Annotated in this window: 52 protein-coding genes, 1 pseudogene and 1 other annotated feature (1 of these 54 running past the window's edge); of the genes and pseudogenes, 48 read left to right on the top strand and 5 right to left on the bottom strand. The window is 31.5% G+C overall.

Translation table 11 applies throughout. From position 1 onward, the window contains the following. From glmL to BR69_RS0110885, 12 genes are all read left to right on the top strand, one after another. Positions 1-1,387: the 3' portion of a methylaspartate mutase accessory protein GlmL gene (gene glmL / locus BR69_RS0110940; RefSeq protein WP_027633231.1), read on the top strand. 5 nt of this gene lie to the left of the window's left edge; 1,387 of the gene's 1,392 nt are visible here — the last part of the coding sequence; its start codon lies beyond the left edge, outside the window; it ends in the stop codon at positions 1,385-1,387. 55 nt (positions 1,388-1,442) lie between these two features. Then, positions 1,443-2,909: a methylaspartate mutase subunit E gene (locus BR69_RS0110935; RefSeq protein ID WP_027633230.1), complete on the top strand. Its 1,467-nt coding sequence runs from the start codon at positions 1,443-1,445 to the stop codon at positions 2,907-2,909. 69 nt (positions 2,910-2,978) lie between these two features. After that, positions 2,979-4,223, top strand: a complete 1,245-nt coding sequence (locus BR69_RS0110930) for a methylaspartate ammonia-lyase (RefSeq protein ID WP_027633229.1) — start codon at positions 2,979-2,981, stop codon at positions 4,221-4,223. A 312-nt stretch (positions 4,224-4,535) separates the two neighbouring features. After that, positions 4,536-5,378 (top strand): fumarate hydratase, encoded by an 843-nt coding sequence (locus tag BR69_RS0110925; RefSeq protein ID WP_027633228.1) that lies wholly within the window; start codon positions 4,536-4,538, stop codon positions 5,376-5,378. A gap of 16 nt (positions 5,379-5,394) precedes the next feature. Next, a complete protein-coding gene (locus BR69_RS0110920; protein WP_027633227.1) occupies positions 5,395-5,958 on the top strand; it encodes a Fe-S-containing hydro-lyase in 564 nt (187 codons plus the stop codon). 11 nt (positions 5,959-5,969) lie between these two features. Then, positions 5,970-6,233, top strand: coding sequence for a citrate lyase acyl carrier protein (citD, locus tag BR69_RS0110915; protein WP_027633226.1), 264 nt, complete (start codon positions 5,970-5,972; stop codon positions 6,231-6,233). A 24-nt stretch (positions 6,234-6,257) separates the two neighbouring features. After that, complete coding sequence (locus BR69_RS0110910; protein WP_027633225.1) at positions 6,258-7,130, top strand: HpcH/HpaI aldolase/citrate lyase family protein; 873 nt, start codon at positions 6,258-6,260, stop codon at positions 7,128-7,130. A 19-nt stretch (positions 7,131-7,149) separates the two neighbouring features. Beyond that, positions 7,150-8,688 carry a citrate lyase subunit alpha gene (citF, locus tag BR69_RS0110905; RefSeq protein WP_027633224.1) on the top strand — a complete coding sequence of 513 codons (1,539 nt, stop codon included), beginning with the start codon at positions 7,150-7,152 and terminating at the stop codon, positions 8,686-8,688. Between the two features lie 202 nt (positions 8,689-8,890). After that, positions 8,891-9,931, top strand: a complete 1,041-nt coding sequence (gene citC, locus BR69_RS0110900) for a [citrate (pro-3S)-lyase] ligase (protein WP_027633223.1) — start codon at positions 8,891-8,893, stop codon at positions 9,929-9,931. Positions 9,932-9,933: 2 nt separating this feature from the next. Beyond that, a complete protein-coding gene (gene citX / locus BR69_RS0110895) occupies positions 9,934-10,455 on the top strand; it encodes a citrate lyase holo-[acyl-carrier protein] synthase (RefSeq protein WP_027633222.1) in 522 nt (173 codons plus the stop codon). Then, entirely contained in the window at positions 10,442-11,323 is an 882-nt protein-coding gene (gene citG, locus BR69_RS0110890) for a triphosphoribosyl-dephospho-CoA synthase CitG (protein ID WP_034849788.1), read from the top strand. The genes citX and citG overlap by 14 nt, the downstream gene beginning before the upstream one ends. Further along, positions 11,308-12,018, top strand: coding sequence for a tetratricopeptide repeat protein (locus tag BR69_RS0110885; RefSeq protein WP_027633220.1), 711 nt, complete (start codon positions 11,308-11,310; stop codon positions 12,016-12,018). The genes citG and BR69_RS0110885 overlap by 16 nt, the downstream gene beginning before the upstream one ends. Positions 12,019-12,294: 276 nt before the next feature. Here the strand turns inward: BR69_RS0110885 and BR69_RS0110880 are convergent, their stop codons facing one another. Together BR69_RS0110880 and BR69_RS0110875 are read right to left on the bottom strand one after the other, a co-directional pair. Beyond that, on the bottom strand, positions 12,295-12,969 hold the full coding sequence (locus tag BR69_RS0110880) for a uracil-DNA glycosylase (RefSeq protein ID WP_027633219.1): 675 nt from the start codon (positions 12,967-12,969) through the stop codon (positions 12,295-12,297). A 525-nt stretch (positions 12,970-13,494) separates the two neighbouring features. After that, complete coding sequence (locus BR69_RS0110875) at positions 13,495-15,498, bottom strand: sigma 54-interacting transcriptional regulator (RefSeq protein WP_027633218.1); 2,004 nt, start codon at positions 15,496-15,498, stop codon at positions 13,495-13,497. 566 nt (positions 15,499-16,064) lie between these two features. On the opposite strand from BR69_RS0110875, the gene ptsP reads away from it, so the two are divergent. From ptsP to BR69_RS0110850, 5 genes are all read left to right on the top strand, one after another. After that, positions 16,065-17,675, top strand: a complete 1,611-nt coding sequence (ptsP, locus tag BR69_RS0110870) for a phosphoenolpyruvate--protein phosphotransferase (protein ID WP_027633217.1) — start codon at positions 16,065-16,067, stop codon at positions 17,673-17,675. Between the two features lie 86 nt (positions 17,676-17,761). Continuing rightward, positions 17,762-19,066, top strand: coding sequence for a tetratricopeptide repeat protein (locus BR69_RS21205; protein ID WP_027633216.1), 1,305 nt, complete (start codon positions 17,762-17,764; stop codon positions 19,064-19,066). A gap of 27 nt (positions 19,067-19,093) precedes the next feature. Continuing rightward, the gene (iadA, locus tag BR69_RS0110860; protein ID WP_027633215.1) at positions 19,094-20,266 is read left to right on the top strand and encodes a beta-aspartyl-peptidase; all 1,173 of its coding nucleotides are present in this window, start codon (positions 19,094-19,096) and stop codon (positions 20,264-20,266) included. Between the two features lie 88 nt (positions 20,267-20,354). Continuing rightward, positions 20,355-20,660, top strand: coding sequence for a thioredoxin (gene trxA, locus BR69_RS0110855; protein ID WP_207640768.1), 306 nt, complete (start codon positions 20,355-20,357; stop codon positions 20,658-20,660). 399 nt (positions 20,661-21,059) lie between these two features. Then, positions 21,060-21,929 (top strand): NAD(P)/FAD-dependent oxidoreductase, encoded by an 870-nt coding sequence (locus BR69_RS0110850; protein WP_027633213.1) that lies wholly within the window; start codon positions 21,060-21,062, stop codon positions 21,927-21,929. Between the two features lie 20 nt (positions 21,930-21,949). On the opposite strand, the gene BR69_RS0110845 is transcribed toward BR69_RS0110850, so the two are convergent. Beyond that, complete coding sequence (locus BR69_RS0110845) at positions 21,950-22,531, bottom strand: cell wall hydrolase (protein WP_423219678.1); 582 nt, start codon at positions 22,529-22,531, stop codon at positions 21,950-21,952. A gap of 133 nt (positions 22,532-22,664) precedes the next feature. Further along, the gene (locus tag BR69_RS0110840; RefSeq protein WP_027633211.1) at positions 22,665-23,630 is read right to left on the bottom strand and encodes a hypothetical protein; all 966 of its coding nucleotides are present in this window, start codon (positions 23,628-23,630) and stop codon (positions 22,665-22,667) included. Positions 23,631-23,947: 317 nt separating this feature from the next. Here BR69_RS0110840 and cdaA point away from each other — a divergent pair, with 317 nt between their 5' ends. The 19 genes from cdaA to thrS all read left to right on the top strand — a co-directional run bounded on the left by cdaA (position 23,948) and on the right by thrS (position 46,229). Beyond that, a complete protein-coding gene (gene cdaA, locus BR69_RS0110835) occupies positions 23,948-24,802 on the top strand; it encodes a diadenylate cyclase CdaA (RefSeq protein ID WP_027633210.1) in 855 nt (284 codons plus the stop codon). Then, on the top strand, positions 24,769-26,007 hold the full coding sequence (locus BR69_RS0110830) for a CdaR family protein (RefSeq protein ID WP_027633209.1): 1,239 nt from the start codon (positions 24,769-24,771) through the stop codon (positions 26,005-26,007). Before cdaA ends, BR69_RS0110830 begins: the two co-directional genes overlap by 34 nt. Positions 26,008-26,021: 14 nt before the next feature. Beyond that, on the top strand, positions 26,022-27,635 hold the full coding sequence (locus tag BR69_RS0110825; RefSeq protein WP_027633208.1) for an NAD(P)/FAD-dependent oxidoreductase: 1,614 nt from the start codon (positions 26,022-26,024) through the stop codon (positions 27,633-27,635). 128 nt (positions 27,636-27,763) lie between these two features. Continuing rightward, on the top strand, positions 27,764-28,843 hold the full coding sequence (buk, locus tag BR69_RS0110820; RefSeq protein WP_027633207.1) for a butyrate kinase: 1,080 nt from the start codon (positions 27,764-27,766) through the stop codon (positions 28,841-28,843). Between the two features lie 3 nt (positions 28,844-28,846). Continuing rightward, the gene (gene ptb, locus BR69_RS0110815; RefSeq protein WP_027633206.1) at positions 28,847-29,752 is read left to right on the top strand and encodes a phosphate butyryltransferase; all 906 of its coding nucleotides are present in this window, start codon (positions 28,847-28,849) and stop codon (positions 29,750-29,752) included. Positions 29,753-29,776: 24 nt separating this feature from the next. Continuing rightward, the gene (gene buk / locus BR69_RS0110810; RefSeq protein WP_027633205.1) at positions 29,777-30,847 is read left to right on the top strand and encodes a butyrate kinase; all 1,071 of its coding nucleotides are present in this window, start codon (positions 29,777-29,779) and stop codon (positions 30,845-30,847) included. A 279-nt stretch (positions 30,848-31,126) separates the two neighbouring features. Beyond that, complete coding sequence (locus BR69_RS0110805) at positions 31,127-31,792, top strand: nucleotide-binding protein (protein ID WP_027633204.1); 666 nt, start codon at positions 31,127-31,129, stop codon at positions 31,790-31,792. Positions 31,793-31,899: 107 nt separating this feature from the next. Further along, positions 31,900-32,109 (top strand): 4Fe-4S dicluster domain-containing protein, encoded by a 210-nt coding sequence (locus BR69_RS0110800; RefSeq protein WP_027633203.1) that lies wholly within the window; start codon positions 31,900-31,902, stop codon positions 32,107-32,109. 20 nt (positions 32,110-32,129) lie between these two features. Next, a complete protein-coding gene (locus BR69_RS0110795; RefSeq protein WP_027633202.1) occupies positions 32,130-33,200 on the top strand; it encodes a 3-methyl-2-oxobutanoate dehydrogenase subunit VorB in 1,071 nt (356 codons plus the stop codon). Continuing rightward, a complete protein-coding gene (locus BR69_RS0110790) occupies positions 33,200-33,949 on the top strand; it encodes a thiamine pyrophosphate-dependent enzyme (protein ID WP_027633201.1) in 750 nt (249 codons plus the stop codon). Before BR69_RS0110795 ends, BR69_RS0110790 begins: the two co-directional genes overlap by 1 nt. Position 33,950: 1 nt before the next feature. After that, the gene (locus tag BR69_RS0110785) at positions 33,951-34,481 is read left to right on the top strand and encodes a 2-oxoacid:acceptor oxidoreductase family protein (protein ID WP_027633200.1); all 531 of its coding nucleotides are present in this window, start codon (positions 33,951-33,953) and stop codon (positions 34,479-34,481) included. A gap of 336 nt (positions 34,482-34,817) precedes the next feature. Next, the gene (locus BR69_RS0110780) at positions 34,818-35,948 is read left to right on the top strand and encodes a betaine/proline/choline family ABC transporter ATP-binding protein (RefSeq protein ID WP_027633199.1); all 1,131 of its coding nucleotides are present in this window, start codon (positions 34,818-34,820) and stop codon (positions 35,946-35,948) included. Continuing rightward, positions 35,948-37,501, top strand: coding sequence for an ABC transporter permease/substrate-binding protein (locus BR69_RS0110775; RefSeq protein WP_027633198.1), 1,554 nt, complete (start codon positions 35,948-35,950; stop codon positions 37,499-37,501). Before BR69_RS0110780 ends, BR69_RS0110775 begins: the two co-directional genes overlap by 1 nt. 670 nt (positions 37,502-38,171) lie before the next feature. Further along, entirely contained in the window at positions 38,172-39,302 is a 1,131-nt protein-coding gene (locus BR69_RS0110770; protein WP_027633197.1) for a betaine/proline/choline family ABC transporter ATP-binding protein, read from the top strand. Beyond that, on the top strand, positions 39,302-40,855 hold the full coding sequence (locus BR69_RS0110765; RefSeq protein WP_027633196.1) for an ABC transporter permease/substrate-binding protein: 1,554 nt from the start codon (positions 39,302-39,304) through the stop codon (positions 40,853-40,855). Before BR69_RS0110770 ends, BR69_RS0110765 begins: the two co-directional genes overlap by 1 nt. Before the next feature lie 181 nt (positions 40,856-41,036). Beyond that, on the top strand, positions 41,037-42,089 hold the full coding sequence (locus BR69_RS0110760; protein ID WP_034849785.1) for an oxidoreductase: 1,053 nt from the start codon (positions 41,037-41,039) through the stop codon (positions 42,087-42,089). Positions 42,090-42,275: 186 nt separating this feature from the next. Further along, positions 42,276-43,121, top strand: coding sequence for an AIM24 family protein (locus BR69_RS0110755; protein ID WP_027633194.1), 846 nt, complete (start codon positions 42,276-42,278; stop codon positions 43,119-43,121). A 71-nt stretch (positions 43,122-43,192) separates the two neighbouring features. Beyond that, entirely contained in the window at positions 43,193-43,729 is a 537-nt protein-coding gene (locus tag BR69_RS0110750) for a hypothetical protein (protein WP_027633193.1), read from the top strand. 182 nt (positions 43,730-43,911) lie between these two features. After that, positions 43,912-44,129: a binding site (T-box leader), on the top strand. A 162-nt stretch (positions 44,130-44,291) separates the two neighbouring features. Continuing rightward, a complete protein-coding gene (thrS, locus tag BR69_RS0110745) occupies positions 44,292-46,229 on the top strand; it encodes a threonine--tRNA ligase (protein ID WP_027633192.1) in 1,938 nt (645 codons plus the stop codon). A gap of 122 nt (positions 46,230-46,351) precedes the next feature. On the opposite strand, the gene BR69_RS0110740 is transcribed toward thrS, so the two are convergent. Further along, a complete protein-coding gene (locus tag BR69_RS0110740) occupies positions 46,352-47,707 on the bottom strand; it encodes an alanine/glycine:cation symporter family protein (protein WP_027633191.1) in 1,356 nt (451 codons plus the stop codon). Between the two features lie 180 nt (positions 47,708-47,887). Here BR69_RS0110740 and BR69_RS0110735 point away from each other — a divergent pair, with 180 nt between their 5' ends. The 12 genes and pseudogenes from BR69_RS0110735 to BR69_RS21195 all read left to right on the top strand — a co-directional run. After that, entirely contained in the window at positions 47,888-48,508 is a 621-nt protein-coding gene (locus tag BR69_RS0110735) for a YhbD family protein (RefSeq protein WP_027633190.1), read from the top strand. Between the two features lie 9 nt (positions 48,509-48,517). Next, positions 48,518-49,264, top strand: coding sequence for a hypothetical protein (locus BR69_RS0110730; RefSeq protein ID WP_027633189.1), 747 nt, complete (start codon positions 48,518-48,520; stop codon positions 49,262-49,264). Between the two features lie 15 nt (positions 49,265-49,279). Beyond that, positions 49,280-50,071: a hypothetical protein gene (locus tag BR69_RS21200; RefSeq protein ID WP_027633188.1), complete on the top strand. Its 792-nt coding sequence runs from the start codon at positions 49,280-49,282 to the stop codon at positions 50,069-50,071. A gap of 22 nt (positions 50,072-50,093) precedes the next feature. After that, positions 50,094-50,879 carry a Rossmann-fold NAD(P)-binding domain-containing protein gene (locus BR69_RS0110720; protein WP_027633187.1) on the top strand — a complete coding sequence of 262 codons (786 nt, stop codon included), beginning with the start codon at positions 50,094-50,096 and terminating at the stop codon, positions 50,877-50,879. 437 nt (positions 50,880-51,316) lie between these two features. Then, the gene (locus tag BR69_RS0110715) at positions 51,317-51,679 is read left to right on the top strand and encodes a DUF2089 domain-containing protein (RefSeq protein WP_027633186.1); all 363 of its coding nucleotides are present in this window, start codon (positions 51,317-51,319) and stop codon (positions 51,677-51,679) included. A gap of 75 nt (positions 51,680-51,754) precedes the next feature. Beyond that, positions 51,755-52,144, top strand: coding sequence for an SHOCT-like domain-containing protein (locus BR69_RS0110710; protein WP_027633185.1), 390 nt, complete (start codon positions 51,755-51,757; stop codon positions 52,142-52,144). A 12-nt stretch (positions 52,145-52,156) separates the two neighbouring features. Then, a complete protein-coding gene (locus BR69_RS0110705; RefSeq protein ID WP_027633184.1) occupies positions 52,157-52,423 on the top strand; it encodes a hypothetical protein in 267 nt (88 codons plus the stop codon). A gap of 20 nt (positions 52,424-52,443) precedes the next feature. After that, complete coding sequence (locus BR69_RS0110700) at positions 52,444-53,442, top strand: ABC transporter ATP-binding protein (RefSeq protein WP_027633183.1); 999 nt, start codon at positions 52,444-52,446, stop codon at positions 53,440-53,442. A gap of 6 nt (positions 53,443-53,448) precedes the next feature. Beyond that, positions 53,449-54,285, top strand: a complete 837-nt coding sequence (locus BR69_RS0110695; protein ID WP_084315431.1) for an ABC transporter permease — start codon at positions 53,449-53,451, stop codon at positions 54,283-54,285. A gap of 11 nt (positions 54,286-54,296) precedes the next feature. Next, positions 54,297-55,118: an ABC transporter permease gene (locus BR69_RS0110690; protein ID WP_027633181.1), complete on the top strand. Its 822-nt coding sequence runs from the start codon at positions 54,297-54,299 to the stop codon at positions 55,116-55,118. A 361-nt stretch (positions 55,119-55,479) separates the two neighbouring features. Then, positions 55,480-56,829 (top strand): phosphoglucosamine mutase, encoded by a 1,350-nt coding sequence (gene glmM / locus BR69_RS0110685; protein ID WP_027633180.1) that lies wholly within the window; start codon positions 55,480-55,482, stop codon positions 56,827-56,829. 192 nt (positions 56,830-57,021) lie between these two features. Beyond that, positions 57,022-57,671: pseudogene (locus tag BR69_RS21195) on the top strand (hypothetical protein); the annotation flags it as partial.

The following is a 57,671-nucleotide window of genomic DNA, read 5'->3' as shown; positions in this document are numbered from 1 at the left end:
AAATGCTTATTTATTAATAGACTTTGGAAGTACCTATACAAAACTTACAGCTGTGGATATAGATAATGAAGAGATATTAGCAGTAGCTAAGGATATAACTACAATAGAAGAAGATATAATGATTGGATTTAATAAGGCTTATGAAAAGTTAGTAAGTAGGCTTCAAGGTATGGAAGTAAATTTTATTAAAAAACTAGCTTGTTCCTCAGCAGCTGGAGGTCTTAAAATGGTAGCTATTGGGTTAGTACCGGATTTAACAGCAGAGGCGGCTAAAAGAGCAGCCCTGGGAGCAGGAGCAAGAGTTATAAAGACTTATAGTTATGAGTTGACATCCTTTGAAATGAATGAAATTAGAGGTTCTAAGGTTGATATGATACTTTTAGCTGGGGGAACCGATGGAGGGAATAAGGATTGTATAATTCATAATGCAAAGCTTATTGCAGAGTCAAATCTAAATATACCTATTGTAGTAGCAGGTAACAAAGTTGTTAATGATAAAATAAATGAAATATTTAATGAAAATAATGTGAAATTTACTATAACAGAAAATGTTATGCCTAAGCTTAATGTTCTTAATGTAGAACCTGCCAGGGAAGAAATAAGAAAGATATTTATGAATAATATTATAGAGGCTAAAGGGCTTAAAAATGCTGAAAGCTATGTAAACGATATCCTTATGCCAACACCAGCTGCAGTTCTTAAGGCAGCTAAGGTTCTAAGTCAGGGTAGTGATAAAGAAGAGGGCATTGGAGAAATAGTTGTTGTGGATATCGGAGGAGCAACTACAGATATTCATTCTATGGCAGATGGAGAACCAACAAAACCAGGGGTAACCTTTAGGGGACTTGAAGAACCTTTTGCAAAGAGAACAGTAGAAGGAGATCTTGGAATGAGATATTCAGCTCTTTCTCTCTGGGAGGCAGCAGGAACAAGAAAAATTAGAAAACATTTAAAAGATAAGTCCATTAATATTGAAGAAACCTGTAGAAGTAGGAGCCAAAACATAATGATGGTTCCAAGTACAGAAGAAGAGATTGAATTTGATGAGGCCATGGCAAAGGTAGCTACAGATATTGCAATGGAAAGACATGCAGGAGTTGTAGAACCAGTATATTCTCCACTTGGAGTTATATACAGTCAGCATGGAAAAGATTTATTAGAAGTAAACTGGGTAATTGGAACTGGGGGAGTACTTGTTCATAGTGAAGACCCAAAGAGCATATTAGAGTCAGGATGTTTTGATAATGAGAACTTAAATTCATTGAAACCTAAAAATCCAGGTTTTATGCTAGATAAAACTTATATATTATCTGCCATGGGATTATTAAGTGAAGAGTTACCAGATGAGGCAGTTAGAATAATGAAAAAATATTTAGTAGAGTTATAAAGAGTAGTATTTTGTGGGTAAAACTATATAAATTAAGAAGGGTAGGGAAATCAAGGTGGATTTAAAAAATATAAAGTGGACAGAGGAGAAGTTTTTCAAGGAAAGAGAAATTATATTAAATCATTGGCCAACAGGAAAAGGTGTAGATTTACAACAGGCTGTAGATTATTTAAAGAAGGTACCAGACCATAAAAACTTTGCAAAGAAACTTGTAAAGGCTAAGGAAGAAGGGGTGACCTTAGCTCAACCAAGAGCTGGAGTTGCATTAATGAATGAGCATATTCAATTATTACAGCATCTTCAAAATGAGGGCGGTGCAGATCTTTTACCTTCTACCATAGATTCTTATACAAGACAAAATAGATATGATGAATGTGAAAGAGGAATTAAAGAAAGTAGAGCAGCGGGAAGATCATTACTTAATGGATTTCCAGTAGTTAACCATGGGGTAGATGGTTGTAAAAGAGTATTAGAAGCTGTGGATCTTCCATTAGAGGCAAGACACGGTACTCCAGATGCTAGATTATTATCTGAAATAATTCATGCTGGAGGATGGACTTCTAATGAAGGAGGAGGAATATCTTATAATATTCCTTATGCAAAGAGTGTTAGTATAGAAAAAACAATCCTTGATTGGCAGTATTGTGATAGACTAGTTGGTTTTTATGAGGAGCAAGGTGTGTCCATAAATAGAGAACCTTTTGGACCACTTACAGGAACTTTAGTACCACCTAGTACATCAAATTCAGTGGCTATAGTAGAAGCATTACTTGCTGCAGAACAAGGAGTTAAAAATATAACTGTAGGTTATGGTCAATGTGGTAACTTAATACAAGACGTTGCTGCAATAAGAGCCTTAGAGGAACAGACCTATGAATATTTAAAAGCAAATGGATATAATGATGTTTATGTAACCACAGTATTCCACCAATGGATGGGAGGATTCCCAGCAGACGAAGCTAAGGCTTTTGGAGTAATATCAACAGGTGCGGCGGCTGCTGCTCTTGCAGGAGCAACTAAGGTTATAGTTAAAACTCCTCATGAGGCCATAGGGGTTCCAACAAAGGAAGCTAATGCAGAGGGAATTAAAGCAACAAAGATGACATTGAACTTACTTAGAGGTCAAAAAATGCCAATGTCAAAGGAATTAGAGTTAGAGATAGCAGTAATAAAAGCAGAAACTAAGTGTATGATAGATAAGCTATTTGAACTTGGACATGGAGATTTAGCAGTAGGTTCAGTTAGAGGATTTGAAGCAGGAATTATAGACATTCCTTTTGCTCCATCTAAGTTTAACAATGGTAAGATGATGCCTGCTAGAGATAATAATGGAGCAGTTAGATATCTTAAAGCTGGCAATGTACCTCTTACTAAGGAACTTCAAGACTTTAACTTTAAGAAATTAGAAGAAAGAGCTAAGTTTGAGAATAGAGAAGTTGGATTCCAAATGACTGTAGATGATATATTTGCAGTTGGTAAAGGAAAGCTTGTAGGAAGACCAGAAAAGAAAATAGTTTTATAAGAATCAAAAGATTATTAATTATAAGAATTCCAAAAGGGTAAATATTTTAAAAGAAGGAAGGGCAATAATATGAAAATCGTTGATGTTGTATGTTCACCAGGAAGAACAGGATTTTATTTTGATGACCAAAAAGCTATAAAAAATGGAGCAAAGCATGATGGCTTTACCTATGTTGGAGAAGCTGTTACAGATGGATTTAAGTCAGTAAGACAAGCTGGGGAATCCATATCAGTTATGTTAATATTAGAAGATGGACAAGTAGCTCATGGAGATTGTGCTGCAGTTCAATATTCTGGTGCTGGCGGACGTGATCCTCTATTTTTAGCAGAAGACTTTATACCAGTAATAGATAAGGAGATAGCTCCAAAGCTTATAGGAAGAGAGCTAAATTCTTTTAAGGAATTAGCAGAAGAGTTTGATAGAATGTCTATTAATGGTAATAGACTTCATACAGCTATAAGATATGGAATAACTCAAGCTATACTAGATGGAGTAGCTAAGTCCAAAAAGTTAACTATGGCTGAGATTGTTCGTGATGAATATAATACAGGAGTAGATATAAAAAGAATTCCTATATTCACACAATCTGGTGATGACAGATACGATAATTCAGATAAGATGATAATAAAAGGGGCAGACGTAATGCCTCACGCATTAATTAACAATGTGGAAGAAAAACTTGGACATGATGGAGGAAAGCTTCTTTCATATGTAAAATGGTTAAGCGATAGAGTTTTAAAGCTTAGAACTTCTGAAAATTATAATCCAGTATTCCATATAGATGTTTATGGAACTATAGGGGTAGCTTTTGACTATAATACAGAAAAGATAGCGGAGTATTTTGGAAAGCTTGAGGAAGCAGCGAAACCATTTAAGCTAAGAATTGAAGGTCCTGTAGATGTGGATCATAGAGAAAAGCAAGCAGAAGCTCTTAGAGATTTAAGAATAGAATTAGAAAAAAGAAACATAGATGTGGAAATAGTGGCTGATGAATGGTGTAATACCTATGAGGACGTAGTACTATTTGCAGACAATAAGTCTGGTCATATGCTTCAAATAAAGACTCCAGACCTTGGAGGAGTTAATAATATAATAGAGGCTATATTATACTGTAAGAAAAAAGGAATCGGAGCATACTGTGGAGGAACTTGTAACGAAACTAATAGATCCTCAGAAGTATGTACTAATATAGCTATAGCTTGTGGAGCAGATCAATGCTTAGCTAAACCAGGTATGGGTGTTGATGAGGGCTATATGATTGTTAATAATGAGATGAATAGAGTAATAGCTTTAGTTAATAGAAGAAAGAAATAGTAAGATATATTATTTAAGAGGTAGTAACTAAAGCTGCCTCTTTTTTAAAATCCTATAAGAATTAAGTTATGACAATTAAAACCTTGGGGTAGAACTCTTAATATACGTACATAGGGTAATAACTTTTACAAGGTAATGTTATAATATAGATATGTTGTAAGGCATCATTAAAAATTAACTAGTAGTTATGTTGGACTATTTTAGGAAATACTTAGTATAGATATATTTTAAGTGTCTTACCTAAAATGAGTTTAATATATAGCTAATTATTTTATTTAAGTTGTCTAAATTAAAATTTTAGGAGGCTTTTCTATGAAGGAAATTAATGTACTAGATATAATAAAGGCAGTAAAAGATTTATGTATAGATTCTAATTATTTTTTATCAGATGATATAAAAAACAAATTAAAGGACTCAAAGGAAAAAGAGACATTTCCTATAGCTCAAGATATTTTAGATAAAATTCTTATTAATGTGGATATAGCTAAGAATGAAAGAATGCCTATGTGCCAAGATACAGGTATGGCTTGTGTATTTGTAGAGTTAGGCCAAGATGTTCATATTGTGGGAGGCTCTTTAGAAGACGCAATAAATGAAGGGGTAAGGCAAGGATATTCAGAAGGATACTTAAGAAAATCTGTAGTTAAGGATCCTTTAGATAGGGTAAATACAAAAGATAATACTCCAGCAGTAATTACTTATAACATAGTTAAGGGAGATAAACTTAAGATAACAGTTTCTCCAAAAGGATTTGGATCAGAAAACATGAGTGCTTTAAAGATGTTAAAGCCGGCAGATGGAGTTGAAGGAGTTAAGGATTTTGTAATAGAAACAGTAAAGAAAGCAGGCCCTAATCCTTGCCCGCCTATAGTGGTTGGAATTGGTATTGGGGGAACCTTCGATAAGGCAGCAGCTCTTGCGAAAAAGTCATTACTTAGAAATGTGGAAGAAAGAAATCCAAATGAATTTTATAAGAACCTTGAAGAAGAGCTTTTAGAAAAAATAAATGCATTAGGAATAGGACCACAAGGCTTTGGAGGAAGAACAACAGCACTTTCAGTAAATATAGAATACTATCCAACTCATATAGCAGGACTTCCAGTAGCAGTTAATATAAATTGTCATGCTACAAGACACAAAGAGATAGAGTTGTAGGAGGGAGGAAGAAGGTATGGAAAAGAGAATAACAACACCCCTAACAGAGAATAAGGTAAAAGATTTAAAGGCAGGGGATAGTGTTTTAATAAGTGGAATTATATATACAGCAAGAGATGCGGCTCATAAAAGGCTAGTAGAGCTTTTAGATAAGGGAGAGGAATTACCTATAAGTTTAGAAGATTCAATAATATATTATGTAGGACCAACTCCAGCAAAACCAGGTATGGCTTTAGGATCAGCAGGACCTACTACAAGTTATAGAATGGATCCCTACGCACCAAGATTATTAGATAGAGGATTAAAAGGAATGATAGGAAAAGGCCTTAGAGGAGAGGAAGTAATAGAATCCATAAAGAAAAATGGTGCAGTTTATTTTGCAGCTATAGGTGGAGCTGCTGCCTTAATAGGAAAATCTGTAGAAGAAGCAGAGATTGTAGCCTATGAGGATTTAGGAGCTGAGGCTATAAGAAAGCTTACAGTAAAAGATCTTCCAGTGGTAGTGGTTATAGATAGTGAGGGTAATAACCTTTATGAAATAGGACAAAAGCAATACTTAGATGGTCTAAATAATAAATAAGAGGTGTTTTTATGGAGATAATTAAACCAGCAAAGGCTGGAACACTAGAATCCAATGATATACTTATTATGGTATATCCAAATGAAGAGGGAAAAATAGAAATTAATCTTGAAAGCATAGTTAAAAAGCAGTTTGGTGAAGTAATACTTCAGGTTATAGAGGATAAGCTTAAGGAAATGTCAGTAGAGTCAATTACTATAAAGGCACAAGATAAGGGAGCCTTAGATTATACCATATCGGCAAGAGTAGAGACTGCCATAATGAGAGCTGTTTAAAATTAACTATAAGGTGGGATAGGGATGAAAAATCTAAGAAGAACTATGTTGTTTATGCCAGGTAATAACCCAGGAATGCTTCAAAATGCAGTGGTAATGGGATCAGATTCTATAATCTTAGACTTAGAGGATGCTGTTAGTTTAACAGAGAAGGACAGTGCAAGAATTTTAGTTAGAGAAGCAATAAAAAATATAGATTACTCTCAGGTAGAATTAATTGTGAGAATAAATCCTTTAGATACTGAGTTTGGACCAAAGGATTTAGAAGTTATAGGAAGGGTAAAACCAGATACTATACTTATTCCAAAGGCAAATGAAGATTCTATAATAATGGCTGATAACATACTTAGTAAAATTGAAAAAGAAGAAAAGTTTGATAATGGATATATAAAGCTTATAGCATTAATAGAAACTGCTTACGGAGTAGAAAACGTATCTACTATAATAAGGGCTTCAAAAAGAGTAAATGGAGTCCTTCTTGGAGGGGAAGATTTAACCTCAGATCTTGAGATTAAAAGAACTAAGGAAGGGGAGGAACTTTTCTATGCAAGAACTAAAATAGCTACTGCATGTAAAGCTTTAAGAATTAGTTCTATAGATACTCCTTTTACTGATACCAATGACCAAGATGGGCTTTATAAGGATACTAGAAAAGCAAAAAGCTTAGGTATGACAGGAAAATCTTCTATAAACCCAAGACAGATAGATACAATTCATGAGGTTTATTCTCCAACTAAAGAAGAAATAACCCATGCTAAAAGGGTTCTATTTGCTATGGAAGAGGCTAAAAGAGAAGGAAAAGGGGTATTTTCATTAGATGGTAAGATGGTGGATGCTCCAATAATAAATAGAGCTATGAAGACAGTAGATTTAGCTGAAACCCTTGGATTAATTTAGTATAGAAGGTGGGATAGTTATGAGAAATGCAGCGGGAAGAGAGCTTCCATCATATATAGAAGGATATGGACAGGTTACTCCTTTTAAGGGAGAAAGGGAGAACCCTATATTAAAACCGAAAACTAGTGTTAAGGAAAGTGTAGTATTACCAGGGGATAGTAAAGTGTTAAATTCTATAGATGAGGCACTGGATAGGCTTAATCTTAAGGATGGAATAACAATATCCTTTCATCATCATTTAAGAAATGGTGATTATGTGCTTAACATGGTTATGGATAAGATTGCAGAGAGAGGGATAAAGGACATAACAATAGCAGCAAGTTCTATATTCCCAGTTCATAAGCCTTTATTGGGGCATATGGAAAATGGAGTAGTAACAAAGATTATAGCATCTTATATATCAGGACCAGTAGCAGAGGCTATATCTAATGGGAAATTAGAAAATCCAGTGATAATGCAAACTCATGGAGGTCGTGGACGTTCCATCGAAAGTGGAGATGTTAAAATAGATATTGCCTTTGTGGCAGCTCCAACAGCAGATACCTATGGAAATATAAATGGAGTAGAAGGAAATGCAGCTTGTGGAGCATTAGGATATGCAGTGGCAGACTGTCAGTATGGAGATAAGGTGGTTGCCATAACAAATAATCTTGTACCATATCCAGCATGCCCTATTGAAATTAGTCAAATATATGTGGATTATGTGGTTAAGGTAGACTCTATAGGAGATCCAAAGGGAATTGTTTCAGGAACTACCCAAATAACTAAAGATCCTATAGGACTTAAAATAGCAAAAATGGCATCAAAGGTTATGGAAGTATCAGGACTAGTTAAGGAGGGAATGTCTTTCCAAACTGGGGCTGGAGGAATATCCTTAGCTGTTGCTAAAGAACTTGAAAATATAATGAAAAGAGATAACATAAAGGGCAGTTTCGCATCAGGTGGAATTACAGGATATATAGTGGATATGGTTGAACAGGGGTTATTTAAAGGACTTTTAGATGTTCAATGCTTTGATTTAAAAGCAGTACAATCCTATAAAACTAATAAGAACCATCAAGGCATGTCTGCATCTATATATGGTAATCCTCATAATAAAGGTGCAGTAGTTAATAATCTTGATATAGTTATTTTAGGAGCTACAGAGATTGATAGAGATTTTAATGTAAACGTATCGACTGGGTCTGATGGAGTAATTATGGGGGGATCTGGAGGACATAGTGATACTGCAGCTGGAGCAAAGCTTACTGTTATTGTATCTAACCTAATAAAAGCTAGGCTTCCTGTTATAAAGGAAAAGGTAACTACAGCTACAACTCCAGGAGAAAGTATAGATGTGTTAGTTACAGAAAGAGGAATAGCAGTAAATCCAAGAAGACAGGATTTAATAGAAAAACTTAAGGAAGCAAAACTTCCAGTTATGACTATAGATGAACTTAAAGATATAGCTGAAAAGCTTACAGGAAAACCTAAAGAAATAGAAACAGATGAGAAAATAGTAGCTGTGGTAGAATACAGAGATGGAACAGTTATTGATGTTATAAAAAAAGTCAAATAAAGTGGAACTACAATTCTCATAGGGTCATTACCCTATGAGAATTGTAGCTAAGCTATTTCTTAAATTTTACAATATCTTATTTCTAGCTTTACTTATAGATAAGGACATATAATTGTAAATTTAAGAATAAATTTCATCCAAGCTCTTGGTTTTAAGTGTATACTAAAGCCAAGAGTTATTAAAGTTATAAGGAGAAAACTTTATGATTAATATATCAGAAAGAATAAATCTTTTAGATAGGCATCAGGTTGAAAAAGTTAAAGAATTTCTAGGACAATTTAATTTAAGCTATGAAAATGATATAGATTATACTCTAGTGATAAGGGAAGAGGGAGAAATAATAGCTACCTGTTCAAAAGCTAAAAATATATTTAAAGCTTTTGCCATAAATGAAAATCATAGGGGAGAAGGAATCACAGGAACACTAATAACTAATCTTATAGATAGAATGTTTGAGGAAGGAATATATCATAGTTTCATATTTACAAAACCAGAAAATGCCCATATATTTTCTTCCCTTAATTTTAAGTTATTATATGAGACAAAAGAAGCAGTAATTATGGAAAATGGTATACAAGATATAAATTCCTATATAGATAAAATCATTAAAAGATACCATATAGATTTAGACAGTGAGAGGGTAGCATTAGTTATGAATTGTAACCCTTTTACTAATGGACATCTATATCTTATAGAAGAAGCGGCAAAGGAAGGAAAAGAAGTTATTGTTTTTGTTGTGGAAGAAGATAAATCAGACTTCCCTTTTAATAATAGAATAGATCTTGTAAAAAGAGGAACTAGTCATTTAGACAATGTTAAAGTATTACCAGGAGGAGAGTATATAATATCTAGTGCAACTTTTCCAACCTATTTTTTAAAGAAGGAAGACGATAAACTAAATATCTATACAAAAATAGATGGAGGAATTTTTGGTAAGTATTTTTGTAGTAAAATGAATATAAAATCACGATATTTAGGGGAAGAGCCTTATTGTAATGTTACAAGGATGTATAATGAGACTTTAAAAGAGGAATTGAAAAAATTTAATATTAACATTAAAATAATACCTAGAAAAGTTTATGATAAAGAACCTATTAGTGCATCTAGGGTTAGGAAACTAATAAAAGAAGGTAATATGGAAAAGGTTAAGGAAATAGTTCCATATACAACCTTTGAATTTTTACTTTCGAAGGAAGGAAGGGAGATAGGAGAAAGGTTAAAAGAAATTAATTCTCCAAATTAATTATGAACAAGTTAGCATTAGAGATATTAACGGATAGAGAAAATAGAGTAGCCATGCAAGAAGACCTATTAGAAAATCATAATAAAACTTTAATATGCCTTAGGGTTAATTATCCAGGAGTATATAAAGATAATGAATTAAGTAGAAAGATATTTTTTTCCATAGAAAAAATAATTGAAGATATATTTGTTTCATTTACTCACTTGAAAATTCTTAAAATAACCTCGGAGGGGCCTACAGAGATTTTTCTTGTGGATAAAGATTCTAGGGAAGTTAAAGAAATTACAGCAAAAATAGAAGAAACATATCCATTAGGAAGGTTTGCAGATATAGATGTTTATGATAGTATAACAAAGGAAAGCATAAGCCGAAAAGATCTTGGAATGGAAGAGAGAAAGTGTTATCTTTGTGATAATAAAGCACATATATGTGTACGTTCAAAGAGTCATAGCCAAGGAAATTTAATATCTTATATGGAAAAAGTATATGATGACTTTAAAAGAGGTGGATATGATAGACGATGATTTTATATTTAACATAATTGAAATTGCAGAAAAAAGTATATTATATGAGGTATCTACATATCCATCACCAGGTCTTGTATCACCTATATCCCAAGGAAGTCATAAGGATATGAACTTTTATACATTTATAGACAGTGCTCTATGCCTTAATAAGCATTTCTATAAAGTTTGCAAGATATCCTTCGATAAAAATATGACCCCAAAAGAAATTTTTAGGGAGTTAAGAATCATAGGTAAAATTGCAGAGGAAGATATGTTTGATAGGACTAATGGAGTTAATACTCATAAGGGAATGATATTTCTTATGATAATAACCATAAGTGCGGTAGTTATTACAATTAGAAATAATAAAGATTTTTATTACATAAAAAGGTCTATAAAAGATCTCACAGAGGATTTATTAGAAAATGATTTTAAAACCTTAAAAAATAAAAAAGAGTTAACCTATGGAGAGAAAATATACATAAAATATGGATTAACAGGAATAAGAGGGGAAGTAGTAAATGGACTTCCTACAGTGTTTAATATGGGGCTTAAGGTTTATGAAGATAACTATGACTCCTTAGATAAGAGAAGAAATATAGCTAATACCTTAATTGCTATAATGTCAGTTAGTGAAGATACCACACTTTTACATAGACATGATATAGGGGTATTAGAATACATACAAAAAACTTGCAAGTCTATAATGAAAATAGGTGGCATGACAACAAAAAATGGAGAAGAATGTATACAAAAACTAGATGATGAATTATCATTAAAAGGTATAAGTCCAGGTGGTAGTGCGGATTTACTCGCTATTACCATATTTTTAAGTGAAGTGAAAAAACTATATTTTAGCAGGGAGGAACCATGGAAAAAAAGTTAAAGGTAAAGCTAGGTATCTTTATTTCATTATGTATAGTAGCTATAGGAACTATAACTTATGGAATAATAGATCACAAAAGAGAAATAAATAAATTAGAAGCACAGTACTTACAAGAACTACAAGAAAAAGAAGCAGATAGGGAAGAAAAGAAAAGGTTACAAGAAAAAGAGAAGGAAAAAGAAGATGAAATTAATGCTAAATGTCAAAAGGCAGAAGATATTTTATTTGGAAAAGATAAAAACAAATATGATGAGGTAATAAAGATTACCACTGATATAATAAAAGAACATCCAGATAGTTATAGGGCCTACTCTTTAAGAGGAATAGCCTATGCATATAAATCTAATATAGTATCTTCTAATAAGACTAAGGCAATGGAAGATATAAATAAGTCTTTAGAGTTAAAGGAAGACTATGGTTATGGAAGATTCAATAAGGGACTTGCCTACGCAATATTTGGTCAATATGATGAGGCATTAAAGTGGTATGATAAGTCTCTAGAGGTAGAAAACTATCATTGGAGCCATTATGGAAAGGCAGCTATATATGCTAAAAGAGGAGATGTAAATAATAGCGTTAAGAACTTAAAAGAAGCTATAAAAATAAAACCTGATATAAAGGATTTGGTGAAAAAAGAATCAGAGTTTGATAAGGTTAAAAATTATAAAGAATTTAAGGACCTTATCAACAACTAGTAATTTTAATAAAATGTAATCATCCTATTAAGAAATTTAACTACAATATGTTGTCTTAGCATTTAAAAATCTAAGACAACATATTGTAGCTTTTATTCTTTGTGTAACAGTGTAAGGGTAACTTTTGTTATAAAGTCTACACGTTAAAGATATGGTGTGATGATTTTTATAACAGGATTTACCCTATAACTACATTAGATTCAGTTGAAAACTATTGAGTTATCAATCAGTGAAATGTAGATTATTTAATGCAACATATATAATTAATCTATTCTTCTAGACATTAGGAATTTGCCAGTTAATAGGATTATTACCTAGCTTACTTAAGATGTCATTGGTTTTAGAAAAATGTTTACATCCAAAGAACCCTCTAGAGGCAGATAGGGGACTAGGATGAACTGATTCTAATATATAATGATGATTATTAGTTATGAGTTTTTTCTTTTCTTTTGCGTTATTTCCCCATAGTAAGAAAATAACAGGCTTTTCCCTATTATTTAGAGTTTCAATAATCTTATTAGTGAATATTTCCCATCCTTTATTCCTATGAGAATTAGGACTTCCTTCCCTAACAGTTAATACTGTATTTAAAAGTAACACTCCTTGCTTTGCCCAAGGAACTAAAAATCCATTGTTAGGTATATAATATCCTAAATCTTCATGGAGTTCTTTATACATATTTAAAAGTGATGGAGGTGTCCTCACACCTACCTTAACAGAAAAAGCAAGTCCATGAGACTGATTAGGTCCATGGTAAGGGTCCTGACCTAAGATTACAACTTTTGTATCATTGTAAGAAGTTAATTTTAAGGCAGTGAATAAATCATGCTTATCAGGGTAAATAACTTTAGAGTTATATTCCTTTATTAAAAATTCTCTTAAGGATAGATAATAGTCCTTTTTAAACTCATCTTGAAGGATTGAGTCCCAATCATTGTTTAAGTTTACCATTTTATTTCACCACATTTCATAAGTAATTATTTTTATATGAGACACAATTATAATTATTTTAAGTAGCTAAAGGGAGCTATAGCTTTATATAAAAGTTTATTGTTAGTTCCTAGAAGAGGAAAACCTAAGATTTGCCTCTTAACTAAGCATCTTTTTTATAAAGTAATTAATTATATATTATAGAAGTTTATATAGTTAAGAGTAATAAATTCAATAATATAAGATCACCATAAAATAATTTATAAAAATATATTGTTAAAAAATTAGGAATAATACCTAAAGGATATTAATATATATTATATGTATAAATTAATATCTTAAACTGTCAAAGTAAAGATCACCAACTTCTAGCCGCCATCTCAGCTTAGTAGTTATGTGATCTTTATTTCATCTCATGACTATAAGCTTTAACACCCCCATCCTCTAAAGGTGGGGATAACAGTTGTGACAATCCTAGATTAACTCATCTAACCTTCAGATGGTGGAAAGAACACATCTGAAGGAAGATTCGTTCTATTAATAAAATTAGTTTACATCAATTCCATATTTTTTACATTTCAATGAAACAGTTCTATGAGTTAATCCTAAAGCTTTACCAGCCTTATTAAAACTTTTATGCTTTTTCATAGCAAGTTCTATTATTCTCTTTTCATATTCTTCAAAGGGAAGTACATCTCCATTTGTAGTATTAATAATATCCTTAGAAGAAGGAGTAATATTTTTAATATATGATGGTAAGTCACGACAGGTTATAATATTGCCATCACAAAGATTTATAGCTCTTTCTATTATGTTTTGAAGTTCACGAATATTACCAGGCCAATCATAGGATTTTAGTAGACTTAAAGCTTCATCCTCAATATCATTAACATTTTTTTTAAGTTCTTTACCAAATTTTATAATAAAGTGATCTGATAGTAAAGGAATATCCTCTTTCCTGTTTCTTAGAGGAGGTAAAAGAATAGATAAGACATTTAACCTATAATATAGATCCTCTCTAAAGGTTCTTTTCTCTATCATTTCTTCAAGATTCCTATTGGTGGCAGCTATTATCCTAACATCAATTTTTTGGGGAGATAACCCACCTAAGCTTTCAATTTCTTTTTCTTGGAGTACCCTTAAAAGCTTAACTTGCATAGAAATAGGCATATCACCAATTTCATCTAAAAATATGGTTCCTTCATTAGCTATCATAAATTTACCAGGCTTATTCTTAAGTGCACCAGTAAAGGCCCCTTTTTCATATCCGAAAAGCTCACTTTCTAATAAAGTCTCTGGAATAGCAGCGCAGTTTACCCTTACAAAAGGTTTATCTCGTCTTGAACTATTATTATGAATAGCTTTTGCAATTAGCTCTTTACCTGTACCACTTTCACCTGTTATAAGTACGGTGGAGGTACTCATAGATGCCTTCTCACAAATATTTAAAATTGATTTTAGACTACTGTTTCTCCCTATAATATCTCTAAAATTTGAATTTCCTTCTGTATGTTTAAATAATTCTTCTTTATAGTAGGTTAATTCGTCCTCAGATTTTTTTAGTTTTAACATTAAATCCTTTATTTCATTTATTGCCTTTGATGTTGAAATCACTCCTTTAAACTGCCCATCTATAAACAAGGGCTCAAGGGTAGAGATTATTTCAACACCATCTTTTTCCCAAATTACATTCTCAAGTTTTTTTCTAGAATTGAAAACTTGCATCCTAAGACCATTGGGAGCAACTTCCATTAAATCTTTACCTAAAATATTATCAGCTACCACATTAAAGTTTTTTTCATAGGAGGGATTTATATAGGTTATTTTTCGGCTCTCATCAACAAAGCAAATAAGGTCATGGGAGGTAGCAAGAATCTTTTTAAATTTTTCATTAAGTTCCTTCATACCTACAAGGTCAGATACATCTTGAAATACACCTATAGCTCCTATTATTTTACCTTCATTAATAATGGGGCTTCTGTTAACCATGATTATATGATTGTTAATATGTTGAATTTGACCAATTTGTTTTTTACCAGTATTAACAGTATTAACAAGTTCAGTAGTAGGAATTATGTCTTTAACAAATTTACCGAGAACTTCTAGATAGGTTTTATCTACTATGTTAAGGGCATACTTATTTATTTTTATAATAGATGATTTACTATCTACAACTATTATTCCTATAGGTAAGTTATCTAGAATTTGTTCATTAGCTATTGTATTCTCTTCTATAAATTCATCTACTTTAGTTTCTATAGGGGTAGATTCTAATAAATCTTCATTTAAGAAGTTCTCTATTTCATCCAATGCCTTAAGGGCAGTGGGAGTAGTATCTTCACAGCCTAGGGTTATAATATCATACTGGTGTATTTTTAAAGAGATTAATGCTAACATACTTATTCCCATAAAGTTACCATCATTTTCTCGTTTTATAAAAAATTCTATATTATACTTACTTTTAAGTTCTGAAACCTTATTTACCAGCATGGCAGCCAGTCTAGTGTGAAGGCCGTTTTCGGTTTTTATCATAATATTCTTTTCAGTCATAAGTTTCTCCCTCTAACTACTTGATAAAAAGTATCATATTTCTATAAATGGTTGATATTTTTTATCAATTCAAATATATCTATATAATATACAAGTTTAATTAAAATATCTAGGGAAAACCGTAAAAAAAATATAAAAAAAAGCCAAAAAAACGATTTCACAAAATGCTGTTATATTTTATAGAATTTAATAGATACTAAGATTATGATAAGAACAGGGTTAGATATCTTGATAAAAAATATCAAGGATGGTAATAGTCCTATACTTATAAATATTAGTTATCAATAAATTTTTAATTATTATAAAATAAATAAAATAGGGTAAGCAGTTAAGAAGACTAAAGCAGATTTGTATAATAAAAAATAAAGCTATTATACTGATATTAAAGAGTTATAGGACTTAGGGATATATAATAGAATAAGACTAATAAATAGTCAATTGTTACATATAACTAATGGTATTTAAAATTAATTTAATATAACTAATCTAACTATGGTATGATTATTGCTTATAAAAAGTAAGAGGATTTTGTTGTTTTTTAAATTCACAGTAGGAGGAAGATGTATATGAAAAAAGGAATTGCAGCTTCAAAAGGATATGCAATAGGTAATGTTGTTATAAAGGAAGAGGAAGAATTAATAATACCAGAGGATTTAATAGAAGATATAGAGTCTGAGAAGGAAAGGCTATCTAAGGCTTTAGAATTAGCTAAAACTCAACTTTCTAAAATAAAAGAAAAAGCATTAAAAGATATGGGAGCAGAAAAGGCAGCAGTATTTGAAAGTCATATGATGCTTTTAGATGACCCAGAATTTACTGGAGCTATGGAAATGGAGATAGATAATAATAAGTCTAATGCTCTAAAGGCTGTAGATTCAGTGGCTAAGACTTTCTTAATGATATTCGAAAGTATGGAAGATGAATACATGAGAGAAAGAGCAGCAGATATAAAAGACGTTTCAAATAGAATTCTTTTAAATGTTGCAGGAAAGATGGTTGGAGTAGAGGTTCAGAAGGAAAATACTGTAGTTGTAGCTAATGACTTAACTCCATCAGATACAGCACAGCTTGATAAGAAGAAGGTTGTTGCTTTCTTAACTAATATAGGAGGAAGAACATCTCACAGTGCTATAATGGCTAGAACATTAGAAATACCAGCAGTAGTAGGATTAAATGATATAACTTCTTCTGTAAAAAATGGAGATTTAGTAATAGTTGATGGTATAGAAGGTATAGTTATAGTAAATCCTGATGAAGCTACTGTTAAAGAGTATGAAGGTAAGAGAGATGCCTTTGAGAAAGAAAAAGAAGAATTAAAGAAGCTTGTAGAAGTTAAGACAGTTACAAAAGACGGAAAAAGAGTAGAAGTAGCTGGAAACATAGGAAAGCCAGAGGATGTTCATAAGGTTCTTGAAAATGGAGCAGATGGAATAGGATTATTTAGAACAGAATTCTTATACATGGATAGAGATGATATGCCAAGTGAAGAAGAGCAGTTTGAATCTTATAAATATGTTCTTGAAAAAATGGAAGGTAAGCCAGTTGTTATAAGAACTCTAGACATTGGAGGAGATAAGCAGCTTTCATACTTACCAATGCCAGAGGAAATGAATCCATTCCTTGGATATAGAGCTATAAGACTATGTTTAGATAGAAAAGATATATTTAGAGTACAAATAAGAGCTTTACTTAGAGCATCTGTATTTGGAAACTTAAAGATAATGTTCCCAATGATATCTTCATTAGAAGAATTTATGCAAGCTAAAACTTTTGTTGAAGAATGTAAGGCAGAGTTAAGAGCAGAAGGAAAAGAGGTTGCTGAAGAGTTTGAGCTTGGAATAATGGTAGAAATACCAGCAGCGGCTGTTATGGCTGATGAGCTTGCAAAACATGTTGACTTCTTCTCTATAGGTACAAATGATTTAATTCAATATACTTTAGCTGCGGATAGAATGAGTGAAAAGGTATCATACCTTTACAATCCAATGCATCCAGCAGTACTTAGATTAATAAAAATGACAATAGATGGTGCTCATAAGGAAGGAAAGTGGGTAGGTATGTGTGGTGAAATGGCAGGAGATGAGACTGCAATACCAACTCTTGTAGAATATGGTTTAGATGAGTTTTCTATGAGTGCATCTTCTATTTTAAGAGCTAAACAATTAATAATGGAATAATAATAACTTAAAGTAAATCTCTTAACTATCGTATATATAAAATATATAATGATAGTTAAGAGATTTTTATTTTAGGAGGAAACCTAGTGAAAAATAATAGCAATAAGGTTTATAAAAAAGCTTTAAGATATTATGAAAAGGGTGAAATAAATAAAGCCCTTAGCCTTTGTGAAAAGGAAATATCTAAAGATATAAGCAATAGGGAAATATTAAATTTAAAAGGTCTTATACTCTATTTAAGGGGAGATTTAAAAGGATCAAAATACATATGGAAGGTTAATCATGAGGCTAATAAGGATAATATAGCCAAGAAATACTTAGAAAGCTTAAGTGGGGATGAAGAAAGGGAAAGGCAATTTTTAAATGCTCTTAAGTTAAGTAACTCTAATAGTATAAGACAAGCATATGCTATGGTGGAAAAGTGTATGGATAGTGATTTTAATTCTATAAATGTTAATAACTTATATGCATCTCTATGTTTAAAGCTTATGGAATATGATAAGGCCGTGAAATCATTGGAAAAGATATTAAAAATAGATAAAAATAACAAGGAAGCTTTATTATTAAGAAAAGAGGTTGGTGAGTTAGGGGTAACTAAGAAAAATAAATCTAATAAAGTTAAGCTAGTCATTATGAGTGCTTCAGTAATAATTATAATGTGTGGAGTATCCTATGAGTTTATAAAAAGATTTAATATATTTAATTCAGTACCTATAGTAAGTAAATCAGACTCTAATAAAGATAATAGCGAAAAGAGTGATAATGAAACAGGACATGTAGATTTAAAAGAAGAAAGTAATAGTAAAGATAAGGAGTCTAATAATAATCCCATAGAGGTTAATAAAAATGATGAAGAGAAGAATTCTAATGAGAATGTGGTAGACTTTAATAGCAAAGAGGTCAAAGATAAGATTTCTAATAAAGATTATAAATATATAAATAATATAATAAAAAGTTATAAGAATAAGGATCTTAAAATTAACGATAAGATAGTTCTAAACTCTGCCATAGAATTTATGGATAAGGAAGGCTTAGAATTAGCTTATAAAGAAGCAAGTAAACTTATAAAGGATAAAAAGTTTAAAGAAGCGGCTCCATTACTCCATATAGCTGAAGAATATAGTGGTAATAGTTATTTAAAGCCTCATATACTTTATATGAGCGGGTTTTTAAGAGAATCCACAGAGGATGTGGAAAACGCACTAAAATATTATAAGGAATATGTGGATAAATATAAGGATGGGGAATATAGAGAAGAGGTATTATATAGAATGGCACTGATTTATAAAGGAGTAGATAAATCCTTATCAGTTAAATATGCAGAAGCTTTAAGGGGGGAATTTCCAAACTCTATGTATAACAACTCTAACATAAAGAACATACTAGACTAGAGTATTAATATTTAAGGAGGCGGGTTTATGGTAACTGTGATTAAAGATATTGAAGTTTACTCACCGGAATACTTAGGAAAAAAGACTATTGTTATTGTAGATGGAAAAATAGAAGGGGTATATGATAGTATCTCAATACCTGAAGACTTTATATCTATAAGGGAAATAGAAGGGGATGGAATGATTTTAATGCCTGGCTTTATAGATGCTCATGTCCATATAAGTGGAGGTGGAGGGGAAGGAAGTTTTAAAACAAGAACCCCGGAAATAAAGTTATCAGAACTTATAGAAGCAGGAATAACTACTGTGGTAGGGTGTATAGGAACTGATGGTATTTGTAGAGATATGAAGTCACTTCTTGCTAAGGCTTATGCCTTAGAAGAGGAAGGAATAACATCCTATGTTTATACAGGATCTTATGAGATACCAGTTAGAACTATTATGTCATCAATTAAAGAAGATATAATGTTAATTCCTAAGATTATAGGTGTTGGAGAGGTAGCCCTATCGGATCACAGGTCTTCTCAACCTACCTTTGAGCAATTTATAAGTCTTGCAGCAGATGCAAGAGTTGCAGGGCTTTTAAGTGGTAAGGCTGGAATTGTACATGTACATTTAGGTGATGGTCCTAAAAAGTTTCAGTATATGTGGAAGCTTATAGAGAATACTGAGATACCTATAAATCAAATTGTTCCTACCCACTGTAATAGAAGTATACATCTTTTTAAGGATGCTATAGAACATGGAAAAAAAGGGGGGTATGTAGATTTAACTACTAGCTCTGATCCGGATTTTTTAGAGGAAGATGAAGTTAAAGCTAGTAGAGGACTTAAAATGCTTCTAGAAGAGGGAGTTAAAGTAGAAAATATAATGTTCTCTTCAGATGGTCAGGGAAGTCTACCTAAGTTTAATAAAAATAGAGAATTTATAGGACTTGGTATAGGATCAGTATCTTCTCTTTATAGAGAGGTAAGGGATGCAGTACTTAATGATGGAATAAGTCTTGAGATGGCTTTAAAAACCATAACTTCTAATGTGGCAGATTGTCTAAAACTTAATGATAAGGGAAGGATTGCTAAGGGAAAATCAGCAGATCTTATAATTGCACGTAAGGAAGATTTGACCATAGAAGGGGTATTATCAAAAGGCGTAGAGTGTATGAGAAAAAATAAAATTTTAATTAAAGGAACATTCGAGTAATCCTTTATAACTATTGACTAAATTCTTTTATTGTAATAAAATATATTTATAGAAATACCCAATAGGGGTATATTGGAGGGATATGAAAATGAGAGAGATAAATGATTCATCTTTAATTACAGAAGTATCTAACGGAGTAACTTTAGTAGATTTTTGGGCTACTTGGTGTGGACCATGTAAAATGTTATCACCAGTTTTAGATGAACTATCTAAAGAAATATCAGATATTAAATTTGGAAAAGTTAATGTTGATGAAAATCCACAATCAGCTGAGCAGTACAGAATAGCAAGTATACCTACTATACTTTTATTCAAAAATGGAGAAGTAGTTGATAAAATAGTAGGATTTAGACCTAAGGCAGAAATAGAGCAATTTATAAAAAAGCATGTATAAGAAATTAAAACTTAATTCCTATGAACTTTAATCATAAATAAGTTATCGTTAAAGGTGACTTTACAATTCTTGTATCTAGTCTTAATTTATCTATGGGACTAGAAACTTAAAATTTCCAAAGAAAAGAAACATTAGTTTAATTTTGAAGTTTAGCAGTTTTAATCCCTTAATTATTTAATAAGGGAATTAAAACTGCTACTATTATGATTAATAATATAAAAATATTATGATTTTACTATTTAGGAAATATTAAATTTACTACAAATTTCATATTTCTATGAATTATAAGACGAAGTAATATGAAAAAATTAATAAGGTTTCTTCCTTTCATCTATAATGGTTTAAAAGACTATAATAGTCATAAGGAAGATAGATGTTATAAAAAAGGGAGAGAAAAGTATGGGCAATAGATATGATATAGCTATTATAGGTAGCGGTCCAGCAGGACTTTCAGCTGCATTAAATGCAAGTATAAGAAATAAAAATTTTATAGTTTTTGGGAATAAAGATTTAAGCACAAAGGTAACTAGGGCTCCAAAGGTTAATAATTATTTAGGATTATATGGTGTAGATGGTAAGGAACTTAAGGAGAGATTTAAGACTCATATAGATTCGATGGGAATAGAGATAGTAGAAGAAAGAATAAATGCAGTATATGCCATGGGAGATTATTATGCACTTATGGTAAATGAAAAAATATATGAGGCATCTTCTATAATACTTGCAACAGGTATAGAGTATACAAAGCCTATAAAGGGAGAGGCGGAATTCTTAGGAAGAGGTGTAGGATACTGTGCTACTTGTGATGCACCACTTTATAAAGACAAAATAGTAACAGTTATAGGATATAATAAGGAAGCTGAAGAAGAAGCAAATTTTGTTTCTGAACTTACAGAAAAGTTATACTATCTTCCTATGTATCAAGGAGAATATGATTTAAAGGATGATATAGAGATTCTTAAAGGAAGACCTTTAGAGATTATAGGATCAGATTTTGTAGAAAAGTTAATCCTTACAACAGGAGAGGTCGTAACCCATGGAGTATTTGTCTTAAAAGATAGTATATCTCCGGGGCAACTTGTACCAGGAATTGAAATGGAAGAGGGTCACATAAAGGTTGATAGACTTATGAGAACAAATTTACCAGGATGTTTTGCTGCTGGAGATTGTGTAGGAAAGCCTTATCAATACATTAAGTCAGCAGGGGAAGGAAATATAGCATCCTTAAGTGCGGCATCATATTTAGATAAATTATCTTCAAAAAAATAAGACATCTGATTTCAGATGTCTTATTTTTTAGCATCAAAGAATACGTGATTCCCTATGGATTTAATGTTGGTTTTTGGAACATCCTTCATCCATTTTGAAGTAGCTATCTTAGGGTTGTAGAAAAAGACTGCATTATTTGTTGGATCAGTTCCTAAAATTGCATCCATAACTGCTTTGGTAGAACTATCATCAGGTTTTGCAGTTATATTTCCATTAATAACGCATGAAAAAGCATTTTTTTGTTTCACTACATTTTCAACGGACTTAGGAAAGGAGGGATGAGTAACCCTATTTAGTATTACAGAGGCTACAGCAACCTTACCTTCATAAGGTTCTCCCTTACTTTCTTCATAAACAATCTGAGACATTAAATATATATCACTTTTGGTTAAGAGAACCGTATTATTTCCACTATTAAATACTTGCACTACCTCTTCATCTTCTTTATAAAGAGTTTTACTATTTTCTTTAGTATATAAGCTGTCAGATTCTAAAAACACCATAGAATCCACTGGATAGTTCACCATGGCTAATGTTTCTATAGAGAGTATGTTAAAAAATACCAACATTACAATGGGAACAATTATGGAGTATTTTCGCATAAAAGGCCTCCTTATGTAAAATTTTCATGTCCTTATTATTCCCAAGATAATGGTATTAATACATAGTAATATACCCTGTATAATGTGTTTTAGGATTATTATGTGAATTTATCTATAAAATGCTACTTATATCTTACTTAAAAGCCAGTTCTTTATACTGTTTAAAATTATTTTCAAAAATACTTATTGAATTTTTAAATTTTGATTCTCCAGATTCTACTGCTACATAGAGTTTGTCGATATCAGATTTACTTAATTTTTTAGAGGAAGACATTTCAGAATAAATAGCTTTTCTAACTTCTTTTATATAGGAACTATACAAATTTAGGGATTCATTAAAAGCATTGAAAGCTTCAACTCCACTACTTGGATAAGAGAGTGAATAAAGTTTGAGATTTAACTCATCCATTAAAGCAGCAGTTTTATCTATATCTTTTAAAATATCCTCAAATTCTAGGGTATTACCTCTACATTTCTCTATAAGAGAAGAATACTCTTTGTTATTTTCAAAAAATGTTTCTATTATGCCTTCGAAGTTTAATAAAAAGTTTTTATGTTCTGATCTAAGGTTCTCTTTCTCCTTAAGAGTCATTATTTCGGGGTGCAAATCCTTATAAAAGCTTTTCATAAATGATTCCCCTTGAGAAGTAAATAATATTTTAGGAGATGAGAGATTGTCATAGTACTCACTGGTTTTTTGTCCGTATTTCATAAGAGCTGAGATACTATTATCTATGTCTTTCCCCTTGGGATTATTTAGTATTCCAATAAGTTGTTTATAAAATAGTAGGTTTTGTTCAACACCATTTTCTAAAAAATTATTAGAGATATTATTGGGATTTAAATTAGAAAGAGAGTCTTTTAAAGAGGATAACTCCTCAATAGTTTCTGATAATTTAGATTTTAATTCCTCATTATTACTAGATATATCTGAAAAGGTAAGAATATTTTCATTCAATGAGTTAATATTATTTATATACTCAGTTAACTCAGAGGATGTACCTTCAGAAATACTTTTAGGAGTGAGAAATTTAAACAGGGTAAAAGAAAAAAGCAATAAAATAAAGCTTAAAAAAATATTTAAGTATAATTTTTTCATAACATCACCACCTATTAATATTTTTATCTGATGGATACCAACTGTACCCCCATCCTCTTAAAAGGTGGGAGACAACAGTTGATACGCCCCTAGATTAACTCATCTAATCTTCAGATGGTGAAAAGAACACCACCTGAAGGAAGATTCGTTCTATCCTTATGTTAACAATTAGGTTTTAATTTAAATATATTTAGGTTAAATGCAGAAAATGACTAATTTATTAAATAATTTTTAAAATTATAGGAGAGTAATTTTATACTAAAGTTTAAAGAGTTAGTGTATAATTATAGATATAGAGTATAGAGAGGTGACGGCAAGTGGAGATTTGGGAAGTTATTTTAAATACCGTAAAAAATATATCTATACCATCAGTACTTGATATTCTAGTGGTAGCTTATATTTTTTATAAAGGTTATATGCTAATAAGAGAGACAAGAGCAGAGCAGCTTCTGAAAGGAATATTATTTATACTTGCACTTATTCCTATAAGTTATCTTTTAGAGCTAAGAGTGGTTTATACCATATTAAGTAAAACAATAACAATAGGTGTGTTATCTATTATAATTATATTCCAGCCAGAAATAAGAAGAGCTTTAGAACATTTAGGAAGAAGCACTTTTATAGATAGACATATTTTAGATAATGAAGAAGTTATAGAAAAGGTTATGAGTGAAATAGTTATAGCAGTAGATAACTTATCACAAAGTAAAACAGGAGCATTAATTGCTATAGAACAAAATACAGGTCTTGGAGAGATAATAGCAACGGGAACTAATATAGATGCTGTAGTTAGTTCTGCATTGCTTGAAAATATATTCGTTGTTAATACTCCACTTCATGATGGATCTACTATCATAAGAAATGATAGAATAGTTTCTTCAGGCTGCGTTTTACCTTTAACCAGTAATAATACAATAAGCAAAAAACTGGGAACAAGACATAGAGCAGCCATGGGGCTTTCAGAGACGTCAGATGCTTTAGTTATTATAGTTTCAGAAGAAACAGGGACTATATCTCTTGCAGTTAATGGAAGACTTAAGAGGAATTTTGCAAGGGATGAACTGAAGTTTGAGCTTTTAAAGCTCATGAAGAATAGAAAAGACCTTAGAAAACTTACTGCAGGGGAGAGGGTGAAAAAGTGGATAATAAGAAGAAAAAACAAGACATCCTAATTAAGATAGCCTGTGTTATATTTTCCTTTGGTTTATGGTTATATGTTTCAAATGTAGAGAACCCTACCATAAGTAAAAAAATAAGTAACATACCAGTAGAGGTTATAAATGCTGATGTACTTTCCCAATATAAGCTTGCTATGCTTCCAGCACAAGATTTTAAGATTAACTTATCTATTGAAGGGGCAGCAAATGATGTGTATCGTGTAAAAGCTGATCAATTTAAACTAGTGGTGGACCTTAGTTCTTATGCCTTAAAAAAGGGAGAAAACAATATCCCAGTTAAGGTAGAGCAGTCACCTAATAATATATACATTATTAGAACAGAAACCCTCAGCATAAAGATGAACTTAGATGAACTTGTGGAAAAGAGTGTACCTATAAAGGCTGATGTTACTACAAAAACTAAGTCAGGTTACTATGCTTCTAATCCTGTAATAAGTCCAAGTAATGCCATGGTTTCAGGACCAGCTCAGTATGTTAACAATGTAAATGAGCTTATTGCAAAAGGAGAAGAAAAGAATGTAGATAAGGATATAGAACTTACATTGCCTCTTACCGCTGTAAATGAAGCAGGAAGAAAGGTATCGGAGGTAAGTATAAATCCTTCAACAGTGAATGTAGTAATACCTATTAGAAAAAGTAAGGTTATAGATGTAAATGTAAAAACTAAGGGGGCATTAGGTGATAAGTTAACCTTAAAGTCTTTAGAGTCAACCCCAAGTAAGGTAGAGGTAACAGGAAATGACTCAGAGCTTAAGAATATATCATCTATGGATACGGAACCTATAGATTTATCATCAATAACAGGGAATAAAGAATTAGTGGCAAAGCTTAGAATTCCAAATGGAATAAGGATATTAAATGGAGGAGATTCAGTAAATATAAAAGTAGTAGTGGAAACTGTGGCTAAAGAGGAGCCTCCAAAGGAAAATATTAAAAAAGAATTAGTTATACCTATTGCCATGAAGGGATTAAAAAATGAATTAAAGGCAACATTAGATAGCGATAAGATAACGGTAAATGTAGAAGGAAGAGAAGAGGATATTAAAAATCTTAAGGACAATGAAGTTGTAGCAGAAATAGACTTAAGTAATGCAGTAGAAGGAGAACAAGAAATTACAGTAAAAGTTACAGTAAAAGAAGGTATTAAGATTATAAGTAGTAAGCCAGAAAAAATAAAAGTAACCATAAGCAAAAAATAATTGGAGGAAAGTTAATGACCTTAAGAGTAAACAATATTGTTTTAGATATAGATGAAGACATAGAGAAGGATACGGGATATATTTATAAAAAGCTTTATAAAAAGCTTAATATTTCAGAAGGTGACATTAAAGAAGTTAGAATTATTAAAGAATCTTTAGATGCTAGGCGTAAAAACTCCATAAGGTTTAATTATTGCGTTGATGTAGAATGTCTAAATGAAGATAAAATTTTAAAAAGAATAAAAGATAATGATGTAAAACTAGAAGACAAGCAACTAGAAGATCATATAGTATTTGGAAGTAAAGAGCTAAAATCAAGGCCCGTAGTTGTAGGATTTGGACCATCAGGAATATTTTCAGCTCTTTTATTAGCTAGGAATGGATATAGACCATTAGTTATAGAAAGAGGAGAGGCTGTAGAGGAAAGAAGTAAAACAGTTGAAGAGTTTTGGAAAACAGGAAAATTAAATAAAGAGTCTAATGTCCAGTTTGGAGAAGGAGGAGCAGGGACTTTCTCAGATGGTAAGCTTACAACTAGGATAAAAGATAGAAGATGTGATTATATATTAAAGGAACTAGTTGATGCTGGTGCTCCAAAAGAAATAATATATAGAGGAAAACCACATATAGGAACAGATATACTAAAAGATGTGGTTAAAAATATAAGAGAAGAGATAATAAGTCTTGGTGGAGAGGTGTTATTTAATTCAAAGCTAGAAGAAATAAACTCTTCTAATGGAAAAATAACATCTATAATTGTAAATGGAGAAGAAGTACCTTGTGAAGCTTTAATTTTAGCCATAGGGCATAGTTCAAGAGACACCTATGAAATGCTCTATAAAAATGGGGTTAATATGGAGGCAAAGCCTTTCTCCATAGGAGTCAGAGTAGAGCATCTTCAAGATATGATGGATGAAAATCAATATGGAATATATAAAAATCATCCTAGGCTTAAGGCCTCAGACTACAGATTAGCATACACAAGTAAAAAATTAGATAGATCTATATATAGTTTTTGCATGTGTCCAGGCGGAGAGGTTGTAGGTGCTTCATCGGAGGAGGAAAGGCTTGTAACTAATGGAATGAGTTATTATAAGAGAGATTTAAAAAATGCAAACTCTGCCATTGTAGTTAGTGTTTCTCCTAAAGACTTTCAAGGAAGTAACCCATTAAGAGGAATGGAATTTCAAAGATATTATGAAGCTTTAGCTTATAAAGTAGGAGGGGGAAACTATAAGGCCCCTGTGCAGCTTATAAGTGATTTTATGAAAGATAATATTACAAAATCTTTAGGGAATGTGGAGCCAACTTATAGACCAGGATATGAGTTTAAGGACATGAGGGAATGTTTACCTTCCTATGTTATAGATGGACTAAAAGAAGGATTTATGGAATTTGAGAAAAAGATAAAAGGTTTTGCAACATCAGGTGGAGTCATGACAGGAATTGAAACAAGGACTTCAGCTCCAGTGAGAATAGAAAGAAATACCATGCTTCAAAGCACTTCATTAAAAGGGCTATATCCTAGTGGTGAAGGGGCAGGATTTGCAGGTGGGATTATATCGGCTGCAGTTGATGGAATGAAGGTTGCAGAAGAAATTATGAAGGAATTTAAAAATATGGAATAAATTTTCTGAAAATAACCATTTTTATTTTAAGTTTTGATAAAATATAATAGATAATTCTAAATATTAGCTTTTCAGGTATCTGAAAAGCTAATATTATATATATAATTAATTTGGGGGGATTTAAAAATATGAAAGGCAATTATATTTTAGTAATTAATCCAGGATCAACATCCACAAAAATAGCTCTTTTTAAAGATGAAGAGTCTATTTACGTGGAAAATTTATCTCATAGCCCTGAAGAAATAAAAACTTATGAAACTATATATGATCAAAAGGATATGAGAACTAAGGTCATACTAAATTGGTTAGATAATAAGAGTATAAAGAAAGAAGATTTATCAGCAGTGGTAGGCAGAGGAGGTCTTTTAAGACCGATGCCAGGTGGAACCTATAAAGTTACAGAAAAACTATTAGAGGATTTAAAAATAGGATATCAAGGGCAACATGCTTCAAACTTAGGAGGGATAATTGCTTATGATATAGCTAAGGACTTAAAGATTCCATCCTTTATAGTTGACCCAGTTGCAGTAGATGAAATTACAGAGGTTTCAAGGATATCAGGTATACCAGAAATACCAAGAAGATCTTTAGTACATGCACTTAATATAAAGGCTGTCACAAGAAGAGTTTGTGAAAATATAGGTGAAGATTTTTACAATTCTTCTTATGTAGTTGCTCATTTAGGAGGGGGAATATCTGTAGCTCCTGTGGAAAATGGTAGAATTATAGATGTAAATAATGCTAATGAAGATGGACCATTCTCTCCAGAAAGAGCAGGAGGACTTCCAGCAGGAGATTTAGTTAAACTATGCTTTAGCAAGAAATATACTCAAAGTGAACTTAAAAAGAAAATGGTTGGAGAAGCAGGCTTTGTAGGATATCTAGGTACCAATGATGGTAGAAAAGTGGATGATATGATAAATAATGGGGATAAAAAAGCGGAAATTATATTAAAAGCTATGGCTTATCAGATAGCAAAGGAAATAGGAGCAATGTCAACTGTTTTATTTGGCAAAATAGATGCTATAATATTAACAGGAGGGCTTGCACATAATAAAAAGCTTACTTCTTGGATAGCAGAAAGTGTTAACTTTATAGCACCAGTAAAGCTAGTTCCAGGGGAGGATGAAATGTTAGCTCTTGCACAAGGTGCACTAAGAATTGTATGTGGGGAAGAAAAAGCTAAAATTTATGAAGAAGAGGTGTAACAAATGGTTAAAAGCTTTGAAGAAGTTTTAAAAAAGGTAAAGTCTCTTGATATTAAAAAGGTTGCAGTAGCTGTAGCACAGGATGAACCAGTACTACAAGCTTTAATGCAATGTAAAAAGGAAGGAATAGCAGAGGCTATACTTGTAGGAAATGAAAACGAAATCAGAAAAATAGCAGAAGAAATAGGCATGGATTTAAGTGGTTATGAAATAATCCATGAAGAGAATGGTCCAAAGGCAGCGTTAAAGGCTGTAGAGCTTGTATCTAGTGGAAAAGCAGATATGGTTATGAAGGGATTAATAGATACAGCTAACTTTTTAAGAGCAGTTTTAAATAAGGAAATAGGATTAAGAGCTGGAAAGCTTATGTCCCATGTTGGAGTTTTTGAAATACCTAATGTAGATAGATTAATATTTATGACAGATGCTGCTTTTAATATGTATCCAGATTTAAAAGCTAAAATAGATATAGTAAATAACTCAGTAGCAGTTGCTAAAGCTGTAGGAATAGAATGTCCAAAGGTAGCTCCAATATGTGCTGTTGAGGTTGTAAACCCTGATATGCCATCTACATTAGATGCTGCAATGTTATCTAAGATGAATGAAAGAGGACAAATAAAGGGATGTATAATTGATGGACCTTTAGCTCTTGATAATGCTTTATCAGAGGAAGCTGCAGCTCATAAAAATATATCAGGACCAGTGGCAGGAAAAGCTGATATAATGGTTCTTCCTAATATAGATGCAGCAAATGTAATGTACAAGACTTTAACATACACAAGTAATTCTAAAAATGGTGGACTTTTAGTTGGAACAAAGGCTCCAGTTATAGTTACATCAAGAGCAGATAGCTTTGAAACAAAAGTTAATTCAATTGCATTAGCTGCCCTTGTAGCTTCTTGCAAATAATTTAAATATAGGGGGATCTAAAAGATGAGCTTTAAATTATTAATAATAAATCCAGGATCTACATCTACTAAAATAGGTGTTTATGAAAATGAAAATCCAGTATTAGTTGAAACTTTAAGACATTCCAGTGAAGAGATAGAAAAGTACGAAACTATATTTGATCAGCTATCCTTTAGAAAAGAAGTTATACTAAATGTTCTAAAAGAAAAGAATTTTAACATAAAAGAATTAAACGCTATTGTTGGTAGAGGAGGCCTTTTAAAGTCCATTGAAGGTGGAACCTATGAAGTAAATGATGTAATGCTTGAAGATTTAAGAATTGGAGTTCAAGGACAACATGCATCTAACTTAGGAGGAGTAATAGCTAATGAAATAGGAAAAGAGCTTAATATTCCATCCTACATAGTTGATCCAGTGGTTGTTGATGAAATGGATGAAGTTGCTAGAATATCTGGTATGCCGGAGATAGAAAGAAAGAGTATATTCCATGCATTAAACCAAAAAGCTGTTGCTAAGAGATATGCAAAGGAAATTCATAAGAAATATGAAGATATAAATGTTATAGTTGCTCATATGGGAGGCGGAGTTTCTGTAGGAGCTCATAGAAGAGGTAGAATTGTTGATGTTAACAATGCCTTAGATGGAGAAGGTCCATTTTCCCCAGAAAGATCAGGGGGAATACCTGCTGGAGACTTAGTTAAGCTTTGCTTTAGTGGAAAGTACACTGAAGAAGATATTAAGAAGAAGCTTACAGGAAAAGGTGGCTTCGTTGCTTACTTAAATACTAATAATGCAAAAGAGGTAGGAGACAGGGCAACTGAAGGAGATAAGGAGTGTAAACTTCTATTTGAAGCTATGGGATACCAGACTGCTAAAGAAATAGGTAAGTGTGCTGCAGTTCTTAAAGGAGAGGTAGATGCTATAATCCTTACTGGTGGAATAGCTTATGCAAAGGATATGGTAGAATATATAAAAGAAAGAGTTAGCTTTATGGGAAATGTAGTGGTTTATCCAGGAGAAGATGAATTACTAGCTCTAGCAGAAGGAGCTTTAAGAGTTTTAAATAAGGAAGAGGAAGCTAAAATATATAAATAATAATTAGTTAAGACAGCAAAGTTTTATGACTTTGCTGTCTTAGTATTTTAGCAATAATATAAATTTATATAAAATAGTAATATCAAAAAATGTCGTCAATTGAAAGTTAATTTCAAGTATATTTATAATTTACTAAAAATTCAGGCAGGGCATTTCTAAACAGACAAATTACTAGAATAAAAAATATGACTTTTTGTCTTTTAAAGTAAGGGCTATATAATATATAATTAAAGTATAAATTAATAAAAAAGGATTACATTTTCCTTGAAAGGAGTACTTATGAGTAGAATAAGGGTTTTTACAGGACACTTTGGAAGTGGAAAAACAGAAATATCCATAAATTATGCTTTAAGTCTTGCAAAGCAAGGTAAAAAAGTAACTCTTGTAGATATTGACATAGTTAATCCTTATTTTTGTGTTAGAGAGTTAAAAGAGGAATTAGAAGCTCAAGGGGTAAAGGTTATAGCTGCCAATCCACATTGGTCTAATGCAGAGCTTATGGTTGTACCACCAGAAGTAAATTCAGCTTTTAATGATAAATCCCATGAAGTTGTAATAGACATTGGTGGAGATGATATGGGAGCTGTAGTACTTGGACAATATAATAGATTTTTCAAGGAAGAACCTTATGATATGTTCTTTGTGGTTAATACTACAAGACCATTTACATCAGATAAAAATGGAGTAGAAGAATATATAGGATCTATAGAAAAAGCCTCAAGACTTAAGGTTACTCATTTTATATCAAATACTAACTTATCTTATGAAACTACCATAGATAATGTACTAAAAGGAGACAAAGAGGTTTTAGAATTATCTAAAAAGCTTAATATCCCCTATAAGTATACAGTTTGTAGAAATGATATGGTAGAAGAAATTAAGGGGAAGGTTCATGGAGAAGAGGTATTTGGAATAGATATTTATATGAGACCACCTTGGAGATAATAAACCTTCATAGAAAATATATTCTATGAAATTAAATAAATAGTCATACTAAATACGAAAAGTATAATAGTATTTCTTGTAATCGTTTAAAGGAGGGTGTGTGTATTATGGCAAGAGTTACCTTTAGAGAAGAAAGATGTAAGGGATGTGGACAATGTGTTATAGCGTGTCCAAAGAAAATCATAACTTTTGCGGATAGATTAAATGAAAAAGGTTATCATCCAGCAACAGTTACAGAAGACAAGATGAAGGATTGTATAGGTTGTGCATCTTGTGGAAGAATGTGTCCAGACTTAGTTATAACAGTTGAGAAATAATCTTAGGAGGGGGATTTATAATGGGACAAAAGGTTTTAATGAAAGGAACCGAGGCCATAGGTGAAGCAGCTGTAAAAGCTGGATGCCAGAGTTTCTTCGGATATCCAATAACACCACAAACAGAAGTTTCAGCATATTTATCAAAGAGAATGCCTCAAATAGGTAGAGTTTTTCTTCAAGCTGAAAGTGAAGTAGCAGCTATAAATATGGTTTATGGAGCAGCTGGTACAGGAGTTAGATGTATGACATCATCTTCTTCACCAGGAATAAGCTTAAAAGCCGAAGGGATTTCTTATATAGCAGGAGCTGAGCTTCCATGTGTTGTAATAAACATAGTTAGAGGAGGCCCAGGACTTGGAGGAATACAGCCAGCACAATCTGACTACTTCCAAGCAACTAAGGGTGGAGCACATGGTGATTTTAATATGCCTGTATATGCACCTGCATCAATACAAGAAATGGTTGATATAATTCAAGATGCCTTTGATGTGGCAGATATATATAGAACTCCTGTAATGGTTATGGGAGATGGAATGCTTGGACAAATGATGGAGCCTGTTGAGTTTAAGGAAAGAGAAGCTAAGAAACTTCCAGAGAAAACTTGGGCTGCTAATGGTTTAGGAGGAAGAAAAGAGCATAATGTAATAAACTCTTTATTCTTACAACCAGAAGCGTTAGAAAACCATAATAATAAACTTCAAGCTAAGTATGATGAAATAAAGAAAAATGAAGTTAGATATGAATTATTTAACTGTGAAGAAGAATGTGACCTTATAATGGTTGCTTACGGAACAACAGCAAGAATATGTAACAATGTTATAAAGCTTGCAGCTAAAGAAGGAATAAAGTTAGGTTTAATAAGACCTATAACTATATGGCCATTCCCACAAGAAGCCTTTGATAAAACTGTGGGTAACACTAAACATGGCTACTTATCAGTAGAAATGAGTTGTGGACAAATGGTTGAGGATGTAAAACTTTCTTCAAATGGAAGAAAACCTGTTGATTTTTACGGAAGAACAGGTGGAATGGTTCCAACGCCAGCTGAAATATTAGCTAAGGCTAAGGAAATAGTAGGAGGTGCTAAGTAATGGCTATAGTATTTGAACCAACTAAAGCTTTATTAGATAGGCCAACCCACTACTGTCCAGGATGTACTCACGGTATAATCCATAGATTAGTTGGAGAGGTTTTAGAAGAGTTAAATGTTTTAGATAAAACTATAGGAGTTGCTCCAGTTGGATGCTCAGTTCTTGCATATGATTATTTTGCATTTGACATGTTCCAAGCAGCTCATGGTAGAGCACCAGCTGTTGCTACTGGAATAAAAAGATCAAATCCAGATAAGGTAGTATTTACTTATCAAGGAGATGGAGACCTAGCAGCTATTGGTACTTCTGAAATAGTTCATGCAGCAACAAGAGGAGAAAATATAGTTACTATATTCGTAAATAACTGTATATATGGTATGACAGGTGGACAAATGTCACCTACAACATTAGCAGGACAAGTAACGGAAACATCACCATTTGGAAGAGATGTACAAGTACAAGGTCATCCAATGAGAGTATCAGAAATGTTATCTACTTTAGATGGAGCTTGTTATGTAGAAAGAGTATCCGTTGATAATGTTCCTAATGTAATAAAAACTAAAAAAGCTATAAAGAAGGCTTTTGAAAATGCTATAGCAGGAAAAGGTTTCTCAATGGTTGAGGTATTATCTATATGCCCAACTAACTGGGGATTAAATATAGAAGAATCTCTACAATGGTTAAGAGAAAATATGATGCCTTTCTATCCTTTAGGAGTTAAGAAGGACACAACTGGGGAGGTGAAATAATATGGCAACTCAAGAAATGTTATTTGCAGGTTTTGGAGGACAAGGTATACTTTCCATGGCTAAATTTCTAGCTTATGCTGGAATGGATGATAACTTAAGTGTTTCTTGGTTACCATCTTATGGTCCAGAGATGAGAGGAGGTACTGCTAACTGTTCAGTTATACTAACTGATGAGTCAGTAGGTTCCCCAATAGTTATATCTCCAGATTCATTAATAGTTATGAACAGACCTTCTTTAGATAAATTTGAGGATTCAATAAAGAAGAATGGATTATTAATAATGGATTGTGATTTAGTAACAAGAGAAGCAAAGAGAGAGGACATAGAAGTTATAAAGATACCAGCACAAACAGAAGCAGCAAAGCTTGGATCTACTAAAATAGCTAATATGGTACTTTTAGGTGCAGTAGTTGCTAAAACTAAAATAGTTGAGATGGATGTACTTTTAGGTGCCCTTAGAGATCATGGAAAAGAGAAGTTCTTTGAGTTAAATAAGAAAGCTTTAGAAGTTGGAGCATCTTACGTTAAATAATTCAATAGGTAAAAATAACTGGTTAACTTTTAGTTAACCAGTTATTTTTTAATATTTTTTGAACATATATATGAAGAATAGGTATTAATATTTAGGTAATTTGTAAAACTAATACTTGTGAAATGTTTACATAATTAAATTAACTTATAGTAGTTAACTAAGTGTTAATAAATCTTAAAGTTTAGTTAACTACTATAAAGAATAAAATTTTCACTTAAACAACTCCTATTGTATAATAAAGTTGTAAAATTTATGTTTTTAGATTTCAACCTTTGGGTGAAGTAAGATATTCATTCAAAGGTTACTTTTACTTTATAGAGAATGAGGAGGCAAAGAATGATAGTCTTTAATAATATAAAAAAATCCTATAACAAAAATACTATTATAGAGAAATTTAATTTAACAATAAATAATGGAGAATTTGTAGTATTTATAGGACCAAGTGGTTGTGGTAAAACAACCATGCTTAAGATGATAAATAAACTTATAACTCCAACTAGTGGGAATATAGAAATAGATGGAGGAGATATAGCAAATATTGATTCTGTGAAACTTAGAAGAAACATAGGATATGTTATACAACAAACAGGAATTTTTCCTCATATGACCATAAAAGAGAATATAGGAATCATACTAAAATTAACTAAAACAGAAGAAAATAAAATAGATGAAAAGGTTAGAGAATTATTAACCTTAGTTGGACTAGAGCCAGAAAAATATATGAATAGATATCCAAAAGAACTTAGTGGGGGTCAACAACAAAGGGTTGGAGTTGCTAGAGCCCTTGCTACAGATCCAGATATAATACTTATGGATGAACCTTTTAGTGCATTAGACCCAATAACAAGAAATTCCCTTCAAGAAGAATTATTTAATCTTCAGCAAGAGGTTAAAAAGATAATTGTTTTTGTAACCCATGATATGGATGAGGCAATAAAGCTTGCAGATAAGATATGTATAATGAATAAGGGAGAGATTTATCAATACGATACCCCAGAAAATATACTAAGGAATCCGGCAAATGAATTTGTGGAAAGTTTCATAGGAAAGGATAGAATATGGAATAACCCTGAATATATAAAAGCTAAGGATGTTATGATTAAGAATCCTATAACAACTAATGGAAGAAGAAATGTCCTCCAGAGTATAGAAATAATGAGGAATAATAAGGTTGATAGCCTTATGGTTGTAGATAAACAAAACCTATTAAAAGGAATAGTAACAATAAAGTCGATAAAAGCATATATAAACGATAACTCTAATATAGAAGATATAATGGAAAAAAATCTTATAACTGTGGATGAAAATTCAAACATTGTGGATATTTTAAAGATCATGAATAACAATAATATTGGTTATGTTCCAGTTATAAATTCAAGCTGTGAGTTAAAGGGATTAGTTACAAGAAGCAGCCTTATTTCTGTTATGAGTGAGAAGTATATATATGAGGAAGAGAGGAAAGAGTAGTGAGTACATTTATGGAATTTATTATAGAAAGAAAAGAGGAGATATTTAAGCTATTAATAGAACATATATACCTCACAGTACTTGCAGTTTTATTAGCTGCTGTTATAGGAGTTCCTTTGGGGATAATTATAACTAGATATAAAAATGCCTCTAAATATGTCCTTGGGGTTACTAATATACTTCAAGCAGTACCAAGTCTTGCTTTACTTGGATTACTTATACCTTTGGTCGGAATAGGAAGTAAACCCGCAATAGTTATGGTGGTCTTATATTCTCTCTTACCTATAGTGAAAAATACTTATACAGGTCTTAAAAATATAGATAAGGAGATGCTAGAGGCAGCTTCAGGAATAGGACTTACTAAAAGTCAAGTTCTTAGAATGATTCAAATTCCGTTAGCCTTACCAGTAATAATGGCAGGAATAAGAATATCTGCAGTAACGGCAGTAGGATCTATGACCATAGCTGCATTTGTAGGAGCAGGTGGTCTTGGATATTTAGTGTTTTCTGGAGTTCAAACTGTTAATAATGATATGATACTAGCAGGAGCAATACCAGCTTGTATTCTTGCTTTGGCTATAGATTTTATAATAGGAAAAATAGAACTCTCAGTAACACCTAATGGATTAATAGATGATAATAATAAGAAAGGTGTTTCTAAGACTTTCAAAGTTATAACTTCATTATTACTTATAGCAATAGTAATTCTTTCAATCTCTAATATGTTTAAGAGTAATAAAAATACTATTGTTATAGGGTCTAAAAGTGATTCTGAACAACGTATACTTGGAAATATGCTATCAGATTTAATTGAGGATAGAACAGATATTAATGTCCAAAGAAAAATTGGCTTAGGGGGAAGTAATGTAACCTTCAGTGCTATAAATAATGGAGAGATTGATGGATTTGTAGAATATACTGGAACATCTCTTGTTAATATTTTGAAAATGGATGTTATTAAAGATAAAGATAAAGCTTATGATGTAGTAAAAAAGGAGTATAGGGATAGGTTTAATATAGAATATTTAAAACCCTTAGGTTTCAACAACACATATACCCTTGCAGTAAAGAAAGATATAGCTTCTAAATATAATTTAGAAACATTCTCAGATCTTGCAAAGGTAAGCGATAAGTTAAGACTTGGAACAACTATAGAATTTAGCAATAGAGAAGATGGCTTTATAGGACTTGCAAGGGATTATAATATGAAATTTAAATCTTTAGATGCAATAGATGGTGGGCTTAGATACACTTCTATAAATAATGGAAAAAGTGATGTGATAGATGCATTTTCTACAGAAGGGTTACTTAAGGCTTTTGATTTAAAGGTTCTTGAAGATGATAAGGGGTTTTTCCCACCTTATAGTGCTGTACCTATATTTAGAAAGGAAGTATTAGAAAAGTATCCAGAAGTTGAAGATATAATGAATGAATTAGAAGATAAGATAGATGAAGAGACTATGAGGGAGTTAAATTATAAGGTAGATAAACTTGGAGAAGATCCAGCTAATGTAGCTAAGAGTTTTCTAAAGGGTAGAGGATTTATTAAATAGTCATAAAGGAACTTAGGGAATTTATTTTCCTTAAGTTCCTTTTTTTATAAGGAAAAACTTAAATTTTATATAAAGTTTTAAGTGCAAAAGTTAATGTATACACTTTGATAAATTAAGATAAATCAATAAAACTTTAATGAATAAGTTAAAAAGTATTATTAAATCCCTATATAGGATTTCTATCTTGAATCTTAACTTATAAATGCACTTAGATCCTTTAAATCCCTAGAACTTAAGTAGTGCATAAGATAAGTTTTAAATCAAAAACCCTATATAGAGCTTTAATATAAAGCCTTAACTTATTCATTAAAAATATCCTTGATTTGGATAGATATTATGAAGTAATTTTAAAACTTATAACCCTATATGGTATTTAAAGCAGAACTATATTATAAAAACTATCTTATTTAAAACATTTTCATAGGTATTTTTGTTCATAATATTCAACTAAATGTTAATAAATATTAATACTTAGTTAAATACTATGTATATAAAAATTTTCAATTAGACAACTTATATGATACAATAAAGTTGTCAGATTTTAATAGGAATTTATTTATATAAGCATAATATAGAAATAATACTGTATTTAGAAGTTAAGTCTTTTATATAGAGAAAAATATTCATATAAAGATTAACTTTATTTTATATAGGATAAGGAGGACATAGAATGATAGTTTTTAAGGATATAGAAAAATCCTATAATAAGAACACTATTATAGAGAAATTTAACTTAACAATAAATGATGGGGAGTTTGTAGTGTTTATAGGTCCTAGTGGTTGTGGTAAAACCACAACTCTTAAGATGATAAATAAGCTAATAACACCAACTAGTGGGGGTATAGAGATAAATGGAGAAAATATTTCAAATATTGATTCTGTAAAACTTAGAAGAAAAATAGGATATGTAATACAGCAGACAGGAATATTTCCGCACATGACTATAAAGGAGAACATAGGAATTATACTAAAATTAATTAAAACAAAAGAGAGTAAGATAGAAGAAAAAGTTAGAGAACTATTAACCTTAGTTGGATTAGAGCCAGAGAAATATATGGATAGATATCCAAGAGAACTTAGTGGAGGACAACAACAAAGGGTTGGGTTTGCTAGAGCTCTTGCTACTAATCCTGACATAATACTTATGGATGAACCTTTTAGTGCATTAGATCCAATCACAAGAAATTCACTTCAAGAAGAACTATTTAATCTTCAACAGGAAGTTAAAAAGACAATTGTATTTGTAACTCATGATATGGATGAGGCTATAAAGCTAGCAGACAGGATATGTATAATGAATAAAGGTAGGATAGCTCAATATGATACTCCAGAAAATATATTAAGAAATCCAGCAGATGAATTTGTGGAGAATTTTATAGGTAAGGATAGAATATGGAACAATCCAGAATACATAAGAGTAAAGGATGTTATGATTAAAAATCCTGTAACTACTAATGGAAGAAGAAATGTTCTTCAAAGTATTGAAATAATGAGAAATAATAAGGTAGATAGTCTTATGATAGTGGATAAGGAAAATGTATTAAAAGGTATAGTAACAATAAAAGCCATAAGAAGGAAGGGCAATAATAATTCTACTATAGAAGAGATAATGGAAAAAGATCTCATAACTGTGGATGAAGATTCAAGTATTGTGGATATTTTAAAAACTATGAATAATAACAATATAGGATATGTACCAGTTGTAGATTCAGATAAAAAATTAAAAGGATTAGTTACAAGAAGTAGCGTTATTTCTGTTATGAGTGAGAAATATATTGATGAAGAGGAGGTAACAGAGTAATGAGTGCTTTTATAGATTTTATGATACAAAGAAAAGAACAAATCTTTAAGCTATTCCTAGAACATATACAGCTTACTATTCTTGCGGTTTTAGTGGCTACTATTATAGGAGTGCCTTTAGGTATACTTATAACTAGATATAAAAAGACATCTAAATATGTACTTGGAATTACTAATATACTTCAAGCTGTACCGAGTCTTGCTTTACTTGGACTTCTTATACCAGTAGTTGGAATAGGGAGTAAGCCAGCTATAGTTATGGTAGTTTTATATGCTCTTTTACCTATAGTAAAAAATACTTATACGGGACTTAAAAGCATAGATGATAGTATGTTAGAGGCGGCAACAGGAATAGGACTTACTAGGAGTCAGGTTCTTAGAATGATTCAAATTCCCCTAGCTTTGCCAGTAATAATGGCAGGTATAAGAATATCAGCAGTTACTGCAGTAGGCTCTATGACTATAGCAGCCTTTGTAGGTGCAGGAGGTCTTGGATATTTAGTATTCTCAGGAGTTCAAACTGTTGATAATAATATGATACTTGCAGGGGCAATACCAGCATGTATCCTTGCTTTAGCTATAGATTTTATAATAGGAAAAATAGAACTTGCAGTAACACCAAATGGTGTAACAGATGGTAAAAATAATAGAAGAGTTTCCAAAACATTTAAAGTAATAAGTGCAATATTGATTATAGTAATAGTTTTTTTATCTTTTTCTAATATGTTTAAAAGTAATAAGAATAAAATTGTAATAGGATCTAAAAATTACTCAGAGCAACTTATACTTGGAAATATATTGTCTGACTTAATTGAGGATAGAACAGACCTTGAAGTTGAAAGAAAGCTTAATTTAGGCGGGAGTAATGTAACCTTTAGTGCAATAAAAGGTGGAGAGATTGATGGTTTTGTAGAGTATACAGGAACATCTCTTGTTAATGTATTAAAGATGGAAGCTATAAAAGATGGAGATAAGACTTATGATGTTGTAAAGAAAGAGTATAGTGATAAATATAATATAGAATATTTAAAACCTTTAGGTTTTAATAATACCTATACTCTTGCAGTTAGAAAGGACTTAGCTGATAAATATAAATTAGAAACTTTTTCAGATCTTGCAAGAGTAAGTAAGGACTTAAGACTTGGGGCTACTATAGAATTTACCAATAGAGAAGATGGATTTATAGGGCTTTCAAAGGATTATAACATGAACTTTAAATCTGTAGATGCAGTAGATGGTGGACTTAGATATACATCTATAAATAATAATAAAAGTGATGTTATAGATGCTTTTTCTACAGATGGACTAATTAAAGCATTCGATTTAAAGGTTCTAAAGGATGATAAAAATTTCTTCCCTCCATATAATGCAGCACCTATATTTAGGAAAGAAACCTTAGAAAAGCATCCAGAACTTGAGGGAATAATAAATGAATTAGCAGGAAAGATAAATGATGAAACCATGAGAGAGTTAAATTATAAGGTAGATAAACTAGGGGAAGATCCAGCTAAGGTAGCTAAGGATTTTTTAAGAGAATCAGGATTTATTAAGTAATCATAAGGGAACTTAGAGAATTTATTTTCTTTAAGTTCTTTTTTATATAGATATTATTTAGGGTGGAGAAGTATAAATTCATGAATTTTATATGAAATATATTCCGATAATTATAGTTATTAATATAAATTTAATTAGGGTATAATGTAAGTAAAACATAAAAAAATAAGGAGTTGATATCATGATAAATGTAGCATTAATAGGGTTTGGTGTTTCAGGACAGGTGTTTCATGCCCCTACAATAACTAGTGTTCATGGGTTAAATCTTAAAAAGATATATACAACTAGTAGTGAAAAAAAAGAGAAGGCTATAAAGGAGTACCAAGGGGTAGAGGTAGTCAATGATTTAAATAACATATGGTTAGATGAAAGTATAGATTTAGTTGTGGTAGCTACTCCAAATAATCAGCACTATGAATTTGCTAAGGTTGCTTTAAATTATGGAAAACATGTGGTTGTAGAAAAACCTTTTACCATAGAAAGTAAAGAGGCAGAGGAATTAATAAAGCTTGCAGAGGAAAAGAAGTTAGTTCTATCTGTATATCATAATAGAAGATGGGATAGTGACTTTCTAACAGTAAAGAAAATCATTCATGAAGGAAAGCTAGGAAATTTAGTTGAGTATGAGGCTCATTTTGATAGATTTAGAAATTATTTTAAAGAAGGGGCATGGAGAGAAAAAAACGTTCCAGGATCAGGAATATTATATGATTTAGGAGCTCATTTAATAGACCAGGCCACAAACTTATTTGGATGTCCTAAGAAAGTATTTGGAGATGTAAGAATCCAAAGGCAGGGTGGAGACACAATAGACAATTTTGAAGTAATATTATATTATCCTAATTTAAAAGTTAACCTTAAGGCAGGAATGCTTGTTAGAGAGGAACTACCTCATTTTATTTTGCTTGGGGATAAGGGATCCTTTATTAAATATGGAATGGATATTCAAGAGGGAAAGCTTAGGGATGGAATAAGACCAGTTGCTGTATCAGACTTTGGGGTAGAACCAAAGGAACTTTATGGAACAATACATACAGAAATTAATGGAGAAGTCATAAGAGAAAAAGTTGTAAGTGAAGTTGGTGATTACACAAGTTATTATAAAAATATTCTTAATACCATAAAGGGTGAGGAAGAGCTAGTGGTAAAACCAGAAGAAGCTAGGGATACCATAAGGATAATAGAACTTGCTATAAAAAGCTCTAATGAAGGGAGAATAGAAGAGTTTAATTAATCCACAAAACAGGTAAGTTTTCTTAAAAGTTGTGAATAACTTTTAAGAAACTGTTTATAATTTATAAGGACAAGCGATCTAGAAATATGAATACTATATATTATTATAAATTACTAAAGTGATAGTTACTTATAATATTGTGAAAAGCTAAAGGGCACATGATATGTAATTGAGGAGTGAATAAATATGAGGACAAGCTTAAAATCTAAAAATAATATAACCAAAATAGATGAAATGGTAGGTCTTGATACTGTATTTCAGGTTTTAGAATATGATAGCTTAAGGGGAGGAAAAGATTTAAGTACAGCTTTTGCATTGTCTTTTATGACTGATTCTAATATAAAGCTAAGGCAGATAAGAATACTGTTAAAGGATGCAGCTGTGAGATTAGAAGCGGGAGCTCTTCAATTTATGAAAGGTGATATAGAAATTGATAGTAGAATGGGTGGCATAGTAGGGCTTGGGAAAAAACTTATCTCTAGTAAATTGACTAATGAAAAAGCCTTTAAGCCATTATATAATGGTACTGGAGAGATTTTTCTTGAACCTTCCTTTGGTCATTATGCTCTTATAGAGTTAGAAGATGAATCTGTAGTTGTTGATGATGGATTATTCTACGCCTGTGAAGAGGGGGTAGAAGTAGGGGTATCATCTCAAAAGAGCTTATCCTCTGCCTTTTTTGGAAATGAAAGTTTCTTTCAAACTAAAATTTCTGGAACGGGGATTGCAGTTTTAGAGTTACCAGTACCAGAATCAGAGGTTATAAAAGTTAAACTAATAGATGATGAATTAAAGGTAGATGGAAACTTTGCCATATTAAGAAGTGGAAGAATAGATTTCACAGTAGAAAAATCAGCAAAATCATGGATAGGAACAGGAACTAGTGGAGAAGGACTTTTAAGTGTGTTTAGAGGAACAGGAGAAGTTTGGCTTATTCCAACATCTCATATTTATGAAAATATATCAGGGTTTAATTTAAAAGGTATGACAAATCCTTCAGGAACTATAAATACTAATCAAGGAAATAAATAATTAAATTTTGTAATATTTTTTTATGAGATTCATATAATAGATGATGAAGTAATTAAAATGAGGTTTTTTCAATGGAGGATTCACTTTATCATTATGAGGAAGGGGAACAAGAGGAAAAGGCAAAGAAACTTCTCTCCTATGGAGAGCTTCCTTTAAAGAAAGTTATGAAAAAGTCTTATGATAATAAGGAAATTCCTAAGATACTAAATGAGGTAAGAGAAGAGTTTTTCTCAATGTTTAAGAGTCTTCCAACAGTAGAAAAAGGATGTAATAGGAATATAATGGCGGCTTCTTATTTAATAAGCTTTCTTAAGGTTAATAAAAAAAGAGGTTATCCAGTGTCTGTTGCATCAGAGGTAATTTTAGATACCGTAGATATTGGAATTTCTTTAATCCCAAGTTTTATAATAAAAAAATATGTTACAGAATATGAAATGGCATTTATAAAGAATATAAAATCTAAGGGAATAAGGGATTCTTTAAAAACCTTTAAGGGAAAAAATCTAGAACTTAAGGGTAGGAGAAAAAGAGAGTTAATAAATTCCCTTATCTTAAGAGAGAATGTTAAGGAGTTTAGTGTATATTTAGAGCCTATTGCATTATTATAATACACCTTTATTGCTAAGTTATTGATTCTTGTTTCAGTGGTAGTTCATATGTTATAAAATATTAAAACATATATTTTATTTTAGAGAAATCCCTTAACATATAGGGTTTATATGTGTATAATAGTTTTATTAACAGTGTTGACTTTATAGAATAGTATGCTATAATAAAGTCAATTTAAAATGTAAATGCAATGAAGAGGACAGTAGTTTGTGTGAATTATTTACAGAGAGAGGTTATGTAGCTGTAATTAACCTTAAATAACCATAAATGAAAACCACCTCTGAGTGACTTTAATACAGTACGGTAAGCACCGTTATATGCTTTAATGAGTCCTAAATTTAATTTATCTAATTTAGGAAACTAGGGTGGAACCACGGGAATTCAGCTCTCGTCCCTTTCTGTAATAGGAAGGGATGGGAGTTTTTTTAATTTAGAAATATAAATTATTAAATACAAATATTTTAAGATTTAGTTACCACAAAAGGTTAACCATTAAAAAGTATTAAAAGTATCATAATAGTTTTTAATGGTTAATCTAAGGAAAAGAAGGGAGAGAAATATATGATAAAAATAACTTTAAAAGATGGATCTGTAAAAGAGTATGAAAGCAAAATATCAGTTATTGATCTTGCAAAGGACATAAGTGAAGGTCTTGCAAGAGTTGCTTGTGCAGGGATTGTAGATGGAAAAGTTGAAGACTTAAGATTTGAAATAGAGAAAGATAGTGAGGTTAGTATAGTAACCTTTGATAATGAAGAAGGAAGAGAAGCTTTTAGACATACAGCAGCTCATATATTAGCTCAAGCTGTTAAAAGATTATATAGTGGGGCAAAACTTGCTATAGGACCAGCCTTAGAAGAAGGATTTTATTACGATGTAGAGTTTGAGGAACCTATAACTCAAGAAGATCTTCCTAAGATAGAAGCTGAAATGAAAAAGATTGTTAAAGAAAATCTTTCAATAGAGAGATTTATTCTTCCTAGAAATGAAGCTTTAAGTCTTATGAATGAAAAGAATGAAGAGTATAAGGTTGAACTTATAAATGATCTTCCAGAGGATGAAATTTTATCATTCTATAAAATGGGAGAGTTTGTAGACCTATGTGCAGGTCCTCACCTTATGACAACAAAGCCAGTTAAAGCAGTTAAGCTTACTATGCTTACAGGAGCTTATTTTAGAGGCGATGAAAATAATAAGATGCTTACTAGAATATATGGAACAGCATTTACTAAGGCTTCTGATTTAGAAGAATTCCTAAAGATGAAGGAAGAAGCTAAGAAAAGAGATCATAATAAGCTAGGAAGAGAGCTTGGAATATTTACAACTTCTGATATAGTAGGTCAAGGACTTCCTCTTATAATGCCAAAGGGAGCTAGAGTTCTTCAACTTCTTCAAAGATGGGTTGAAGATGAGGAAGAGAAGAGAGGATATGTTTTAACTAAGACTCCTATAATGGCGAAGAGTGATTTATATAAGATTTCAGGACACTGGTCTCACTATAAGGATGGAATGTTCATAATAGGAGATGAGGATAATGAGGAAGAGGCTATGGCATTAAGACCAATGACATGCCCATTCCAATATTTAATATATAAGGCGGAGCAACACAGCTATAGAGACCTTCCAATAGGATATGCAGAAACTTCTACTTTATGTAGAAAGGAATCTTCAGGAGAAATGCATGGTCTTATAAGAGTAAGACAGTTTACTTTAGCTGATGGTCACATAATATGTAGACCAGACCAAGTTAATGAAGAGTTCAAGAAGGCTGTAGACTTAGTTAAGCATATAATGACTACTTTAGGAATACAAGATTCCGTAAGTTATAGATTCTCTAAGTGGGATCCAAACAACAAGGGTAAATATATAGATAACCCAGAGGCTTGGGAAAGCACTCAAAAGGAAATGAAGGTTATATTAGATGAACTTGAATTAGACTATAAGGAAGCTGATGGAGAAGCAGCATTCTATGGACCTAAGCTAGACATTCAATTTAAGAATGTTCATGGCAAGGAAGATACAATAATAACAGTTCAACTAGATTTTGCCTTAGCAGACAGATTTGATATGAGCTATGTAGATGCAGATGGAAGTAAAAAGAGACCATTTATAATCCATAGAAGCTCAATAGGATGTTATGAGAGAACTTTAGCTATGCTTATAGAAAAATATGCAGGAGCATTCCCAATATGGCTTAGCCCAACTCAAGTTAAGGTTCTACCAATATCAGAAAAATATCATGACTATGCAGAAAGTGTAGTTAAGAACCTTAGAAATAAGGGCATAAGAGTAGAAGCTGATTATAGAGCTGAGAAGATAGGATACAAGATAAGAGAAGGAAGAATGGAAAGAATACCTTACCTTCTAATTGTTGGAGAAAAAGAAGAAGAAAATAATAATGTAGCAGTTAGAAGAAGAGGGGAAGACTTAGGTATACTATCTATAGAAGGCTTTGAAGAGAAGATATTAGAAGAAATAAGAGAAAAAGTGAATAACTAAATTAAAGTAGCTATCTTAAAGGAGGAGAATCCTTCTTTAAGATAGCTTTTTATAAAGAAAATTTATTAGGGGATACTCTATTAAATAATATTTAACTAATAATACTATTATAAGAAGATGTTTTATTCAATTTTTTTAGTGGTTTCATGTTCCTTTAATAAAGAGGATACAACACCACTTAAAGCTAAGAGGGCAAGTAAGTTTGGTATAACCATAAAACCATTAAACATATCTGTAAGTTCCCATACAATTTCTACCTTTAATGTGCAGCCTATAACTACAAATATAGCTACTATAATAGCGTAGATTTTTGTAGCTTTCTTTCCAAGAAGAAATTTAACATTAGCTTCTCCAAAGAAATACCAACCGATTATAGTGGAAAAAGCAAAAAACAGTAGGCAAATTGCAATAAAAATTCCACCAAAAGATCCTAGAGTTTTAGTAAATGCAGCTTGTGTAAGCTCTATTCCAGTAGTTTTTCCATCAAGAACACCAGTGGTTAATATAACAAAAGCTGTAATTGTTAGTATTATAAATGTATCAACAAATACTCCCATAAGGGCAAATATACCTTGATCTACAGGGTGTTTAGCCTTAGCCATGGCATGAGCATGAGGGGTAGAACCCATACCAGCTTCATTAGAGAATAGTCCCCTAGCAACCCCGTATCTTATGGCATCCTTTATACTGGAACCAATGATACCACCAAGGATAGCTTGAGGGTTAAATGCACCTACAAATATCATTTTCATAGCTTCTCCAAAGGAAGAAATATTTAAAAGTATTACAAAAACACCACCTATTATATAAAAAGCGGCCATTATTGGGACTAGTTTTTCTGTTACAGATGCTATTCTTCCAAGACCACCTAAAAATATAAAAAGACAAATTATAGATAATATAATTCCGACAATTAAGGGATTAAAATTAAAGGCAGTGTTAAAAGCAGTACCTATGGAGTTGGATTGAACCATGCTACCCATAAAGCCTAGGGCGAAAATAGCAAATATGGAAAAAAGTTTAGAAAGAATAGAACCTAATTTTCCTTTAAATGCAGATCTAATATAATAAGAAGGTCCACCAACTACGTCCCCATTAACTTGAGTTTTATATTTTTGTGCAAGGGTAGCTTCAGCAAAGGAAGTAGACATACCAAAGAAGGCACTTACCCACATCCAAAATATAGAGCCAGGACCACCGGAGGCTATGGCTGTAGCAGCTCCAGCTAGATTTCCAGTACCAACCTGAGCAGCTATAGCTGTGGCTAAGGATTGAAAAGAACTCATACCATCATTTCCAGCTCTCTCCCCCTTGAATTTTATACTACCAAAAACCTTTTTAAAACTCTCTTTAAATTTTCGTACTTGTACAAATCTAAGTTTAAAAGTGAAATAGGCTCCAGTACCACAAAGAAGGAATAGAAGAAGGAAGTTCCAGAAGAAAGAATTAATTTTTTGGACTATTACTAAGGTATTCATAAAAAATCCTCCTATTAATTTATAAATTTATAATCTTTACAAACAATATATTCCAAATTATCAATTTTAGTACTAAGGGTTTTATTATATATATAAATTTTAGTTATTTATATATATAATAGAATAAACCTATTTACAACGTAACAATGTTTTGTTACACTGAAAATAGGAGGTGTAACAATGAGCGAAGATTTAATATCAAAAAAAGAACTTTTAAATGTAACTGGAATCTCCTATGGTCAGCTATATAGATGGAAGAGGAAGAATATAATACCTGAGGAGTGGTTTATAAAAAAGTCTAGTTATACGGGACAAGAAACGTATTTTCCAAGGGAAAAGATATTAGAGAGAATAGAAAAGATAAAGGATATGAAGGATAATTTATCCTTGGATGATTTAGCTGATGTATTCTCTTCAACACCATCAAAGGTTAGTTTATCAAAGGATGAAATATTAATAAAAAACATTGTATCTAATAGAGCATTAGAAATATATGAAAGTATATATGAACCATTAGAAGAGTTTGGGTTTGATAATATTCTTATTCCTTATATTCTTGATGATCTTTTAAAATCAGGGAATATAAGTTTTGATGAGGGAAAGAGTCTTATAAAGCTTTTAAGTACTACTGAGTTTAAAGATAAAGATTATGAAATAATTCTTCTTAGAAAGTTTGGAATTGGCATATGGGTTCTTGGAGATGTTAATGAGAATTTTTATATAGAAGAAGAAGGAAAAATTATCATAAAGACTACACTAAAGACTTTTATTGAAGAATTAAAATTAAAGCTTGAAAGGTAGGTAAATGGTATGAAAGAAGAAATGAGAGGTTTGAGTATTGATGGGTCAGGTACTATAGAGAGTGGGGAGTATGAAGATATAGATATATATGGACGTGCTAATTTATCTGGAAATGTAAGATGTGAATCATTAATGATTAATGGAGTATTAGAATCTAAATATAAAATATATGGGGAATCCATAGAAGTAAATGGGGCAGTAAATATTAGTGAATTTGCCCAAGGGGAAGAAATAGAGGTTAATGGGGCAGCTAGTTTTAAAAATGGCTTAATATTTAGCTCTATGGAAGTGAATGGAAGAGTTTCTGCTATAGGGGAGATAAAGGGAGAAAGATTAGAAATAAATGGTAAGGTTGATATTGAGGGAATTTTAAACTGCGAGAGTGTAGAAGTTGGAGGGTGTTTAACAGCTACTAAGGATGTTACTGTAGAGAGTATAGAATGTGATGGAATTATAAAAATTCAAGGATTATTAAATGGAGAAAATGTATTTATAGAATCTTCCTCTAAATCCTATGTAAAAGAAATTGGGGGAGGCGTTATAGAAATTATTTCAACTTCAAAGAATCTAGGAAATGATTCCTTTGTTTCAGAGTTTATTGAAGGAGATGAAATAAATATAAATAATGTAACAGTAAAGAGTGTCAGAGGTAATGTTGTTAATGTAGGAGATTATTGTGTGATAGATAACCTTCATTATAGAGATCAGGTTAATATAAGCCATAAGGCTAAGGTTAAAGAAGTTATAAAATTTTAAGGTAGGTGATGAAGTGTGGAAAAAGATTTAATGGATATAGAAATAGATGGATTTTCTAAGATTGCAGGAGGAAGATATAGAGATATAGTTGTAAATGGTGGAGGGAAAACCGTAGGAGATCTTAGTTGCGAATCTATGGAGGTAAATGGATTTTTAAAAGCAGGAAGTAAGATTAACACTTCATATTTAAAAATAAATGGAATGGGCCGCTTCACTGATGAAGTTCATGGAGAAAAAATAGCTGTAGATGGTACTTCATCCTTTATCGGAGGGCTTACCTTTAGTAAATTTGAGGTTAATGGAGTAGCAAAAATTAAAGGGGAAACTCAAGGAGATAGCTTTGATGTGAATGGATATGTGAAGATAGAGGAAAGTTTGAACTCAAGAGCGGTAGACTGTGAAGGGGCTATTTTTATAAAAGAAAATCTTCAGGTAGAGGAACTAGATTGCAGAGGGTTAATAAATGTTAAAGGATTATTAAATGGTGAGAAAATTTATATAGCTGCTAGTAAATTTTCCTATATAAAAGAAATTGGAGGATCAGAAATAGTTATAAGATATAAGGATGGGGTTAGCGAAAAACTTCTTAACTTAATAAGAGGGTTTATAAATGGTGGAAGTAATTATGATGGACTTGTTACTGATTTTATAGAGGGAGATATGATAGATATTTCTAATATAAAGGTTAAAGAGGTAAGAGGTAATTTCATAAAAATAGGAGAAAAATGTGAGATAGACAAAGTAGAGTATAAAGAAAAAATAGAGATAAGTCCCCTATCTACAGTTAAAGAGATTATAAAATTATAATGCAATGGGAGGGTATTAAATTATGGAAGAGAAATTAATGGATTTGAAAATATCAGGTTCTTCTACAATGCCAGGAGGAAAGTATGACTCAGTAAAAATAAGCGGATCTGGAAAAATAAATGGAGATGTAATATGTTCAGAGTTTAAAGTAAGTGGGTCAGGGGCATTAAGGGGAAGTTTAGAAACAATTACAGGTAAGGTTAGCGGTAGTGCTTCTATTCAGGGTAATATAAAATGCGGAGATTTTAAGTTTTCGGGATCAGCTAGTGTGGGAGGAAACTTAGAAGGAGGAAATATTCATACAAGTGGATCAACTAAGGTAGAAGGCAGAGTTAAAGGTAAATCTCTTAACGTGTCTGGATCCATGAAAATCGGAGAAGGTATCTATGTTAATGATATAGACATATGTGGATCTCTAAAGTCAGGCGGAGACTGTGAAGGGGAGAGATTCATATCTCAAGGGGGATTCAATATAAGAGGGCTTCTTACAGCCGATGTCATTGATATAGGCTTAGCAGGGGACTGTTATGCTAAAGAAATCGGAGGAGAAAAAATAATAATAAAAAGAGTAAGAAATAATGGTGGGTTCTTAAGATATATATTATCCTTAGTAAATATAAATAATGGAGTGTTAAATACAGAACTTATAGAAGGGGATTATGTAGAGGTTAATTACACTAGATGTAATATTATAAGAGGAAAAAAGGTAGTTGTGGGAAAGGGATCTGTAATAGATAAGGTAGAATACACTGATGAAATAATAATAGAAAATGGTGGAGTAGTAAAGGAAGAGGTAAAGGTTCAATAGGTATGAAAGGTTTTATAATGTAAACATTAAAGTAAGACAGTGTAGTACTTTAATGTTTACATTATAGCTAATTATTAGCCTTAAGCTTTAATTAAAAATAATTAGAAAGTTTTAATTCTATGGATTAAATTATACATATGTTAAATCATTAAAATTGAATTTATTTCCCTGTCTAAAGCACTATCAATGAACGACAGTTCAATGAATAAGGTAATTATTTATATTAAAACCTTGTATAGTACTTTAAGTTAAGGAAGAATTAACTTAAATATTAAATTTATTAACTATAATATTAAAGAAATCAATATTCATATTTAATATATTAATTATAGATTTAAATATATTAATAAATTAGAATATAAAAATTAAAATATTTAAAATATATATTGAAAATTTTAATTAGACAGTATATACTAAAGATACAGAGGTGGTTAAACATGGGATATGAGGTTATAAGTAAATGCCCTGTATGTTCTAAGAAACTTAAGATAACTAGGCTAAAATGTGAAAGCTGTAATACAATTATAGAAAATGATTTCCATATGTCTAAATTCGAGTATCTTACCAGGGATCAACTAAAGTTTATAGAAGTATTTTTAAAATGTAGAGGTAATATAAAGGATGTGGAGAAGGAACTTAAAATCTCTTATCCAACAGTTAGAGGAAAGCTGGATGAGGTATTAGTTTCTCTTGGATATGATAAGCCAAAGGGAGAAAACAAGGATTCTTTAAAGGTATTAGACGCCTTAGAAAAGGGTGAAATAACCACAGAAGAGGCAATTAAACTTCTAAGGGAATAAGCCTTGCTTGTTGCAAGGTTTTAGATTAAGTTCAATTTCAAGAATATTATGAAATGTGCAATAGGAGGGTGTATTATGAAAGAGGATTTATTAAGAGTATTAAAAATGGTTGAGGAAGGTAAGATTTCAGGGGAAAAGGCAGAAGAGCTTATAGCAGCATTAAAACAGGAAAAGGAGACATCAGGTTCTGTAAGTGAATCTCCAGAAGACTATGAAAAGAGGATTCTTAAGGTAAAGGTTTTATCCAGTGATGGAGATGATGTTTCAGTAAATCTTCCAATAAGTTTTATAAAAGGGGTTTTAAAATCATGCAAAGAACTTCCTATAAATGTTGGAAATATGAAGGGGATTGACAAGGAGGCTTTAATGAATACTTTAATAGCAGCCTTAGATAATAATATTATAGGTAATATAGTGGAAGTAAATTCAGGAGATGGAGATAAGGTCAGAATTTTTATAGAGTAGTTTGGGGGAAATATGAAGATAGTAATAAAGAATAAAGAAAGAAAAAGACCTATAAAAATTCCAGTTCCTTTAAGCTTAGTCACGGTATCTTTAAGAGTATCAAAACCTTTAATATACCGTGTGGCTAGGAAAGAAGATGATGAGAAGTTAAAAAAGATTTTAGATTGTATTAATTTTGATTTACTATGTAGAAGCATCAAAGACCTTAAAGGCTTCAAGGGGCTTAATATAGTTGAGATTAAAGAAAAAAGTGGTACAGAAATTAAAATAACAGTATAGGGGTAAGGGGGACAGAGGGAATGGAAAACAGCGTAGAAGTTAAAAATTTAAGTAAGATTTTTATAACTAGAAAGAAAAAGTTTTTTAAAACCTTAGAAGTTAAAGAATTTAAAGCTGTAGATAATATTAATTTTAATATAAAAAAGGGAGAAATATTTGGCCTTTTAGGACCTAATGGAGCCGGTAAGACCACCACAATAAAGATGATTACAGGGCTTTTAATGCCAACTACTGGCGAAGTTATGGTTATGGGACAAGATGTAAATAAGAATCAGAAAAAATCATTAAAAAATATAGGGACTGTTTTAGCAGGAGATAGAAGTATATATTGGAAGCTTACAGGAAGAGAGAACCTTGAGTATTTTGCAGCATTGTATGGATGTGATACAAAGGAGGCAAAGTTAAGAGCGAATAAAATTATCAAAAGGTTTCAGATGGAAGAGAAATCAGATGTACTAGTTGAAAAATACTCCACAGGAATGAAACAAAAGATAGCTCTTGGAAAGGCACTTATACCAGGAGCACCAGTAGTATTATTAGATGAACCTACCTTAGGACTAGACCCCCAATCAGCAATAAACTTAAGAGAAATAATAATGGAGATAAAAGAAGAAGGAAGAACAGTTCTACTAACAACTCATTATATGGAAGAGGCAGATTTTCTCTGTGACAGAATAGCAATCATAGATGGAGGAAAGATAATAGCCTTAGACACACCAGAAAATCTTAAGAAAAGCATAAGCAAAGTAAAGATCTTAAAAATTACCATAGATAATTGTAATGATAAAGTACTAGAAGATGTAAAAACCATAAGTTATGTTGAAAATATCAATAGTGAATATAAATCAGAAAATAGAGCTTATGAAATTATAATCCACCATAATGATGGAGAGGAAATAATACAAGAAATAATAAATATTTTAATAAAACACAGCATAAAGCTTCTTAATATAAAGGTAGAAGAACCTTCCCTTGAGGATGTATTCATAAATCTTACAGGTAAGAGTTTAAGGGATTAGGAGGGGATTATCATAGATAGGATAAAAGTTATTAGGGCTTCTTTTAAAAAGGAGTTTATTCAGTATATTAGATATCCCTCATGGATAATAGCAAGTTTTATATGGCCTCTTATAATACCATTTTTCTACGTGGCAGCAGGAATTGCCATGGCAGGACCAGATGGAAGCGGATATGATACATTTAAAAATATAGCGGGGACTGAAAGCTATATAGGGTATGTAATTATTGGAACCATGGTTTGGTCTTGGGTAAATATGACCATGTGGAGTTTTGGAAGTTACCTTAGAAGTGAACAAACTAGAGGGACTCTGGAGTCTAATTGGTTATGTCCTATAAATAAATTTGACCTTTTTATAGGACAAGGTATCTTTAGCATAGCAACTAGTTTAATTAGCCTTGTAATAAGTATATTAGAATATAAGTATATTTATGGGGTTACTTTTAATGCAACCCCACTTGGATGGATAGTATCATTTTTAATATTCCTTCCAGGAGTTTATGGGTTTGGACTTATGTTTTCTTCTTTAATACTAGTAGCAAAGGAAGCTGGTGCTACAGTACAAATCATAAGAGGAATTATAACTATATTTTGTGGGGTATCCTATCCTATAATTATGCTTCCAGAGTGGATGAAAGTAGTATCTAGTACTCTTCCTTTTACCTATGGAATAAATGCTTCAAGAAAACTGCTTTTAAATGGTACTTTAGTAACTTCAGGGGAAGTTACCTATGATATATTTATGTGTATTTTACTTGGATCAGTAATGTTTATAATAGGAAGAATTTTATTTTCATCCTTAGAAAAAAAGGTAAGGCTTTCTGGAAGTCTTGAAAGGTTTTAGGAGGGGGCTATATGAGAGAATTTTTTATACTTTTAAAGGCTAGATTTATTTTGAAAATGAAATATTATTTTAGATATCCTCTTAATATAATTTTTCCTTTAGTTGATCCAATAATATGGCTTTCTCCTATGTATTTTATGGGAAAAGCTTTTGAGGTAAATGGAGAAATTAGGGGCTTTACAGCCTATACAGGAAATTCAGATTATATGGGATTTTTAATAATAGGATTTATGGCAAGTACATTTGTATCTACAGCTTTATGGGCAACTGGATTTACTCTAAAAACTGAAATGATGCAGGGAACCCTTGAGGCAAACTGGAGTGCACCAATAGATAAAATGGCGTTTTTAATAGGGACAGCTTTATTTCAATTTTGCGAGGCTCTATTTGAAATTATACTTACCATGATTATATGTCATTTCTTATTTGGATTCACAATAACTATAAATCTATTTAGAATTCTTCTTTATTTAATACCAGGAATTATAGCTATTATGGGAATAGGAATAGGGGTAGCGGCCTTAGTTCTTCTTATGAAAGATGCCAATACTGTAATAGATTTAAGTAATATACTTGTAATGGGACTTTCAGGAGCTAATTTTCCAGTTAAGATATTACCAAAGGGAATGTTTTTCATATCAATTTTAATTCCATTAACCTATTTAAATGATAGTTTAAGAGCTATAATGATTAACCAAGAGCCCTTTATAGATCTTAAATATCAACTTCTTATATTATTTGTTTCCATGTTTGCATTTTACATCTTAGGACGTGGAATATTTATGAGGGTTGAAAGAAAATGTAGGGAAAAGGGAATGTTATCAGGACACTAAGACTAAAGGAAGCCGAGGCTTCTTTTAGTCTTTTTTTATAAGGTAAAAATTATCATAATAAATAAAATGCTTTAAATGAGATATATATTATTATTGACTTTCACTTTTTTTATGTAAAGAATAATGTGTATATATTAAATAAACTGCAAATACCAATTCTAGAAATATTATTAATGATATTATTGGATGTATATTGCTAAAAACATAGTTAAAATAATAGAAGTTAAACTTATTTATTAAGCTTAAAATTACATTAAAAATAAATTTAATCAATATATATTATGGAATCTTAAAAAAACTATAGTATAATATAATAGGTAAATTACTTTTACAAAAATTTTTAAATAGTGAGGTAGAGGCTATGGGTAGAATGTTTGGAACTGATGGAGTACGTGGAATTGCAAATACTGAATTAACTGCAGAACTTGCTTATAATTTAGGAAGAGCAGGTGCCTATGTATTAACAGAAGGAACACATAAGCCTAAGATTCTTGTAGGAATGGACACTAGAATATCAGGAGATATGCTTGAGTCAGCTTTAGTTTCAGGAATACTTTCCTTTGGAGCAGAAGCGGTATGCTTAGGTGTTGTACCAACTCCAGCTATTGCTTATTTAACAAGAAAACTTGGAGCAGATGCAGGTGTTATGATATCAGCATCACATAATCCAGTAGAATATAATGGAATTAAGTTTTTTGATAATAAAGGATATAAGCTTTCAGATGAACTTGAGGATAATATTGAAAGTGTAATAGAAAATAATTTCAAGGATGTTCCTGTACCAGTGGGAGGAGACCTTGGAAGAAAAAGAGTTGAGGAGTCAGCTCTAGAAGAGTACATAGAATATGCTAAATCTACAATAAATGTAGATTTTAAGGGTATGAAGGTAGCTTTAGATTGTGCTAACGGGGCAGCTTATGAAGCAGCAGTAGACACATTTAGGGATTTAGGAGCAGAGGTTGTTGTTATAAATAATGATCCAGATGGAGTAAACATAAACAAAAACTGCGGCTCTACTCATCCAGAAGAACTTATGGAATATGTAGTTAAAAAGAACTGCGATCTTGGTCTTGCTTTTGATGGAGATGCAGATAGATGCCTTGCAGTGGATGAAAAGGGAAATCTTATAAATGGAGATTTTATTCTTGGAATATGTGCCAAGGAATTTAAAAAGCAAGGTAGATTAAAAAATGATACTTTAGTTGTAACTGTTATGAGCAACTTAGGACTTGATATCGCTATGAAAAAAGAGTCTGTGAATGTGGTGAAAACTAAGGTTGGAGACAGATATGTTCTTGAAGAGATGGTTAAGAGTGGATATAAACTAGGGGGAGAGCAATCAGGTCATGTTATATTCTTAGATCATAACTCAACAGGAGATGGTCTTGTTACAGGTCTTCAGTTAGCTGCAATAGTTAAAAAGAGTGGAAAAACTTTATCAGAACTAGCATCAAACATAAAGGAATTACCACAGGTTTTAGTTAATGCAAAGGTACCGAATGATATGAAAGATATTCATGAAAAAGATGAGGAAATAAAAAACGAAATAAAGAAGATTGAAGAATCCCTTCATGGAGTTGGAAGAGTACTTATAAGGCCTTCAGGTACAGAGCCTTTAGTTAGGGTAATGCTTGAGGGAGAAAATCAAGAAGAAATAGATGCAATGGCTCATAACTTAGCAAAACTTATAGAAAGTAAAGTTAACTGTTAATATATTAATAAAAAAGCTTGTTACTTAAGGTAACAGGCTTTTTATTATGCTCATTAAAGAAGTTTTTGAGTAGTCAAAAATTTAGTATAATCAAGGTTTAAACCCCTTATAACCTAGTATTTGCCACACAATATAAGTAAGTATACATATAATATTTATGAATCTATTCTTCAAAGAAGGAGATGAAGCTTTATGCCAAACTATTTGGTTTTTAATAATTCGGCTGAAGAATTAAAGACCTTGATATTTGGAAGTAATAATGGAGAATCTATTCCAGTCAAGGTAGATAGTGATGGTAAATTAGAGTTATCAACTATTAATATAGGTGGAATAACAGGTACATTAGATATTAGACCACTAAAAGGGAATGTAGACAGTGTTAGTATATCAGGTACTGTGACCACAAGACCATTAAGTGGAATTACAGATAGTATAAAAATCACAGATACAATAGCAACAAGGCCGTTAACAGGGGACACGGATAGTGTAAGAATAGTAGATACAGTAGCAATAAGAGCCTTAAGTGGAACTACAGATAGTATAAAAATAACAGATACAGTAGCAACAAGACCGTTAACAGGAAATACTGATAGCGTAAGAATCTTTGATACTGTAACAATAAGAGCCTTAAGTGGAACCACAGATAGTATAAAAATCACAGATACAATAGCAACAAGACCGTTAGCAGGAAATACTGATAGTGTAAGAATCTTTGATACGGTAGCGATAAGAGCCTTAAGTGGAACAACAGATAGCATAAAGATCACAGATACAATAGTAACAAGACCATTAACAGGAAATACTGATAGCGTAAGAATCTTTGATACGGTAACAATAAGAGC

The organism is Clostridium hydrogeniformans DSM 21757, from assembly GCF_000686705.1.
Taxonomy (GTDB): domain Bacteria; phylum Bacillota; class Clostridia; order Clostridiales; family Clostridiaceae; genus Clostridium_Z; species Clostridium_Z hydrogeniformans.
The sequence above is the reverse complement of the archived record's forward strand: the minus strand, read 5'-3'. Positions and strand labels throughout refer to the sequence as shown.

Coding starts and splice junctions, on each gene's coding strand:
- BR69_RS0110785 (WP_027633200.1), top strand. CDS start 33,951: ATGGCAACTCAAGAAATGTTATTTGCAGGTTTTGGAGGACAAGGTATA.
- BR69_RS0110850 (WP_027633213.1), top strand. CDS start 21,060: ATGGGCAATAGATATGATATAGCTATTATAGGTAGCGGTCCAGCAGGA.
- trxA (WP_207640768.1), top strand. CDS start 20,355: ATGAGAGAGATAAATGATTCATCTTTAATTACAGAAGTATCTAACGGA.
- BR69_RS0110715 (WP_027633186.1), top strand. CDS start 51,317: ATGGGATATGAGGTTATAAGTAAATGCCCTGTATGTTCTAAGAAACTT.
- BR69_RS0110730 (WP_027633189.1), top strand. CDS start 48,518: ATGAAAGAAGAAATGAGAGGTTTGAGTATTGATGGGTCAGGTACTATA.
- BR69_RS0110845 (WP_423219678.1), bottom strand. CDS start 22,531: ATGCGAAAATACTCCATAATTGTTCCCATTGTAATGTTGGTATTTTTT.
- citF (WP_027633224.1), top strand. CDS start 7,150: ATGAGAAATGCAGCGGGAAGAGAGCTTCCATCATATATAGAAGGATAT.
- BR69_RS0110700 (WP_027633183.1), top strand. CDS start 52,444: ATGGAAAACAGCGTAGAAGTTAAAAATTTAAGTAAGATTTTTATAACT.
- BR69_RS0110790 (WP_027633201.1), top strand. CDS start 33,200: ATGGCTATAGTATTTGAACCAACTAAAGCTTTATTAGATAGGCCAACC.
- citD (WP_027633226.1), top strand. CDS start 5,970: ATGGAGATAATTAAACCAGCAAAGGCTGGAACACTAGAATCCAATGAT.
- ptsP (WP_027633217.1), top strand. CDS start 16,065: ATGAAAAAAGGAATTGCAGCTTCAAAAGGATATGCAATAGGTAATGTT.
- BR69_RS0110930 (WP_027633229.1), top strand. CDS start 2,979: ATGAAAATCGTTGATGTTGTATGTTCACCAGGAAGAACAGGATTTTAT.
- BR69_RS0110765 (WP_027633196.1), top strand. CDS start 39,302: ATGAGTGCTTTTATAGATTTTATGATACAAAGAAAAGAACAAATCTTT.
- BR69_RS0110770 (WP_027633197.1), top strand. CDS start 38,172: ATGATAGTTTTTAAGGATATAGAAAAATCCTATAATAAGAACACTATT.
- ptb (WP_027633206.1), top strand. CDS start 28,847: ATGGTTAAAAGCTTTGAAGAAGTTTTAAAAAAGGTAAAGTCTCTTGAT.
- BR69_RS0110925 (WP_027633228.1), top strand. CDS start 4,536: ATGAAGGAAATTAATGTACTAGATATAATAAAGGCAGTAAAAGATTTA.
- BR69_RS0110720 (WP_027633187.1), top strand. CDS start 50,094: ATGGAAGAGAAATTAATGGATTTGAAAATATCAGGTTCTTCTACAATG.
- BR69_RS0110840 (WP_027633211.1), bottom strand. CDS start 23,630: ATGAAAAAATTATACTTAAATATTTTTTTAAGCTTTATTTTATTGCTT.
- BR69_RS0110910 (WP_027633225.1), top strand. CDS start 6,258: ATGAAAAATCTAAGAAGAACTATGTTGTTTATGCCAGGTAATAACCCA.
- BR69_RS0110875 (WP_027633218.1), bottom strand. CDS start 15,498: ATGACTGAAAAGAATATTATGATAAAAACCGAAAACGGCCTTCACACT.
- buk (WP_027633205.1), top strand. CDS start 29,777: ATGAGCTTTAAATTATTAATAATAAATCCAGGATCTACATCTACTAAA.
- glmM (WP_027633180.1), top strand. CDS start 55,480: ATGGGTAGAATGTTTGGAACTGATGGAGTACGTGGAATTGCAAATACT.
- citX (WP_027633222.1), top strand. CDS start 9,934: ATGAACAAGTTAGCATTAGAGATATTAACGGATAGAGAAAATAGAGTA.
- BR69_RS0110760 (WP_034849785.1), top strand. CDS start 41,037: ATGATAAATGTAGCATTAATAGGGTTTGGTGTTTCAGGACAGGTGTTT.
- BR69_RS0110805 (WP_027633204.1), top strand. CDS start 31,127: ATGAGTAGAATAAGGGTTTTTACAGGACACTTTGGAAGTGGAAAAACA.
- BR69_RS0110800 (WP_027633203.1), top strand. CDS start 31,900: ATGGCAAGAGTTACCTTTAGAGAAGAAAGATGTAAGGGATGTGGACAA.
- BR69_RS0110780 (WP_027633199.1), top strand. CDS start 34,818: ATGATAGTCTTTAATAATATAAAAAAATCCTATAACAAAAATACTATT.
- BR69_RS0110880 (WP_027633219.1), bottom strand. CDS start 12,969: ATGGTAAACTTAAACAATGATTGGGACTCAATCCTTCAAGATGAGTTT.
- BR69_RS0110750 (WP_027633193.1), top strand. CDS start 43,193: ATGGAGGATTCACTTTATCATTATGAGGAAGGGGAACAAGAGGAAAAG.
- BR69_RS0110885 (WP_027633220.1), top strand. CDS start 11,308: ATGGAAAAAAAGTTAAAGGTAAAGCTAGGTATCTTTATTTCATTATGT.
- BR69_RS0110735 (WP_027633190.1), top strand. CDS start 47,888: ATGAGCGAAGATTTAATATCAAAAAAAGAACTTTTAAATGTAACTGGA.
- BR69_RS0110755 (WP_027633194.1), top strand. CDS start 42,276: ATGAGGACAAGCTTAAAATCTAAAAATAATATAACCAAAATAGATGAA.
- BR69_RS0110690 (WP_027633181.1), top strand. CDS start 54,297: ATGAGAGAATTTTTTATACTTTTAAAGGCTAGATTTATTTTGAAAATG.
- BR69_RS0110825 (WP_027633208.1), top strand. CDS start 26,022: ATGACCTTAAGAGTAAACAATATTGTTTTAGATATAGATGAAGACATA.
- BR69_RS0110710 (WP_027633185.1), top strand. CDS start 51,755: ATGAAAGAGGATTTATTAAGAGTATTAAAAATGGTTGAGGAAGGTAAG.
- BR69_RS0110795 (WP_027633202.1), top strand. CDS start 32,130: ATGGGACAAAAGGTTTTAATGAAAGGAACCGAGGCCATAGGTGAAGCA.
- buk (WP_027633207.1), top strand. CDS start 27,764: ATGAAAGGCAATTATATTTTAGTAATTAATCCAGGATCAACATCCACA.
- citC (WP_027633223.1), top strand. CDS start 8,891: ATGATTAATATATCAGAAAGAATAAATCTTTTAGATAGGCATCAGGTT.
- citG (WP_034849788.1), top strand. CDS start 10,442: ATGATAGACGATGATTTTATATTTAACATAATTGAAATTGCAGAAAAA.
- BR69_RS0110920 (WP_027633227.1), top strand. CDS start 5,395: ATGGAAAAGAGAATAACAACACCCCTAACAGAGAATAAGGTAAAAGAT.
- iadA (WP_027633215.1), top strand. CDS start 19,094: ATGGTAACTGTGATTAAAGATATTGAAGTTTACTCACCGGAATACTTA.
- thrS (WP_027633192.1), top strand. CDS start 44,292: ATGATAAAAATAACTTTAAAAGATGGATCTGTAAAAGAGTATGAAAGC.
- BR69_RS0110740 (WP_027633191.1), bottom strand. CDS start 47,707: ATGAATACCTTAGTAATAGTCCAAAAAATTAATTCTTTCTTCTGGAAC.
- BR69_RS0110705 (WP_027633184.1), top strand. CDS start 52,157: ATGAAGATAGTAATAAAGAATAAAGAAAGAAAAAGACCTATAAAAATT.